Origin of the sequence: Serratia oryzae, assembly GCF_001976145.1 — a bacterium.
Classification (GTDB): Bacteria; Pseudomonadota; Gammaproteobacteria; order Enterobacterales; family Enterobacteriaceae; genus Chania; species Chania oryzae.
In genome coordinates, this window is the sequence record NZ_MOXD01000007.1 from 173014 (window position 1) to 230684 (window position 57671).

The 57671-nt window shown below is 53.9% G+C and carries 56 protein-coding genes and 1 pseudogene (1 of these 57 running past the window's edge); 27 read left to right on the forward strand and 30 right to left on the reverse strand.

Annotated elements, in window-relative coordinates; genetic code table 11:
* The 3 genes in view from BMI79_RS14345 to pstB are tightly spaced (at most 46 nt apart) and all read left to right on the forward strand, a layout consistent with a single transcriptional unit that may run on beyond the window.
* Window positions 1–1318, forward strand: the 3' portion of a protein-coding gene (locus tag BMI79_RS14345) for an ABC transporter permease subunit (protein WP_076942817.1). Its footprint begins 857 nt before the window's first position; only the last 1318 of its 2175 coding nucleotides appear in the window; its start codon lies off the left edge, out of view; the stop codon is at window positions 1316–1318.
* A complete protein-coding gene (gene pstA, locus BMI79_RS14350; protein ID WP_076942818.1) occupies window positions 1315–2967 on the forward strand; it encodes a phosphate ABC transporter permease PstA in 1653 nt (550 codons plus the stop codon). Before BMI79_RS14345 ends, pstA begins: the two co-directional genes overlap by 4 nt.
* Before the next feature lie 46 nt (window positions 2968–3013).
* Entirely contained in the window at window positions 3014–3826 is an 813-nt protein-coding gene (gene pstB / locus BMI79_RS14355) for a phosphate ABC transporter ATP-binding protein PstB (protein WP_076942819.1), read from the forward strand.
* 9 nt (window positions 3827–3835) lie between these two features.
* On the opposite strand, the gene BMI79_RS14360 is transcribed toward pstB, so the two are convergent.
* The gene (locus BMI79_RS14360) at window positions 3836–4393 is read right to left on the reverse strand and encodes a bactofilin family protein (protein ID WP_076942919.1); all 558 of its coding nucleotides are present in this window, start codon (window positions 4391–4393) and stop codon (window positions 3836–3838) included.
* 485 nt (window positions 4394–4878) lie between these two features.
* Here BMI79_RS14360 and BMI79_RS14365 point away from each other — a divergent pair, with 485 nt between their 5' ends.
* The gene (locus tag BMI79_RS14365) at window positions 4879–5385 is read left to right on the forward strand and encodes a DUF1993 domain-containing protein (RefSeq protein ID WP_076942820.1); all 507 of its coding nucleotides are present in this window, start codon (window positions 4879–4881) and stop codon (window positions 5383–5385) included.
* Between the two features lie 42 nt (window positions 5386–5427).
* Here the strand turns inward: BMI79_RS14365 and speG are convergent, their stop codons facing one another.
* The 3 genes from speG to purM all read right to left on the reverse strand — a co-directional run bounded on the left by speG (window position 5428) and on the right by purM (window position 7763).
* On the reverse strand, window positions 5428–5973 hold the full coding sequence (gene speG, locus BMI79_RS14370) for a spermidine N1-acetyltransferase (protein WP_076942821.1): 546 nt from the start codon (window positions 5971–5973) through the stop codon (window positions 5428–5430).
* A gap of 114 nt (window positions 5974–6087) precedes the next feature.
* Window positions 6088–6726: a phosphoribosylglycinamide formyltransferase gene (gene purN, locus BMI79_RS14375; RefSeq protein ID WP_076942822.1), complete on the reverse strand. Its 639-nt coding sequence runs from the start codon at window positions 6724–6726 to the stop codon at window positions 6088–6090.
* Window positions 6726–7763 carry a phosphoribosylformylglycinamidine cyclo-ligase gene (gene purM / locus BMI79_RS14380; protein WP_076942823.1) on the reverse strand — a complete coding sequence of 346 codons (1038 nt, stop codon included), beginning with the start codon at window positions 7761–7763 and terminating at the stop codon, window positions 6726–6728. The genes purN and purM overlap by 1 nt, the downstream gene beginning before the upstream one ends.
* Window positions 7764–8105: 342 nt before the next feature.
* Between purM and upp the strand changes: the two genes are divergently transcribed.
* Together upp and uraA are read left to right on the forward strand one after the other, a co-directional pair.
* Complete coding sequence (gene upp / locus BMI79_RS14385) at window positions 8106–8732, forward strand: uracil phosphoribosyltransferase (RefSeq protein ID WP_095996141.1); 627 nt, start codon at window positions 8106–8108, stop codon at window positions 8730–8732.
* A 280-nt stretch (window positions 8733–9012) separates the two neighbouring features.
* Window positions 9013–10302: a uracil permease gene (gene uraA / locus BMI79_RS14390; RefSeq protein ID WP_076942825.1), complete on the forward strand. Its 1290-nt coding sequence runs from the start codon at window positions 9013–9015 to the stop codon at window positions 10300–10302.
* A gap of 50 nt (window positions 10303–10352) precedes the next feature.
* Here uraA and BMI79_RS14395 read toward each other — a convergent pair whose 3' ends face one another.
* The gene (locus BMI79_RS14395) at window positions 10353–10568 is read right to left on the reverse strand and encodes a hypothetical protein (RefSeq protein WP_076942826.1); all 216 of its coding nucleotides are present in this window, start codon (window positions 10566–10568) and stop codon (window positions 10353–10355) included.
* Window positions 10569–10957: 389 nt separating this feature from the next.
* Between BMI79_RS14395 and hda the strand changes: the two genes are divergently transcribed.
* Complete coding sequence (gene hda, locus BMI79_RS14405; RefSeq protein WP_076942827.1) at window positions 10958–11659, forward strand: DnaA inactivator Hda; 702 nt, start codon at window positions 10958–10960, stop codon at window positions 11657–11659.
* 26 nt (window positions 11660–11685) lie between these two features.
* On the opposite strand, the gene arsC is transcribed toward hda, so the two are convergent.
* Both arsC and bepA read right to left on the reverse strand, forming a co-directional pair.
* Entirely contained in the window at window positions 11686–12039 is a 354-nt protein-coding gene (gene arsC, locus BMI79_RS14410) for an arsenate reductase (glutaredoxin) (protein WP_076942828.1), read from the reverse strand.
* Between the two features lie 21 nt (window positions 12040–12060).
* Window positions 12061–13530: a beta-barrel assembly-enhancing protease gene (gene bepA / locus BMI79_RS14415; protein ID WP_076942829.1), complete on the reverse strand. Its 1470-nt coding sequence runs from the start codon at window positions 13528–13530 to the stop codon at window positions 12061–12063.
* Window positions 13531–13924: 394 nt separating this feature from the next.
* Here bepA and BMI79_RS14420 point away from each other — a divergent pair, with 394 nt between their 5' ends.
* A complete protein-coding gene (locus tag BMI79_RS14420) occupies window positions 13925–15001 on the forward strand; it encodes an AI-2E family transporter (protein ID WP_076942830.1) in 1077 nt (358 codons plus the stop codon).
* Window positions 15002–15053: 52 nt separating this feature from the next.
* Here BMI79_RS14420 and bcp read toward each other — a convergent pair whose 3' ends face one another.
* On the reverse strand, window positions 15054–15518 hold the full coding sequence (bcp, locus tag BMI79_RS14425) for a thioredoxin-dependent thiol peroxidase (protein ID WP_076942831.1): 465 nt from the start codon (window positions 15516–15518) through the stop codon (window positions 15054–15056).
* A 2-nt stretch (window positions 15519–15520) separates the two neighbouring features.
* Window positions 15521–16108, reverse strand: a complete 588-nt coding sequence (locus BMI79_RS14430) for a glycine cleavage system transcriptional repressor (protein WP_208611210.1) — start codon at window positions 16106–16108, stop codon at window positions 15521–15523.
* Between the two features lie 127 nt (window positions 16109–16235).
* Here BMI79_RS14430 and dapA point away from each other — a divergent pair, with 127 nt between their 5' ends.
* From dapA to ypfH, 6 genes are all read left to right on the forward strand, one after another.
* Window positions 16236–17117 carry a 4-hydroxy-tetrahydrodipicolinate synthase gene (gene dapA, locus BMI79_RS14435; protein ID WP_076942832.1) on the forward strand — a complete coding sequence of 294 codons (882 nt, stop codon included), beginning with the start codon at window positions 16236–16238 and terminating at the stop codon, window positions 17115–17117.
* A 16-nt stretch (window positions 17118–17133) separates the two neighbouring features.
* Complete coding sequence (bamC, locus tag BMI79_RS14440; RefSeq protein ID WP_076942833.1) at window positions 17134–18186, forward strand: outer membrane protein assembly factor BamC; 1053 nt, start codon at window positions 17134–17136, stop codon at window positions 18184–18186.
* A 164-nt stretch (window positions 18187–18350) separates the two neighbouring features.
* Window positions 18351–19064: a phosphoribosylaminoimidazolesuccinocarboxamide synthase gene (purC, locus tag BMI79_RS14445; RefSeq protein ID WP_076942834.1), complete on the forward strand. Its 714-nt coding sequence runs from the start codon at window positions 18351–18353 to the stop codon at window positions 19062–19064.
* A gap of 154 nt (window positions 19065–19218) precedes the next feature.
* On the forward strand, window positions 19219–20082 hold the full coding sequence (ypfJ, locus tag BMI79_RS14450) for a KPN_02809 family neutral zinc metallopeptidase (protein WP_076942835.1): 864 nt from the start codon (window positions 19219–19221) through the stop codon (window positions 20080–20082).
* Window positions 20083–20138: 56 nt separating this feature from the next.
* Window positions 20139–22154, forward strand: coding sequence for a tRNA(Met) cytidine acetyltransferase TmcA (locus tag BMI79_RS14455; protein ID WP_076942836.1), 2016 nt, complete (start codon window positions 20139–20141; stop codon window positions 22152–22154).
* Between the two features lie 220 nt (window positions 22155–22374).
* A complete protein-coding gene (gene ypfH, locus BMI79_RS14460) occupies window positions 22375–23064 on the forward strand; it encodes an esterase (protein WP_076942837.1) in 690 nt (229 codons plus the stop codon).
* Between the two features lie 31 nt (window positions 23065–23095).
* Here ypfH and BMI79_RS14465 read toward each other — a convergent pair whose 3' ends face one another.
* From BMI79_RS14465 to BMI79_RS14495, 7 genes are all read right to left on the reverse strand, one after another.
* Window positions 23096–23281 carry a YpfN family protein gene (locus BMI79_RS14465; protein WP_076942838.1) on the reverse strand — a complete coding sequence of 62 codons (186 nt, stop codon included), beginning with the start codon at window positions 23279–23281 and terminating at the stop codon, window positions 23096–23098.
* 2 nt (window positions 23282–23283) lie between these two features.
* Window positions 23284–23958: a M15 family metallopeptidase gene (locus tag BMI79_RS14470; protein ID WP_076942839.1), complete on the reverse strand. Its 675-nt coding sequence runs from the start codon at window positions 23956–23958 to the stop codon at window positions 23284–23286.
* A complete protein-coding gene (dapE, locus tag BMI79_RS14475) occupies window positions 23955–25082 on the reverse strand; it encodes a succinyl-diaminopimelate desuccinylase (protein WP_076942840.1) in 1128 nt (375 codons plus the stop codon). The genes BMI79_RS14470 and dapE overlap by 4 nt, the downstream gene beginning before the upstream one ends.
* Window positions 25079–25444: an ArsC family reductase gene (locus tag BMI79_RS14480; protein ID WP_076942841.1), complete on the reverse strand. Its 366-nt coding sequence runs from the start codon at window positions 25442–25444 to the stop codon at window positions 25079–25081. Before BMI79_RS14480 ends, dapE begins: the two co-directional genes overlap by 4 nt.
* Window positions 25445–25615: 171 nt before the next feature.
* The gene (locus BMI79_RS14485) at window positions 25616–25936 is read right to left on the reverse strand and encodes an isochorismate lyase (protein ID WP_076942842.1); all 321 of its coding nucleotides are present in this window, start codon (window positions 25934–25936) and stop codon (window positions 25616–25618) included.
* 26 nt (window positions 25937–25962) lie between these two features.
* Window positions 25963–26394: a GNAT family N-acetyltransferase gene (locus tag BMI79_RS14490; RefSeq protein WP_076942843.1), complete on the reverse strand. Its 432-nt coding sequence runs from the start codon at window positions 26392–26394 to the stop codon at window positions 25963–25965.
* Window positions 26395–26403: 9 nt separating this feature from the next.
* Complete coding sequence (locus tag BMI79_RS14495; RefSeq protein WP_076942844.1) at window positions 26404–26883, reverse strand: tetratricopeptide repeat protein; 480 nt, start codon at window positions 26881–26883, stop codon at window positions 26404–26406.
* A 220-nt stretch (window positions 26884–27103) separates the two neighbouring features.
* On the opposite strand from BMI79_RS14495, the gene ypfM reads away from it, so the two are divergent.
* Complete coding sequence (ypfM, locus tag BMI79_RS23595) at window positions 27104–27163, forward strand: protein YpfM (RefSeq protein ID WP_100396732.1); 60 nt, start codon at window positions 27104–27106, stop codon at window positions 27161–27163.
* Between the two features lie 120 nt (window positions 27164–27283).
* Here the strand turns inward: ypfM and acrD are convergent, their stop codons facing one another.
* Window positions 27284–30421, reverse strand: a complete 3138-nt coding sequence (gene acrD, locus BMI79_RS14500; protein WP_076942845.1) for a multidrug efflux RND transporter permease AcrD — start codon at window positions 30419–30421, stop codon at window positions 27284–27286.
* A gap of 287 nt (window positions 30422–30708) precedes the next feature.
* Here acrD and BMI79_RS14505 point away from each other — a divergent pair, with 287 nt between their 5' ends.
* The gene (locus BMI79_RS14505; protein ID WP_076942846.1) at window positions 30709–30987 is read left to right on the forward strand and encodes a winged helix-turn-helix domain-containing protein; all 279 of its coding nucleotides are present in this window, start codon (window positions 30709–30711) and stop codon (window positions 30985–30987) included.
* Window positions 30988–31014: 27 nt separating this feature from the next.
* On the opposite strand, the gene narL is transcribed toward BMI79_RS14505, so the two are convergent.
* Complete coding sequence (gene narL / locus BMI79_RS14510; protein WP_076942847.1) at window positions 31015–31647, reverse strand: two-component system response regulator NarL; 633 nt, start codon at window positions 31645–31647, stop codon at window positions 31015–31017.
* Between the two features lie 237 nt (window positions 31648–31884).
* Window positions 31885–33567: a nitrate/nitrite two-component system sensor histidine kinase NarQ gene (gene narQ / locus BMI79_RS14515; protein ID WP_076942848.1), complete on the reverse strand. Its 1683-nt coding sequence runs from the start codon at window positions 33565–33567 to the stop codon at window positions 31885–31887.
* A 352-nt stretch (window positions 33568–33919) separates the two neighbouring features.
* On the opposite strand from narQ, the gene napF reads away from it, so the two are divergent.
* The 10 genes from napF (at window position 33920) to BMI79_RS14565 (ending at window position 41281) form a co-directional block, all read left to right on the forward strand.
* Window positions 33920–34414 carry a ferredoxin-type protein NapF gene (napF, locus tag BMI79_RS14520; protein ID WP_076942849.1) on the forward strand — a complete coding sequence of 165 codons (495 nt, stop codon included), beginning with the start codon at window positions 33920–33922 and terminating at the stop codon, window positions 34412–34414.
* Window positions 34407–34670, forward strand: a complete 264-nt coding sequence (gene napD, locus BMI79_RS14525) for a chaperone NapD (protein WP_076942850.1) — start codon at window positions 34407–34409, stop codon at window positions 34668–34670. The genes napF and napD overlap by 8 nt, the downstream gene beginning before the upstream one ends.
* Window positions 34667–37153 (forward strand): nitrate reductase catalytic subunit NapA, encoded by a 2487-nt coding sequence (gene napA / locus BMI79_RS14530; RefSeq protein ID WP_076942851.1) that lies wholly within the window; start codon window positions 34667–34669, stop codon window positions 37151–37153. Before napD ends, napA begins: the two co-directional genes overlap by 4 nt.
* 10 nt (window positions 37154–37163) lie before the next feature.
* Window positions 37164–37916, forward strand: coding sequence for a ferredoxin-type protein NapG (gene napG / locus BMI79_RS14535; protein ID WP_076942852.1), 753 nt, complete (start codon window positions 37164–37166; stop codon window positions 37914–37916).
* Window positions 37916–38824 (forward strand): quinol dehydrogenase ferredoxin subunit NapH, encoded by a 909-nt coding sequence (gene napH / locus BMI79_RS14540; protein ID WP_076942921.1) that lies wholly within the window; start codon window positions 37916–37918, stop codon window positions 38822–38824. The genes napG and napH overlap by 1 nt, the downstream gene beginning before the upstream one ends.
* Window positions 38821–39270 (forward strand): nitrate reductase cytochrome c-type subunit, encoded by a 450-nt coding sequence (gene napB, locus BMI79_RS14545; RefSeq protein ID WP_076942853.1) that lies wholly within the window; start codon window positions 38821–38823, stop codon window positions 39268–39270. Before napH ends, napB begins: the two co-directional genes overlap by 4 nt.
* Window positions 39271–39281: 11 nt before the next feature.
* Window positions 39282–39899 carry a cytochrome c-type protein NapC gene (napC, locus tag BMI79_RS14550; RefSeq protein WP_076942854.1) on the forward strand — a complete coding sequence of 206 codons (618 nt, stop codon included), beginning with the start codon at window positions 39282–39284 and terminating at the stop codon, window positions 39897–39899.
* 125 nt (window positions 39900–40024) lie between these two features.
* On the forward strand, window positions 40025–40600 hold the full coding sequence (gene nudK / locus BMI79_RS14555; RefSeq protein ID WP_076942855.1) for a GDP-mannose pyrophosphatase NudK: 576 nt from the start codon (window positions 40025–40027) through the stop codon (window positions 40598–40600).
* A gap of 127 nt (window positions 40601–40727) precedes the next feature.
* Entirely contained in the window at window positions 40728–40964 is a 237-nt protein-coding gene (locus BMI79_RS14560) for a type II toxin-antitoxin system CcdA family antitoxin (protein WP_076942856.1), read from the forward strand.
* A gap of 2 nt (window positions 40965–40966) precedes the next feature.
* Complete coding sequence (locus BMI79_RS14565; protein ID WP_076942857.1) at window positions 40967–41281, forward strand: CcdB family protein; 315 nt, start codon at window positions 40967–40969, stop codon at window positions 41279–41281.
* A gap of 426 nt (window positions 41282–41707) precedes the next feature.
* Here the strand turns inward: BMI79_RS14565 and BMI79_RS14570 are convergent, their stop codons facing one another.
* From BMI79_RS14570 to BMI79_RS14620, 11 genes are all read right to left on the reverse strand, one after another.
* Window positions 41708–42676 (reverse strand): isoaspartyl peptidase/L-asparaginase family protein, encoded by a 969-nt coding sequence (locus tag BMI79_RS14570; protein ID WP_076942858.1) that lies wholly within the window; start codon window positions 42674–42676, stop codon window positions 41708–41710.
* A 29-nt stretch (window positions 42677–42705) separates the two neighbouring features.
* A complete protein-coding gene (locus BMI79_RS14575; RefSeq protein WP_076942859.1) occupies window positions 42706–43674 on the reverse strand; it encodes a peptide ABC transporter ATP-binding protein in 969 nt (322 codons plus the stop codon).
* Window positions 43671–44645 carry an ABC transporter ATP-binding protein gene (locus BMI79_RS14580; RefSeq protein ID WP_076942860.1) on the reverse strand — a complete coding sequence of 325 codons (975 nt, stop codon included), beginning with the start codon at window positions 44643–44645 and terminating at the stop codon, window positions 43671–43673. The genes BMI79_RS14575 and BMI79_RS14580 overlap by 4 nt, the downstream gene beginning before the upstream one ends.
* A gap of 9 nt (window positions 44646–44654) precedes the next feature.
* Window positions 44655–45554, reverse strand: coding sequence for an ABC transporter permease subunit (locus BMI79_RS14585; RefSeq protein ID WP_208611211.1), 900 nt, complete (start codon window positions 45552–45554; stop codon window positions 44655–44657).
* 39 nt (window positions 45555–45593) lie between these two features.
* Window positions 45594–46619 (reverse strand): ABC transporter permease subunit, encoded by a 1026-nt coding sequence (locus tag BMI79_RS14590; RefSeq protein ID WP_076942862.1) that lies wholly within the window; start codon window positions 46617–46619, stop codon window positions 45594–45596.
* Window positions 46620–46686: 67 nt separating this feature from the next.
* A complete protein-coding gene (locus BMI79_RS14595; protein ID WP_076942863.1) occupies window positions 46687–47433 on the reverse strand; it encodes an SDR family NAD(P)-dependent oxidoreductase in 747 nt (248 codons plus the stop codon).
* Between the two features lie 3 nt (window positions 47434–47436).
* A complete protein-coding gene (locus BMI79_RS14600; protein WP_076942864.1) occupies window positions 47437–48513 on the reverse strand; it encodes a ketopantoate reductase family protein in 1077 nt (358 codons plus the stop codon).
* Window positions 48510–49211 carry a creatininase family protein gene (locus BMI79_RS14605; protein WP_076942865.1) on the reverse strand — a complete coding sequence of 234 codons (702 nt, stop codon included), beginning with the start codon at window positions 49209–49211 and terminating at the stop codon, window positions 48510–48512. The genes BMI79_RS14600 and BMI79_RS14605 overlap by 4 nt, the downstream gene beginning before the upstream one ends.
* 27 nt (window positions 49212–49238) lie before the next feature.
* Window positions 49239–50753, reverse strand: coding sequence for a carboxypeptidase M32 (locus tag BMI79_RS14610; protein ID WP_076942866.1), 1515 nt, complete (start codon window positions 50751–50753; stop codon window positions 49239–49241).
* 96 nt (window positions 50754–50849) lie between these two features.
* Entirely contained in the window at window positions 50850–52454 is a 1605-nt protein-coding gene (locus BMI79_RS14615; protein WP_076942867.1) for an ABC transporter substrate-binding protein, read from the reverse strand.
* A 21-nt stretch (window positions 52455–52475) separates the two neighbouring features.
* On the reverse strand, window positions 52476–53159 hold the full coding sequence (locus BMI79_RS14620; RefSeq protein ID WP_125828808.1) for a FadR/GntR family transcriptional regulator: 684 nt from the start codon (window positions 53157–53159) through the stop codon (window positions 52476–52478).
* A gap of 846 nt (window positions 53160–54005) precedes the next feature.
* On the opposite strand from BMI79_RS14620, the pseudogene BMI79_RS14625 reads away from it, so the two are divergent.
* Window positions 54006–57630 (forward strand): annotated as a pseudogene (locus BMI79_RS14625) (YobI family P-loop NTPase).
* Window positions 57631–57671 lie beyond the last annotated feature (41 nt).

Sequence of the window (57671 nt, forward strand, 5' to 3'; positions counted from 1 at the left end):
TGAGTGGTTTGAGGTGGAAAAAAATCAGCAACGGCAACTGACGCCGATACGGCAATTTGCGCATCAGACATTGCCGCAGGAACAACTGGTGACTGAGCCGTATCGCCGGGTGTTTGCCTCATGGCAGCCGGAGGGGGCATTCTCACTGTTCTCCAGCATTCAGCCACAGCCATTGCTGCAGACCACATTGCCCGACGAGGTGCGGCAGATGGCCTTTGCACCGCGTGGTGATGGCCTGCTGTTGGAAACGCCCCAGGGGTGGCAACATTACAGCGTGGATAACCTCTATCCTGATGTCACTTGGCGCTCGCTGTGGCAAAAGGTGTGGTATGAAAATTACCCCGAACCGGCTTACGTTTGGCAGTCCACCTCGGGTGAAGACAGCTATCAGGCCAAATTCAGCCTGATCCCGGTGATTTTTGGCACCTTCAAGGCGGCGGGCTATTCCATGCTGTTCGCCGTGCCGCTGGCCTTGGCCGGGGCAATCTATACCGCCTGCTTTATGTCGGCCGGGCTACGGCGCGTGGTGAAACCGGCGGTAGAAGTAATGGGTGCATTGCCTACGGTGGTGATTGGGTTGGTGGCCGGGCTCTGGTTAGCGCCGCTGATGGGGGATTATCTGCTGGCGGTGCTGAGTTTGCCGCTATTGCTGGCGCTGGTGGTGCTACTGTGCGGCTGGCTGGTAAACCGCTTTGCTCCGTGTCGTTTGGCCCCGGGGATGGATTTATTGGTGTTGCTGCCGCTGGTAGTGCTGACCGTCTGGCTGGCGTTTGCCGTTGGGCCATGGCTGGAATTACAGCTGTTCGGCGAGCCGCTGCATTATTGGCTGGGTGCAGGGTACGATCAGCGCAACACGCTGGTGGTCGGCGTGGCGATGGGGTTTGCGCTGGTGCCGATTATTTTCTCGCTGGCGGAGGACGCCCTGTTCAGCGTGCCCACTGCGCTTAGCCGCGGTTCGCTGGCGCTGGGAGCCACCCAGTGGCAAACCGTGGTGCGCGTGGTGTTGCCCTCTGCCAGTGCCGGGATATTTTCTGCGCTAATGATTGGCTTTGGCCGTGCGGTGGGGGAAACCATGATCGTACTGATGGCCACCGGCAATACGCCGATTATCGACGGCAGCCTGTTCCAGGGCCTGCGCGCGCTGGCTGCCAACATCGCCATTGAAATGCCGGAGGCGGTGGTTGGCAGCAGCCATTATCGCGTGCTGTTCCTCACCGCCCTGGTGCTGTTTATCTTTACCTTTATGTTTAACACCTTAGCTGAGGCGGTGCGTCTACGCCTGCGTGAGCGTTATACGCTGAATCAGGAGACGCCATGAGAAAGTGGATTGGCAGCGGCTCCCCGTGGATTTGGCTGACGGCTGCTTCGGTGGCGGTCAGCTTATTGGCGCTGATCGGCATCTTGCTGCTGTTAGCCGGGCAGGGCATGCGTTATTTCTGGCCGAGCCCGGTGTACCAGTTCGAATTAAATCAAAGCGCTGCCGGGCCGGTGACGGTGATCGGTGAGCTTTATCAGCAGCAGACCCTTTCACGCCGCCAATTGCAGGACTCCGGCATCGCATTGCCTGCGGGGGATGCGGCAAGCTTCACCCGTTATCTGATCAAGGTAGGCAACCGTGAAAGCGAAGGGCAGGATTTCCGTACCTTGCTGGCCAGCGACGTCAGCCTGCAAACCACGCCGCCCGATGTGCTGGTGTTGGAGCGCAACACCAATGGCACTGCCTACGGTTATCTGGCCGGGATGCTGGAGGATGGCCAGCCATTGACCGGGCGCGATCTCAGCCAGGCGTTGCAACAGCGTTTGCCACAGATCGCGGCACTTTCCCGTCAGGCGCACGATATTCAGTTCCGCGAGATGGCGCGCATCAATCAGCAATTTGAAAGCCTGCGCCTGCGGGAGAAAAGCCTGCAGCGTGATAATCAGTTGGATGAGCGTTTGCAGGCCTCGATCCGCGCCGAAAGGCTGGAGTTAGAGCGTCAGTACCGGCAACTGGCCGACAAGCTGCAGGGGCTGAACCGCGATCGCGAGCGTGATGCCCTGTTGTTACGCGACATGCATGGGCAGATTCATACCATTCCATTGAGCCAGGTACGCGATGCCTGGTATCCGAACGCCATGGGAAGCGGGCAGAAACTGGCACACTGGGCCGATCAGGTACAAAAATTTCTTACCGACAGCCCGCGCGAGGCCAACACCGAAGGCGGCGTGTTCCCGGCCATTTTCGGCACCGTGCTGATGGTGATCCTGATGTCGATCGTGGTGATGCCGTTTGGCGTTATTGCCGCGCTCTATCTGCATGAATATGCGGGTAATAATCTTCTGACGCGCCTTATCCGCATTGCCGTGGTCAACCTGGCCGGGGTACCCTCGATCGTTTACGGCGTATTTGGCCTGGGCTTTTTTGTTTATATGATTGGCGGCACCCTCGATCAGCTGTTTTATCCGGCATCGCTGCCGAACCCCACCTTTGGCACGCCCGGCGTGCTGTGGGCCGCGCTGACGCTGGCCTTACTGACGTTGCCGGTGGTGATTGTGGCGACCGAGGAAGGGCTGTCACGTATTCCAGCCTCGCTGCGCCAGGGCTCGTTGGCGCTGGGGGCGACCCGGGCGGAAACGCTGTGGCGCATTGTGCTGCCGATGGCGGCCCCGGCGATGATGACCGGGTTGATTCTGGCGGTGGCGCGCGCGGCGGGGGAAACGGCACCGTTGATGCTGGTGGGGGTGGTGAAATCGGTGCCGGTGCTGCCGGTAGATGATATTTTCCCGTATCTGCACCTCGAGCGGAAATTTATGCACCTCAGCTTCCAGATCTATGATATGGCGTTTCAAAGCCCTAGCGTAGAGGCCGCGAGGCCGCTGGTGTTTGCCACGGCGTTTCTGCTGGTGCTGATTGTGGTGGGGCTTAATCTGGCGGCGATGAGCATTCGCCATTCGCTGCGGGAGCGGTATAAAACATGGTCACAATAGTTCTGAACAAGGCTGGTGATAATATCGACGCTTTGGGGAGTGCCACATGGGTTTGATGATGCCAGACAGTTTACCTCGGCTGGATGTTCAGCAGCTTGCAGATGAGCATACCGTGCTGGAGGTTAACGGCCTGAATCTGTTTTATTGCACCAAGCAGGTGTTGCACGATATTTCCCTGCGTATTCCGAAGCACCGCGTTACGGCGCTGATCGGGCCTTCCGGCTGCGGAAAGTCTACTCTGTTGCGCTGTTTTAATCGCATGAACGATCTGGTGAACGATTGCCGGATTGATGGCGAGTTGCGGCTTAACGGCGAAGTGATTTCCGGCCCGCAGGTCGAGGTGGCTGCGCTGCGGCGGCGCGTTGGCATGGTGTTCCAACGGCCAAACCCGTTCCCGAAATCTATCTACGAAAATGTGGTTTACGGCCTGCGGCTGCAAGGGATCCGCGAGCGGCGGATTCTGGACGAAGCGGTTGAGCGATCCTTGCGAGCGGCGGCATTGTGGCATGAGGTGAAAGATCGTTTGCGCGAGAACGCGTTCCGCCTGTCCAGCGGCCAGCAGCAGCGCCTGGTGATTGCCCGAGCGATCGCAATTGAGCCTGAGGTGCTGTTACTGGATGAACCGACTTCGGCTCTGGATCCGATTTCCACGCTCACCATCGAGGAGCTGATTTCTACTTTGAAACAGCGCTACAGCGTGGTGCTGGTAACGCACAATATGCAGCAGGCGGCGCGGGTTTCGGATTATACGGCGTTTATCCATCAGGGGCGGCTGGTGGAGTATAACCATACCGATGGTATTTTTACCTCACCGCGCCAGCGCCGCACGGAGGATTACATCACTGGCCGGTATGGTTGATGGCGGTTTTTATTTGACGTTTTTGTTCAATGACTCTGGCTGATTTTCAGTTTCAGCGGAGCTGGCTGCGGTTTTCAACGGTGTGATTTTCGCCTGAACCGGCGGTTGTGCCTTCTGCATCAACTGTGATTGGCCGATAAATACGCCACCTTTCTCGATCGAGATTTCGTCGGCAAAAATGTCACCGCGCAGGCTGCCTTTAGGCTGAATTGACAGCGAATCGGCATAGCAGCGGCCTTCAACCGAGCCGTTGATCATGATCTGTTGCGCGCGGATTTCGCCTTTCACATGGCCGCTGTTCTCGATACGCACCATATGCATACAAACGATGTTACCCTCAACCTTGCCTTCAATAATGATGTTGCCGTCACCTTCGATAACGCCGGTGAACTGGGCTCCGTTAGAAACAAAGGTGTCTTTCTTGGCACGGATCGGTTTGATGGCATCGGCGGCATCAGCTTGTGCAGCAGGTTCGGCTTGCACCAGCGTTTGCGGTAGCGGTTGTTCAATCACTTCGGGTGATTTTGACTCACTACTGGACTTCTTTTGTTTGTTGAATGACAGCATGTTATTCATCCTTGGTATTTTGTAGATAAACGTTATAGTGACCAATAGCATAACGATCAGCGCTATCAGCAACGTTCGGTTTAAGTGGGTTCCGCTGGTGCCGAGCTCTGTCAGCCAAAGCATTATGAGCAGTGCCCATAATACCCATACGCACCATAATAAATTGTATTTACGCATGTTTTCAGGCCGGTTGAATTCCATTTGCAGCAGAGTGCGGAAAGCCGGGTAACTGGCCGCGGCCATTATTCCTGTTGAAGGCTATCCGTGATGGTTGGAATGATACCTAACAATGAACATTAAATCATTATTCGGTTTGTTTATCAGAATTTATAAGAATTCCGACTTTCGGCTGTTATTCAAATAATAATATGATTTTCATAATAATTTATCTGATTGGCATAAATCGCTAAACAATTCGCCGACGCAGCCGCGGCGAAAAGCGTAAGCTTCACCGAGGAAACTCGTTACTAAAATCAGGAGGCTTTATGTCATTGTCGATTTATGCCCATTCCCCTGCGCAGTTTGTCCGTGGTTTGCAGAATCTGTCGTCTTTATTGCAGAAAGGCGAGCAGTTTCTGCATGAAAAGCAGCTAGCTGAAAGCACGCTGCTGGAGGCCCGGCTGGCAGCGGATATGTTCCCTTTGCTGCGGCAGGTGCAGATCACCAGCGATACGGCGAAAGGTGCCGTTGCCAGATTGAGTGGCCAGGAAGTGCCGGTGATGCCGGACAATGAGGCAAGTTTTGCTGAGTTACATCAGCGTATTGAGAAAACCATCGCCTATTTGCAACGTTTCCAGGCGCATGATTTTGCCGATTCTGACGGGCGTACTATTAAACTGCAAAGCAAAACGCGGGAATTCAACTTTACGGCGGAGGATTATCTGTTGACCTTCGCACTGCCTAATTTTTATTTCCATCTGACCACGGCTTACGCCATTCTGCGCCATCAGGGGGTTGAGCTGGGTAAAATGGACTATCTGGGTAAGGTCTAACCTGGCGATCAGCCGGGGAGCACGCAGCTCCCCGGTGAGCGCTTACTTAAGTGCTACCGGCGGCGTTTTGAACTTTGCCAGATACTGCGGTTGGAAAATACACATGCGCAGTACGGTGCGGTATTCGCCGTTAACGAAAAATTCGTCGATCAGTTCGCCTTCCACTTCGAACCCCAATTTGCTGTAAATGTGAATCGCCTTCGGGTTCTCTTTGTCGACGATCAGATACAGCTTGTAGAGATTGAGCACGGAAAAACCATAATCCATCGCCAGTTTGGCGGCGGTGCTGGCGTAGCCTTTGCCCTGATGGGCCGGATCGATGATGATCTGGAATTCGGCACGGCGGTGGATGTGGTCGATCTCCACCAGTTCTACCAGGCCAACTTTGGCCCCTTCATGCTCAATGATAAAGCGCCGCTCGCTCTGATCGTGAATGTGCTTGTCGTACAGATCGACCAGTTCGACAAAGGCCTCATACGGCTCTTCAAACCAGTAGCGCATCACGCTGGCGTTGTTATCCATCTGGTGAACGAACGTCAAATCCTCCCGTTCCAGTGGGCGTAATTTGACGCTGGTGGTGCTTGGCATACCTTCTCCTCAACATAATGAATATGCGTAAAGTATAACGCCGGGTATTGGATGAGGGCGAAAAAAAACGGCACCACTCAGGGCACCGTTTAGGCTGTATTCAGATTGCCAGCGCTAGTCTGCGGCATAGCCTTGTGCAGGCAAGCGTTCACCGTCGAGCCAGGCCGCGTTATCACTCATGGTCAGCCGCCCGGTAACAAACCAGTTCACCACCAGTGGGTAAATATGGTGTTCCTGTGTTTGCACACGTTCTATCACCTCATCTTCTTCGTCACCGGGGAAAATGGGCACCTTGGCTTGCAGCACAACCGGGCCGCCGTCGAGCTGTTCGGTGACAAAATGCACCGAGGTGCCGTGCTCGCTGTCACCGTTGTCGATCGCCTGGCGGTGGGTGTGCAGGCCGGGATATTTTGGCAGCAGTGACGGGTGGATGTTCAGCATGCGCCCGGCATAGTGCTGGACGAAGGCATGGCTGAGGATGCGCATATAACCGGCCAGCACCACCAGATCGGGCTGATACTGGTCAATGGCCTCGGCCAGTGCGGCATCGAAGGCTTCACGGTCGGCAAAGCTTTTGGCATCAAGCGTATGCGCGGCAATGCCAGCCTCTTCGGCACGTTGCAGGCCATAGGCCTGGGCCTTGTTGCTGAATACTGCCACAATATTGGCGGCAATCCGGCCCTGCTGGCAGGCATCAATCAACGCCTGGAGATTGCTCCCCTGGCCGGAGACCAACACCACAATCTTTTTCATCACTGAATAACCACTTGTTGTTCGTCAGAAGAAGCGGTCAGTTTACCAATCTTCCAGGCTTTTTCACCGGCTGCGGTCAATAAAGCGATGGCTTCTTCAACCGCCTCTTCCGGCAACGCAATCACCATGCCCACGCCACAGTTGAAGGTGCGGTACATTTCATGGCGGCTGACGTTACCTGCCTGTTGTAGCCAACTGAAGATTGCTGGCCACTCCCAGCTCGACTCGTCAATCACCGCCTGCATGCCTTCTGGCAGCACGCGCGGGATGTTTTCCCAGAAACCGCCGCCGGTCAGGTGAGCAATCGCGTGTACGTCCACTTTGGCAATCAGTTCCAGCACCGATTTGACATAAATTTTGGTCGGTGCCAGCAGATGATCCGCCAGCGATTTGCCGGCTAGCGTGGTGGTCGTAGGATCGGTATTGCTGACTTCGAGGATCTTGCGTACCAGCGAATACCCGTTAGAGTGCGGGCCGGAAGCGCCCAAGGCGATCAGCGCATCACCCGGCTGCACTTTGCTGCCGTCGATGATTTCAGATTTTTCGACCACGCCGACGCAGAAACCGGCGACGTCGTAATCTTCACCGTGGTACATGCCCGGCATTTCGGCGGTTTCGCCGCCCACCAGTGCACAGCCGGACTGCTTACAGCCTTCGGCGATGCCGGTGATCACGCTGGTGGCAGTGTCGACGTCCAGTTTGCCGGTCGCGTAGTAATCCAGGAAGAACAGCGGTTCAGCCCCCTGAACCACCAGATCGTTCACACACATCGCAACCAGATCGATACCGATGGTGTCGTGGCGTTTCAGATCCATCGCCAGACGCAGCTTGGTGCCCACGCCGTCGGTACCCGAAACCAGTATCGGTTCGCGGTATTTCTGCGGCAACGCACACAGGGCGCCAAATCCGCCCAGACCACCCATCACTTCGGGACGGCGGGTCTGTTTAACTACACCTTTGATGCGGTCTACCAATGCGTTGCCAGCATCGATATCGACACCTGCGTCTTTATAGCTGAGAGAGGTTTTGTCGGTCACTGCGCGATCCCCACGACGGTTTGCGGTTTGAAAACGGTGCTTCCGGTGTTGGTTCCGGAATAAGGCGCGGCAATTCTAACAGCGCAAGCAAACGTTTGCGAGAGCCTTATCGGCCAGCTTCCATTTTTCGTTTCATCGGGCCCTGGCGTTTGCTAATCAGGTCAACCAGGTGATGAGGATGGGGACAATGACTATAAACCGTTGACTGGAATTTATTGGGTATATAATGATTATCAACCTTTTGTTGATCTCGATCCGGCTATTGGTAGTGGCGCTCGTGGGAAAAGGCGGTATAATCCCGCGATTTTTTTGGCCGTCAACCGCCTTAATAGGAGAATAATGATGAAGATCGTTGAGGTGAAACACCCGCTGGTTAAACACAAGCTTGGCCTGATGCGCGAACATGATATCAGCACCAAACGCTTTCGTGAGCTGGCTTCTGAAGTGGGTAGTTTGCTGACCTATGAAGCGACCGCCGATCTGGCGACGGAAAAAGTCACCATCGAAGGTTGGTGTGGGCCGGTTGAAGTCGATCAGATCAAAGGGAAAAAAATTACCGTCGTACCGATCCTGCGTGCCGGTCTGGGTATGATGGAAGGGGTGCTGGAGCACGTACCGAGCGCGCGTATCAGCGTGGTTGGGGTTTATCGTGATGAAGAAACCCTGGAGCCGGTGCCTTATTTCCAGAAACTGGTTTCCAACATCTCAGAGCGTTTGGCGCTGGTGGTTGACCCGATGCTGGCGACCGGTGGTTCGATGATTGCTACCATCGATCTGCTGAAGAAGGCTGGCTGTACCAGCATCAAGGTGCTGGTGCTGGTGGCCGCACCAGAAGGGATCAAAGCGCTGGAAAAAGCGCATCCAGACGTTGAGCTGTACACTGCTTCTATCGATCAGTGTCTCAATGAGAAGGGTTACATCGTGCCTGGCCTGGGTGATGCCGGCGATAAGATATTTGGTACAAAATAACGTCGAGCCGACCAGAGAGTCGGCTTTTTTATGCCCTTAGTCTTGCAAGCTACAGCGTTGTTGGCGGGATGTAATCCCCGGTCACTTATTACGTATAAGCTCCCAGGGATTATGAGCCTCAATACTGAGGCTTACCCTGCGGGCCAGAGCAAGCGCTGTGCAAATCAGTCTACGACCGATTTGTCACGCCCTTGCCGCCTAGCGGTAACTTGAAGTCCATTGGGTATAACTTACTGAACTTAAACAACTGATTAATACAATTCAGAGGAAAAAACACACCATGACCCGTCGCGCTATCGGCGTCAGCGAACGCCCGCCGTTACTCCAGACTATTCCGCTCAGTTTCCAGCATCTGTTCGCCATGTTTGGCGCGACCGTTTTGGTGCCGATTTTATTCAAAATCAACCCGGCGACGGTGCTGTTGTTCAACGGCATCGGTACGCTGCTGTATCTGTTTATCTGTAAAGGCAAGATCCCGGCGTATCTGGGCTCCAGCTTTGCGTTTATTTCACCGGTGCTGCTGCTGTTGCCGCTCGGTTATGAAGTGGCGCTCGGCGGTTTTATCATGTGTGGCGTGCTGTTTTGCCTGGTGGCCTTGATTGTGAAGAAGGCCGGAACCGGCTGGCTGGATGTGATCTTCCCGCCCGCGGCGATGGGGGCCATCGTGGCGGTGATCGGTTTGGAACTGGCGGGCGTGGCGGCCAATATGGCCGGGCTGCTGCCTGCCGAAGGGACTTCTGCCGATAGCACCACCATCACGATTTCCCTGGTAACGCTGGGCGTGACCGTGCTCGGTTCGGTGCTGTTCCGCGGCTTCCTGGCGATTATCCCGATCCTGATTGGGGTGCTGGTGGGCTATGCGCTGTCGTTCGTGATGGGCGTGGTGGACCTGACGCCGATCCGTGAAGCACACTGGTTTGCGCTGCCAACCTTCTATACACCGCGCTTTGAGTGGTTCGCCATTTTCACCATTTTGCCTGCGGCGTTGGTCGTGATTGCCGAGCACGTCGGCCACCTGGTGGTGACGGCAAATATCGTCAAAAAAGACCTGCTGCGCGATCCAGGTTTGCATCGTTCGATGTTTGCCAACGGTATTTCAACGGTGATCTCCGGCTTCTTCGGCTCAACGCCGAATACCACCTATGGCGAGAACATCGGCGTGATGGCGATTACCAAGGTTTACAGCACCTGGGTGATCGGCGGTGCGGCGATTCTGGCGATCCTGCTTTCCTGCGTGGGTAAACTGGCGGCGGCGATCCAGGCGGTGCCGGTGCCGGTGATGGGCGGCGTTTCCCTGTTGTTGTACGGTGTGATTGGCGCTTCGGGTATCCGGGTGCTGATTGAATCCAAGGTGGATTACAACAAAGCCCAGAACCTGATCCTGACCTCGGTGATCCTGATTATCGGCGTCAGCGGTGCCAAAGTGCATATTGGCGCAGCGGAGCTGAAAGGCATGGCGCTGGCGACCATCGTCGGCATCGGCCTGAGCCTGCTGTTTAAGGTGATCAGCCTGTATCGCCGTGAAGAGGAAGTGATCGACGTGCCGGAAGAGCGGCGCGATCACAAGTAACCTTGCATTGTAAGCCGAGCAGGGCGGAGAGTTTTCCGCCCTGTTGGCGTTTAGGGGCTAACCGGTTTGCCTGCCGGATCGTTGGCACCGTCCGTTTCCTGCGGCTGCTCGTCCATGCTGTTGTTGTTCTCTTCCGTGGCGGCGCCATTTTTCATCGGCTCTGCGCTGGTTTTGTCTGGCGTGGCACTGGCTTTGGTGGCCTCATCGCAACCGGCTGCCAGCAAGCCAATCATCGAAGCCAGCAGTACTTTGTTCCATGATTTCATCGTTTATTATCCTTGCCATAATCTGTGGGACACAGTCTATACCCAAAATAATTCGAGTTGCTTGTAGGCGGCAACGGAGTGACAAATCGGTCTTTGACCGATTTGAACAGCGCTTGCGCTGGCCCGTAGGGTGAGCCTCGAAGAGGCTCATAAGCCCCAGGAGCTTACTCAGGTAAGTGACTGGGGTGAACGAAGGCAGCCAACACCCAAGCAACTTGAAGTATGAAGGGTATAAAGTGGCGCAGCCAAGTGCTTTCGGTATAGCAGCGATGCAGCATGAATGCCATCTTTGCTCACTATTGCAACATAAAAACCTGCCGGTTCAACAGTTCGCGCTTTCTGTGATAGACTGACTCTGTTTTCCTGCCAGTTTTGGTTGAGGTGCTTTTCTGAATACGCCGGCACAGCTTTCACTGCCACTTTATCTTCCCGATGATGAAACTTTTGCCAGTTTTTATCCGGGCGAGAACCCATCCCTGTTAGCCGCAATCCAGTCTGCCATCCGTCAGGAACACGGTAGTTACATCTATTTCTGGTCACGCGAGGGCGGCGGGCGCAGCCATTTGCTGCATGCGGCCTGTGCCGAACTGTCGAAGCAGGGGGAGGCCGTCGGCTATGTGCCGCTGGACAAGCGCACTTATTTCGTGCCGGAAGTGCTGGATGGCATGGAACAGCTGGCCCTGGTGTGCATCGACAACATTGAATGCATTGCCGGTGACGAAGAGTGGGAAATGGCGATGTTCAATCTCTATAACCGCATTCAGGAAACCGGGCGTACGCGCTTGTTTATCACCGGCGATCGTCCGCCGCGTCAGTTGAATCTGCATTTGCCGGATCTGGCTTCCCGTCTGGATTGGGGGCAGATCTACAAGCTGCAGCCGCTTTCCGATGAAGAGAAATTGCTGGCACTGCAACTGCGCGCCAAGCTGCGTGGCTTTGAACTGCCGGAAGACGTGGGCCGTTTCCTGCTCAAGCGCCTGGATCGTGAAATGCGCACGCTGTTCATGACGTTAGATCAGCTCGATCGCGCGTCGATCACTGCGCAACGCAAGCTGACCATTCCGTTTGTGAAGGATATTCTGGGGTTGTAAGGGCCCTGGGTGCAGAGCCCGGGGGATCAGAGGATTTCCAGCACCTGCTCCGGTGGCCGGCCAATGCGCGCTCGGCTGCCTTTTACTACGATCGGCCGTTCGATCAGTTTCGGGTTGGCCACCATTGCTTGCAGCAGTTGCTCTTCGCACAGGTTTTCATTCGCCAGCTTCAATTCTTTGTAAATCTCTTCTTTCTGCCGCATCAGTTCACGTGCTGAATGGAAACCCAGTTCTTTCAGCAGTTTTTTCAGTTCATCTACCGACGGCGGCGTTTCCAGATATAGCACTACCTTTGGGGTAATGCCCTGCTGTTCCAGCAGTGCCAGGGTTTCACGGCTCTTCGAGCAACGTGGGTTGTGGTAAATAGTGACGTTTTTCATGGCAATCTTTCCTTGGTCAAATTAGCCGCGCTGGAATTTGCTGAAGCTCTTCTGTAGCTGGCGCAGTTGATCGATACGCGCGTCATAACGGGCCTGTTTCAGGCTGCCGAGTTTTTGCAAGGAACTGGCATTGCTCAGCAAACCAATCGCCTGATCGAGGCGGCCAGCGAGCGCCAGGCTCTCTGCACGCGCTGAAAGCTCTTCATCGCGTAACCCTTGAGCGGCGCTGGCTTGCGCCAGTAAATCCCAACCGTTTGGATCGTCCGGGTGGGTAAAGGTGTAACGGTTAAGAATTTTTGAGGCCTGCGCTGGCTGGTTACCCTCCACGAAGGCGTTGGCCAGGTTGAGCAGCAGCACCGGATTCTTGCTTTGTTCCGCATTCGCGGCCTGCAGGCGCGCAATCGCCTGTGGCGCTTTTTGCTGGGCCAGATCGATATCGGTCATCAGATCCAGCAGCCAGACGTTTTTTGCATCCTGCGCCAGCAACGGCTGGATGATATTACGGGCTTCATCGTACTTTTTTGCTTCGTAGAACAGGATCGCCCGGCCATATTTTGCCGCCATTTGTTCCCGTACGTTACCTTTGCTGTAGTTATTCAGAATCTCTTCGGTCAGGCCATAACCTTCTGAACTGTACATACCCAAGGTGCGCACTCTGGCTAACAGGTACTCCTGGCTGGATTGAACCAAATGACGTGGCATCTGGTTGGCACGGTTACGTGCGTCGGAGAGCCTGCTGTCTGGCAGCGGGTGGGTCAGCAGCATTTCCGGCGGTTTGGAGGCATAGCGCGACTGATCGGCTAATTTTTGCATAAAATCCGGCATGGCTTCCGGATCAAAGCCAGAACGTTGTAACACCTGAATGCCGATGCGATCGGCTTCCTGTTCATTCGCCTGAGTGAAGCTGATCATCCCTTGCTGTGCACCGGCCAGCGTGCCGCTCAGCGCTGCCATTCCCATGGTCGGGTTAGCCATTGCAAGCAGGACAGAACCTAAAGCCCCCACCCAGGTGAGCGGAGCATTGCGCTGTTGATCTTCCATGGCGCGGGCCAGATGGCGCTGGGTAACGTGAGAGATTTCGTGCGCCAGCACCGAAGCCAACTGGCTTTCGTTGTCGGTTTCACGGAACAGCGCCGAGTGCAGCACCACGTTACCACCGAAGAAGGCGAAGGCATTTATCTCATCGTTACGCACCAGAAAGAAGTGGAACGGCGTTTTTACCGAATAGGCGTTGGCGACCAGCCGGTTACCCAACTGGTTGATGTACTGGGTTAATAACGGATCGTTAATCAGCGGGGCGCTGGCGCGCAGCTGTCGCACGTAAAAGTCCCCCATCAACAGTTCCTGGCCGATACTCAAGGTGCCGCCTGCGCTGGTCCCCATGTCTGGCAGTTGGTCCTGCGTGTCCGCATTTACCGGCACCGGCGCAGAGGCGCAAAGTGTGCCGAACAACAGTACTGCTAACGCTGTTTTGGTCAACCGGGTGGTCATAGTCAGGCGTTTCCCTTAAATCAAAGTCATCAACTATACCCTAAATAATTCGAGTAGCAGGAAAGCGACAAGCGCGTAGTCAATACACCTGCTACTTGAAGTATGACGGGTATTAAGACGTCAGCATCACGTAAGAGTTCTTCTTGCATGCCAGACTCTCCAGTACAATCAGCATAAAGGTCTGTTGGCTCACAAAAAAATAACCGTTTGCGAACCGGGCGTCTGAAACGCTGCCCCCCTCTCATCATAGTCAGCCAGCGCCTGCAATGAAACGTTTGCCCGACGATAATCGGGCTGAAATTGTGTTAAAACAAGTCATAATACGATGCCTGCTGGGCCGCACAGGGAAAGGCGGAAGCACACTCTCATTGATGGAATTAAGGAGTAATCTCTGATGTTGGAGATGTTATTACAGTGGTACCGCCGTCGTTTTACCGATCCGCAAGCCATCGCGCTGCTGGTGATCCTGGTTGGTGGGTTCTGCATTCTCTATTTTCTGCACGGTATTTTAGCCCCGCTTTTGGTGGCAATTGTCCTGGCTTATTTACTGGAGTGGCCGACCGCACGCCTGCAACGCCTGGGCTGGTCACGCAACTGGGCGGCGAGCATGGTGCTGATTGTGTTTGCTGGCATTACGTTGCTGCTGGTCTTGGTCGTTGCCCCAACGGCCTGGAAGCAGGGCATCAACCTGATGACCGATTTACCGGGCATGCTCAACCAGTTTTATAACTATGCGGCCACCTTGCCGAAGCGTTATCCGGCGTTGGTGGATGTCGGGATCATCGACATGATGGCAGAAAACCTGCGCAGCCGGCTGTCTGGCATGGGGGAGTCGGTGGTCAAGTTTTCTCTGGCCTCGCTGGTCGGGCTGTTGACGCTGGCGATTTACCTGATTCTGGTGCCGCTGATGGTGTTTTTCCTGCTGAAAGATAAAGAGCAGATGATCAACGCGGTGCGCCGGGTGTTGCCGCGCGATCGCGGGTTGGCCGGGCAGGTGTGGAAAGAGATGAACCAGCAGATCACCAATTATATCCGTGGCAAAGTGCTGGAGATGGTGATCGTTGGCGTAACCACCTATCTGGTGTTCTTCATTCTGGATATGCGCTACTCGCTGCTGTTGGCGGTGCTGGTCGGCTTCTCGGTGTTGATCCCTTATATTGGCGCAGTGCTGGTGACGATCCCGGTCGTGGTGGTGGCGATGTTCCAGTGGGGCATCGGTGCCGATTTCTGGACTCTGGTTATCGCTTATCTGGTGGTTCAGGCGCTGGACGGCAACCTGCTGGTGCCGATTCTATTCTCTGAGGCGGTCAACCTGCACCCGCTGGTGATTATTCTCTCGGTGATCATCTTTGGCGGCCTGTGGGGCTTTTGGGGCGTGTTCTTTGCCATTCCGCTGGCGACGCTGGTGAAAGCGGTGATTCGTGCCTGGCCGGATGACATGCTGGTGGATGCGGGGAAAGAAGTGCAGTAAGGCCAGAAAAACAAAGCGCAGCGGGGAGCTGCGCTTAGGTGTTAATCTGTGATTACTGCTTCAGGTAATTCAAAACGATGTCGTGATGATTGGTGGTTTTGAAATCATCAAACACTTTTTCAACCTTGCCGTTGGCATCGATCAGGAAGCTGATGCGGTGGATGCCGTCATAGGTTTTCCCCATGAAGGTTTTTTCACCCCAGACGCCAAACTGCTGTGCTACCTCATGATTCTCGTCAGATAACAACGTGAAGTTGAGCAGCTCTTTCTCGGCAAAACGTGACAGTTTCTCCGGTTTATCGGTGCTGATGCCCAGCACTTCGACACCGGCTTTTTTCAATTCATCCATATTATCCCGCAGGCCACAGGCTTGCACAGTACAGCCTGGTGTCATGGCTTTAGGATAAAAGTAAACAAGAACTCGCTGTCCCTGGAAGTCGGCCAAATGAATTTCCTCGCCATCCTGGTCGAGTAAACTAAATTTTGGCGCTGTATCACCGGCTTTCAATGGGCTCATCACTACTCTCCATCTTTCTCATCATGCTGTGGATAGTTCACAACGCTAATACTGCCTTGCGCATTCAATTCTGTACATAGGCGATGAAAGGCTTGTTCGATATTTGAGGCATCCTGGCTGCCGGGGCTGTGGGCAGTGATCTGGATATATAGCTGGGGCGGCAGATCGCCCTCTGCGGGTTGAGTACGTGACACCAGCTCGGCGATGTTCATCTGGCTGGCGTCAAACAGAGCGGTAAAACGTTCAATGATGTGCGGGGAGTCCTTCACCTCCACCTGCACCCACACCGCGGCCGGCATCGGGGGCCTTTCGTGCGAGTTTGTGCGTTTCATCACAATCAGCAAATCCAGCTCCGCACCTTTTTGCGGCAAAGTAGATTCGATCAGGGTAATCGCGTTCCAACTGCCGGAAAGCAACATGATGAAGGTAAATTCTTCACCCAATATGGCCAGACGGCTATCTTCGATATTGCACCCGCAACTGCTGACGTGGCGGGTGATGGTGTTGACGATCCCGGGGCGATCGGCGCCCAGTGCGGTAATCACGAGATAGTGTTCATCTGGCTTAGGCAAAATGGAGCTTCCTGTCATGCTCAATGGGTTTACCATGGTAAACATAAAAAAAACCGCCTGCCAAGCGCTTACAACACGTTGTTTGCTTGCTTTTGGATAGGTGTCAAAAGTACCATGAGTCACTTGTTTGTGGAGGGGATGGCCAATGTTTACGGGAAGTATTGTTGCACTGGTAACGCCGATGGACGCCAAAGGCGCTGTTGATCGTGCGAGCCTAAAAAAACTGATTGATTATCATGTAGCCAGTGGGACTGCGGCGATTGTTTCCGTTGGGACCACCGGTGAGTCCGCCACGTTGGCTCACGATGAGCACGTTGACGTGGTGCTGCAGACGCTGGAGCTGGCCGCAGGCCGCATTCCGGTGATTGCCGGAACCGGCGCGAACTCAACCAGCGAAGCGATCTCGCTCACGCGGCATTTCAGCAATACCGGTGTCGTTGGCTGTCTGTCGGTCACGCCTTACTATAACCGGCCAACGCAGGAAGGGCTGTATCAGCACTTTAAAGCGATTGCCGAAAGCACCGACCTGCCACAGATCCTGTATAACGTGCCTTCACGCACCGGTTGTGACATGCTGCCGCCGACGATCGCGCGTTTAGCCAAAATTAAGAATATTGTTGCCGTTAAAGAGGCAACAGGGAACTTAAGTCGTGTAAGTCAGATCCAAGTGCTGGTTGATGATGAAAACTTCACTCTGCTGAGCGGCGATGACGCCAGCGGCCTGGATTTCATGCAACTGGGTGGCAAAGGGGTGATTTCCGTAACGGCCAACGTGGCTGCGCGTGAAATGGTAGAACTTTGCCGTCTTGCGGCCCAAGGCAACTTTGCCGAAGCTCGCCGCTTGAATCAGCGCTTGATGCCGTTGCATCAGGATTTATTTGTAGAACCCAACCCAATTCCGGTGAAATGGGCCTGTAGGGCATTGGGATTGATGGCAACCGATACGATGCGTCTGCCTATGACGCCGTTAACCGACGCTGCCCGCCCTGTGGTGGAGCGTGCGTTGAAAAGCGCCGGTTTGCTGTAACTCTTAGGGAGATTTGATGGCTTATTCATTGCAAAAGTCGACGGTAGCAACAGTCGTGGGGTTAGCGCTGGTCATGGCGCTGTCGGCATGTTCTTCCGATCAACGTTACAAACGCCAGGTGAGCGGCGATGAGTCCTATCTCGACGCTGCACCACTCAAGCCGCTGAGCGCGCCTGCGGGTATCACTCTGCCAGCGTCAGCCGGTAATTTTGATGTTGCGGCCAGTACGCAAAAAGGCCCTGTCGGCAAGCAACTGGATATCCGGCCTCCGTCACAGCCATTGGCCCTGCTGAGCGGCTCCCGTAGCCAGAACAGCGGGAACAGCGGCACATTGCTGCTGGAAAACAGCCCACAGAACCAGAACCTGTGGCCACGCATCGTCAGCCTGCTGCAGGCGAAAAACATGCCAATCGCTTCTCAGGAGGAAGCCAGCCAGACTCTGACCACCGACTGGGTGAAGTGGAACCGTCTGGATGAAGACAACCAGTACGAAGGCCGTTACCAGGTCAGCCTGCAGAAGCAGGGTTACCAGCAGGCGCTGGTGGTGAAAACGCTAGGGTTGCGCCAACAGGGTAAAACCGATGAGGTGACCGATCCTTCCGAGATTCAGCGCTATAACAGCATGATGATGAACACCATCGCCGAAGGCCTGGATAAGCAGGATAACCTGACGAGCAACCGTGCGGCCAGCCGTACCGGCGCGCTGGACGTGCAGAGTGGCGCGGACGATGTGGGGTTACCGGTGCTGATCGTACGTGCGCCGTACGCCACCGTGTGGGATCGCTTACCTGCGGCCTTGGCAAAACTGGGGATGAAAGTGGGCGACCGCAGCCGTCCGCAGGGCACCGTTGCCGTGACCTACAAATCCTTGAGCAGCAGCGATTGGAGTGCGTTAGGGGTGAAAGATCCTGAGCTGAATTCAGGGGATTACAAACTGCAGGTCGGTGATTTGAACAACCGTACCAGCCTGCAATTTATCGATTCCAAAGGGAAACCGTTGTCTCAGGCGCAGAATGATGCCCTGGTGGCCGCGTTCCAGGCCGCTTTCAGCCAAACCAGCGTTAAATAATCACGAAAGGGGCTACGGCCCCTTTTTGTTTTTGCAGAAACGGTATCGTTTGCGTCCGGGGTTTGGCACAATAGTTACCAGCAAATCAACGAATTTATTAGGTCAATTCTATACCCGGTAGGTTGTCGGCAGCCGGAAGGTATAACCTCATTGGAGTAAGTAAGATGCAAAAGCTAGCTGAGTTGTATCGCGGAAAGGCGAAAACCGTCTACACCACCGAAAATCCAGATCTGCTGGTGTTGGAATTCCGTAACGATACGTCAGCACTGGATGGTCAGCGCATTGAGCAGTTCGATCGCAAAGGGATGGTGAACAACAAATTCAACCATTTCATCATGAGCAAACTGGAAGAAGCCGGTATCCCAACGCAGATGGAACGCCTGCTGTCAGACACCGAAGTGCTGGTGAAGAAGCTGGATATGGTGCCGGTTGAATGTGTGATCCGCAACCGCGCCGCCGGATCTTTGGTGAAACGCTTAGGGATTGAAGAAGGTTTGCCGCTGAATCCACCGCTGTTTGATCTGTTCCTGAAGAACGATGCAATGCACGATCCGATGGTCAACGAATCCTACTGCGAAACCTTCGGTTGGGTGAGCAAAGCGCATCTGGCACGCATGCGCGAGCTGAGCTATAAGGCCAATGAGGTGCTGAGCAAACTGTTTGATGACGCCGGTTTGATCCTGGTGGACTTCAAGCTGGAGTTCGGGCTGTTTAAGGGGGAAGTGGTGCTGGGGGATGAATTCTCGCCAGACGGTAGCCGCCTGTGGGACAAGAATACCCTGGATAAAATGGACAAAGATCGTTTCCGTCAGAGCCTGGGTGGCCTGATCGAAGCCTATGAAGAAGTTGCCCACCGCATCGGTGTGAAGCTCGACTAAGCACATTCCCGCCATATTGTTCAACACGGGGCATTTCTGCGGAATGCCCCGTTCTATTTTGCTTTCCAGAAAATTACTGCATTCCCCATGCCGCTAACCCTTTATAATCATCTCTATACCCACGGGGATTCACTATTTATTCTGGAGTTTAACTATGCGTTGGCAAGGGCGTCGGGAAAGTGACAATGTTGAAGATCGTCGTGGGCAATCTTCCGGCCTGGGCGGCGGCGGTTTTCGCCCGCCGATTGGCGGCAAGGGCGGCCTGATCATTCTGGTGGTGGTGCTGGTTGCCGGTTACTACGGTGTGGATCTGACGCCGTTGCTCAATGGCGGCGAGATAGCGCCGCAAACGCAGCAGCAAAGCGCCAGAATCAGCCCGAAAGACGATGAGTTGGCCAAGTTCACCTCGGTGGTGCTGGCTTCCACCGAGGACACCTGGCAGGAAATCTTCCAGCAGACCGGCAAACGCTATCAGGATCCGAAACTGGTGATGTATCGCGGTGCCACGCGTACCGGCTGCGGAACTGGCCAAGCGGTGATGGGGCCGTTCTACTGCCCGGCGGATAGCACCGTATATATCGATTTATCCTTTTATCAGGATATGAAGACCAAGCTGGGCGCTGGCGGTGATTTTGCACAGGCTTATGTCGTGGCCCATGAGATTGGGCACCATGTGCAGAACCTGCTGGGGATCGAGCGGAAAGTTCGCCAGATGCAGCAGGGCGCTAGCCAGGTAGACGTCAACCGCCTTTCGGTGAAAATGGAATTGCAGGCAGACTGCTTTGCTGGCGTCTGGGGGCACTATGCGCAACGGCAGAACATGCTGGAAGCCGGTGATTTGCAGCAGGCGCTGAACGCGGCACAGGCGATTGGTGACGATCGCCTGCAGCAGCAGAGCCAGGGGCGGGTGGTGCCAGACAGCTTTACGCACGGCACTTCGCAGCAGCGTTATACCTGGTTCAAGCAAGGGTTCGACAGCGGCGATCCTAATAAGTGTAATACCTTCGCTTCCCGTTGATTCAATTCTGTGCCGGTGTTTCCACATCGGCGCTTTTCCTGCAAGCGTGGCTTCTGATGTTACAGGCAATGCAACAACTCATGCAGCGGCAAGGTATCCGCCGTTTGCTGGTTCTTAGCGGTGAACCGCAATGGTGCCGTACTCAGGCTCAGCAACTGGCTGCACAACTGCCGGGGGATTGGCCGTGGATCGGCAATGCGGCTCCTGCCGATGATGCCCGGTCTCTAAGCAGCAGTGCGGTGAGAACGCTGCTCGGGCAGGAGCGCCTGCACGCCGTTTTTGATGCCACACAGGGGTTGGACGTAGAAGCCTTGGCCCAGCTCTGCGGCACGCTGCGTGCCGGTAGCTGGTTGCTGCTGCTGGTTCCCGCCTGGCCGCTGTGGGAACAACAGCCGGATAGCGACAGCCTGCGCTGGAGCGACTGCCCGCAGCCGATCGCCACCCCCCATTTCATCGCTCATTTGCAGCAACAGCTTGCGGCAGACAGTGAGGTGACGCTGTGGCGGCAAGGCGAACCTTTGTGTTTGGCCCCATTGCCGGAGCGTGTGGATTGGCAACCGCCGCAGGGGTTACCTAGCGCCGAGCAGCAAGCCATTCTGGCGCGTTTGCTGGTGGCAGAAAGCGGCGTCTGGGTGCTGACCGCGGCGCGTGGCCGCGGCAAATCCACCTTGGCTGGGATGCTGGTGGCTGCCAGCCCGCTGACCTGCTGGATCACCGGGCCAAGCCGAGCGGCAACCGAGGTCGCCAGCGAGTGGGCGGGTGGCAAAGCGCAGTTCTGGGCACCGGACGCACTGCTGCAATATTGTACGGAGCACGGCATTGGTGACGCTGGCTGGCTACTGGTGGATGAGGCGGCGGCAATTCCCGGCCCGTTGTTACAACAGCTGATTAGCCACTTCCCGCGCGTATTACTGACCACCACGGTGCAGGGCTACGAAGGCACAGGGCGCGGATTTTTGCTTAAATTCTGTGCCGCATTACCACAGTGGCAGCCGTTGAGTTTGCAGCAACCCATCCGCTGGGCAGAGGGTGATGCCCTGGAGCGCATCATCGATAACGCCCTGTTGTTTAACGAGGAACCGGCGTGGGCAGTGGCCCGGCAAGATCTGAGTATCAACCCGCTTGAACAAGCTGCGCTGTGTGCCGATCCGCTTCAACTGAGGCGTTTCTACGCATTGCTTTGCAGCGCTCACTACCGCACTTCCCCACTGGATCTGCGCCGCCTGATGGATGCACCGGGTATGCACTTCAGCGCCGCGTCGCTGGCGGATGAGATTGTGGGGGCGCTGTGGCTGGTGGATGAAGGGGGCCTGAGCGCTGCACTGGCGCATGAGGTCTGGGCGGGCCGCAGAAGGCCGCGTGGCAACCTGGTGGCGCAATCTTTGGCGGCACACGGCGGCCAGTGGTGGGCGCCAACGCTGCGTTCGCGTCGCATTTCCCGCATTGCGGTGCTGGCGGAGCTGCGCCAGCAGGGGATCGCCAAGCGGCTCATCGAACAGCAAAAACAGCGCTCACAGGGGCTGGATTTTCTTTCCGTCAGTTTTGGTTATACCGAGCCGCTGTGGCGTTTCTGGCAATCCTGCGGTTTTACCCTGGTGCGTGTTGGCAGTAAACCGGAAGCCAGCAGCGGTTGTTATAGCGCCATGGCGCTGTTGCCTCTGAGTGAGCAGGGGGAGGCGTTGTGCCATGCGGCGCATAAGCGTTTGGCCCGCGACTGGCGTTGGTTACAACAGCGTATCGATCTGCCGCCAGCGTTGGTTGCCGATGATAGCGATCCGCTGTTGAACGAAGAAGATTGGCGTGAGTTGGCTGGCTTTGCCTTTGCCCACCGCCCGCTGGAAGCCAGCCTTGGGGCACTGCAACGCCTGTTGTTGACCACCGCCTGGCCCATGGCCGCCTTGCGCAGCCATTTGCAACAGCAGCAGAGCATGGTGCAATGTGCGGCTGAATACGGTTTGAGTGGCCAGAAAGCGCTGTTACGCCAATGGCGACAAGAGGTAGCGCAGGCGCTTGAGCACTGGGATAGCCAACGTTGCCACCATTGGCAGCGCTGGTCGCGGTCATTGCAATAAATGGAAAGAGTTGTTCAATAAAACCCGATTTTCACGACATCCCAGCGGTGTATACACTAAATAATTCGAGTTGCGTGTAGGCGGCAAGTTCGAGAGTCGCCAGGAGCATAGATAACTATGTGACTGGTGCGAACGGACGCAGCCAACACCCATGCAACTTGAAGTATGACGTGTATATAGTTATCGCAGTTCGGCTTGCTATTTAACCTGAGGAGTCCCCATGAAACATGAACATTTTGTTGTGCAAAGCCCGGCGACACCGGCCGAGCAGTTGATCCTGCTGTTTCATGGCGTGGGCGATAACCCGGTAGCGATGGGTGAGATTGGCAGCTACTTCGCCAAAGACTTCCCGCAGGCGCTGGTGGTAAGCATCGGCGGGCCGTTCGCTTTCGGCCGGGGTAATGGCCGCCAGTGGTTCTCGGTGCAAGGGGTGACGGAAGCTAACCGTGCTGAGCGCATTGCGGAAGTGATGCCAACGTTTGTCGAAACCGTGCGCTACTGGCAGCAGCAAAGCGGTGTGGGCTATGCGGGAACGGCGTTGGTCGGTTTCTCGCAAGGTTCCATCATGGCGCTAGAAGGGTTGAAAGCAGAACCTAAGCTGGCGGGGCGCGTGGTGGCCTTCAGCGGCCGTTTTGCTCACTTGCCGGAGACCGGCTTTGGCGAAAGCGTAGTGCACCTGATCCACGGTGAGGACGATGCCGTTATTGCGGTGGAACATGCGCGTGCGGCGGCGGCACGGTTGCAGGCCGTTGGCTGTGATTTTACGTTGGACGTGGAACAGGGCGTCGGGCATGCCATCAATCAAGGCATGATGAACCTGGCGCTGGAACGTTTGCATTACTATGTCCCACAGCGCTATTGGGAAGAGGCAATGTTTGGTAAACGCGGGGATTTGATCGCGTTTAAATAAACTTCAGGGCGCCAAATAGAACGCCCTGATATTATTTCTTCTTCGGCCAATCCTCTTCATCGTCCCATTTGGCGTTGTTATCGCGATGCGGTGGCAACTCGGGTTTGTTAGCCATAAATTTCTTATGATCCAGGCGGCGTAATTCTTTGATTCCGTTAAGCACTATGCCTACCAGTATCACCAATATTACCCACCAGTAGTCCGCTAACCAATGCATGCTTATGCCTTCCGTTGAATGTGTATAAAACGCGTGAATAGGGCAGGCAAATGACCGGCCAGCCACTGCGCACCGGCTACCTCTTTATCCTGCCAGGCCGCCAGCAGCAGTGCCGGGGTCAATAGCCGTTCGGCCTCCTGCGCCAACGGACGGTAGCTGAGATGCCAGGGTTCTATTGCGACACCGCCTTGATCTTCGGTAAACGGCCGGTAAAAGCCGAAATCGACCATATGCGCAGTCAGCCACTGATTCAGCGGATAGAAATAGCCGCCTTCCTGGTATTCCCAAGGCTCCAACCGCAGTTTTTCCCCGGCTGGCAACAGCGACGGATCGTAAATATCCAGATCGCTGCCCCAGTGATGACGGCTGGCACCGGGTAATGCAGACCAGCGCAGTATGGCTTCACAGCGCTCGGCGGTGGACAGCGGCATGATATCTATCGGCTGGCTGTCTTGATCCAAGACTGGGCGATCGCCGCAAAACTTACCGTTCCAGATCGCCAATTGCCGGTCGAAATCACGGAAGGTGCTGGCCGGTTGCAGATCAAACCCCGCCGCGTTGGCGGCCTGCTGCATGGCGCGGAAAGCCTCAACCGCCGCAGGCTGCAGGCGGTGGTTGCCGCTCAGCACGGCCAAGTGTTCGGTTGAGCGCCCGGTCAGCATTTCTGGCGTGATCATGCGACCAGTTGCTCCATGATACGTTGGTACATGCGGCTCAATAACTGCAAATCGGCGGCATGGACGCATTCGTTAACTTTGTGGATGGTGGCATTCACCGGGCCAAGTTCAACCACCTGAGCCCCCATCTGGGCGATAAAGCGGCCATCAGAGGTGCCACCGGTGGTCAGCAACTGTGGCGTTATTTCAGCGTAGTGCTGCACGGCATTGACCACCGCATCCACCAGCGCGCCGCGCGCGGTGAGGAATGGCTGCCCAGACAGCCACCAGTCGAGGGTGTAATTCAACTGATGGCGATCCAGCAGTTCCTGCACGCGCTGCTTAATCATCGCGTCGGTGAGTTCGGTGCTGAAGCGGAAGTTGAACTGCACGAACAGATCGCCGGGGATCACGTTGTTGCTGCCGGTGCCTGCCTGCACGTTGGCAATCTGCATGCTGGTCGGCGGGAAAAATTCGTTACCTTGATCCCATTCGATCGCCACCAGTTCGTTCAGCGCCGGCATCGCGCGGTGAACCGGGTTATCCGCCAAGTGTGGATAGGCGACATGCCCCTGAATACCGTGGATATGCAGGTTGGCGGTGATCGACCCGCGGCGGCCGTTTTTCACCACGTCACCCACGCGTTCGGTGCTGGAAGGCTCACCCACCAGGCAATAATCCAGGCGCTCGTTGCGGGCCTTCAGAGCTTCTACCACTTTCACGGTGCCATGCGTGGCGCTGGCTTCTTCGTCTGAGGTGATCAGGAACGCCAGGCGGCCCTGATGATTGGGGTGCGCAGCCACAAAGCGTTCTGCGGCCACTACCATTGCCGCCAATGAGCCTTTCATATCCGCCGCGCCGCGCCCATAGAGCATGCCATCGCGGATCGTCGGTTCAAAGGGCGGGATCGTCCAATTTTTCTCATCACCGGTGGGCACCACATCGGTATGGCCAGCAAATGCCAGCGTTGTGCCCTGGCCGCGCCAGGCCCAGAAATTCTGTGTATCACCAAAGTTCATTGGCTCAATGGTGAAACCGGCCGCCTTCAGGCGGGCAATCATGATCTCCTGGCAGCCTTCGTCGTGCGGGCTGAGGGAAGGGCGCTTGATTAACTGTTGCGCCAGTTCAATAACAGGGCAGATCATGATTTAACCTCGGTAAGAAATTGCTGATAACTGTCAATACTGAAACCCAGCAGAGCATGGCCGTTGCCGTCATCCAACAGCGGGCGCTTGATAATGGCGGGTTGTTCCAGCATCAGGGCGATGGCCGCGTCGGCATTGTCGCAGGCGTTACGCTGTGCTTCGTCCAGCTTGCGCCAGGTGGTGCCGCGGGTGTTCAGCAGCGGCTGCCAGCCAAGGCGTTCGACAAAATCCTGCAGTTGCTGTTCATTCAGCCCGTCTGCGCGATAGTCGTGGAATTGGTAAGCCACGCCCTGTTCTTCCAGCCAGCGGCGCGCTTTTTTGATGGTGTCACAATTTTTGATGCCGTACATGGTTAACGTCATGAGGAAAAGCCTTCTCTGCAACAAAACACCGGTAATCACCGATGATAAACCGCTCGTGGCGGAAAATAGAAACCCGCGCCCAGCATGCCGAAAAACGCTGGGGAGTTCCACCGCGAATGGGGGCAATAATGGGGGAGGATGAAAGTTTTCATCTTTTGCGAATGCAACAGCTTAGCGGTTCTCTTGCTCTTCTGACCAGTGTTTCAGTTCCTCGCTGATAAAGTAATTCACCAGTTGCGTATAGAGATTTTCAATCATGTCCGGGCTCAGGCCGCTTTCACGGGCCCATTGCCTTCTGGTTTGGATCATGGCGTCAAAGCGGGCTTTGGCTCGCACGGCGTCGGGGCTGGTTTTGAATTTTGCCGCGGCTTTGACATATGCAAAACGCTGGGCAAGCAGTTTAATGATTTGCTCATCCATCATATCAATTTCAGCACGTATCTCATCGATGCTGGTGCAGGCCTGTGGCGGTAATTTATTGATTGTATTCATCTGTGGTTCTCTCAGTCATGTCCCTTTCAGCGCACATACCCGCCGTTCTGTAAACGTTCAAGCACCGGTCCTTCAGCGTAAACCATACCGGTGGTCAGATCGTGAAAGCCATATTTTTTGTAAAATGTCAGCTTGTCCGGCACCGAGTAGATAAACACTTTACCGAGCGGAGCCAGATCCTGCATCACGCGCGCCATCAACCGCTGGCCATAGCCATGCCCCTGAAAATGCGGGTGGATCGCCACATCCGCCAGATAAGCCACTGAAGTCATATCACTGATAGCATGAGCGGTCGCCATCAGTTCACCATTAACCCACCCGAAGTAACAGAACTGACTATTTTGATAGACCCTCTGCATCACTAACGGATCGCGCTTGCCCAATCCGGCGGCCTCCAGCAATGCTGCCACCTGCTGCCAGTCAATGCCGCAATGGTGGCGGTCAACAACGATCTCCATGGTTTGCTCCTAACTGATGCGATCCAGATCCGCCGCATATTGACGAATTGCGCGTTGATAGTGGCTGATAGCGTTGTGGGAAGAGGTTTCAGCCAGCAGCAGTAACAGATCGGCGACGGCCTGCTTGGTTTCACCCAGGTTATAGAGCGTCATGGCGCGGAACAGGGTGATTTCTTTGGCCTGCGGAAATTCGCTTAACCCACTGTCGAAAGCGGCCAGCGACTTCTGATAATCCCCCAAAGCGCGGTAGGTGCTGCCCAGCCCAAGCCAGGCTTCCTGGCGCTGTTGTGCGGGCAAGGCGTATTGTAACGCGGTGAGATAGCAGGGAATCGCCTGTTGTTCAAAACCCTGCACATCGTAAAGGCAGGCTAACTGGTAATGCAGCATGGCATCCTGGGGGGCCTGTTGCAGCATCTGCAGCACCCGTTCGCAGGCTTCCTGGTAGCGGCCCTGCTTTTTCAGTTGTTCGATCGTGAACGTTGGGGGCATAAGCGTAGCCTTTGCTATGAGGTTTTTTAGCCTTCCGGCACGCTACTACGGAAGAATTGATCGCACAAGGGAATATAAAATTTAACCAGGTTGATGATTAATCTGAAAATGTGCACTCTACCCGGTTTTTCGCGATTGGCACCGTTCCCAAAAGGCTTCACTTGGTCAAAAAACGGGCGTAGAATTTGAAGCGATGTTTAATGGAGGCTGTAAAGTTATTATGGTTGATCGTGAGTTAGGAAACTGGAAAGACTTCATTGACGAGATGTTAGGCAACTAACACCGGCTTGAAGCTTACAACAAGGCAGTTGATTGGTTTTTTACTTAAAACACCTTGGGTACAAAATAGAGAGAGTAGTAAAGCAGCATCGGTTTTCTGATGCTGCTTTTTTTACGCCGATTATTTATCGGCTGTCTCTGTTGATGGTTGCACCGCACGTTTGCCAGGGAAGCGGCGACGCACCAGAACAAAGAACAGCGGCACGAAGAAGATAGCCAACACCGTAGCGGAGATCATACCGCCCATCACGCCGGTACCGACAGCGTGTTGGCTGCCTGAACCGGCACCTGTACTGATTGTCATCGGCAAAACGCCGAAGATAAAGGCCAGCGAGGTCATCAGAATCGGGCGTAAGCGTATGCGTGAGGCTTCCAGCGTGGAAGCCATCAGATCTTGCCCTTTTTGGTTGAGCTCATTGGCGAATTCGACGATCAGAATGGCGTTCTTGGCGGACAACCCGATAATCGTCAACAACCCTACCTGGAAGTAAACATCGTTCTCCAGCCCGCGCAGCCAGGTTGCCGCCACGGCACCGATCACCCCAAGCGGCACCACCAGCATGACCGAGAACGGAATCGACCAACTTTCATACAGGGCTGCCAGGCACAGGAACACCACCAGCAGCGAGATGGCATACAGCGCCGGGGCCTGCGAGCCCGACAGCCGCTCCTGATAAGACATGGCGGTCCATTCCAGGCCAAAACCGACGGGTAACTGGCTAACGAGTTTTTCCATTTCTTTCATCGCGGTGCCGGTGCTGACGCCCGAAGCGGCTTCACCGACAATCTCGACCGTTGAACTGCCGTTATAGCGCTCCAGGCGCGGTGAGCCATAATTCCAATGCGACGTGGCAAAGGCGGAGAACGGCACCATGCCACCGCTTTTGTTGCGCACATACCATTTGTTAATGTCTTCCGGCAGCATGCGGAACGGTGCCGCTGCCTGCACATACACTTTCTTCACTCGGCCACGATCGACAAAATCGTTCACGTAAGTTGAGCCCCAGGCAGTAGAGAGCGTGCTATTGATGTCGCTAATGGCAAGGCCGAGCGCCTGAGCCTTGCGTTGATCGATATCGATCTGCAACTGCGGGCTGTCGTCCAGGCCGTTATGGCGCACGCGCGATAACAGCGGGTTTTGCCCGGCCAGTTGCAGCAACTGGTTGCGTGCTGCCATCAGTTTTTCGTGGCCTTGGCCCGAATGGTCTTCCAACTGCATATCAAAGCCTGCGGCGTTACCCAAGCCGGTGATCGCCGGCGGGCTACTGGCGATCACCCTGGCTTCATTAATCTTAGCGAAGGCCTTGGTGGCGCGATCGATGATATCGAATGAGCTATTGGCGCCGGACGTACGCTGTTCCCAATCCTTCAGGCGGATAAACATGCGCGCCACGTTCTGCCCGTTTCCCCCTGGCCCAGAACCAATGGTGGAGAATACCGACAGCACGTTATCTTTTTCTTTGCTCTGAAAATAGTGCTCCACTTTTTCCACTACTTTGGTGGTTTGCTGCAGCGTGGAGCCTGTCGGTAGCTGCACCTGCACGGTAAACACGCCACGGTCTTCCTGCGGCAGGAACGAAGTGGGCAATTTCAGGAACAGCAGAGCCATACCGCCGAGTAACAGCAGATAAATCATCAGATAACGGATGCTGTGGTGCAGCACGCGCGCTACACCGCGCTCATAGCGTTCGCTGCTGCGGTTGAACATGCGGTTGAACCAGCCGAAGAAGCCGCGCTTGCCGTGATGATGGCCTTTGGCTAGCGGTTTCAGCAGGGTGGCGCACAGCGCTGGGGTCAGGATCATCGCCACCAGCACCGACAGCACCATGGCAGAAACGATGGTGATCGAAAACTGGCGATAGATGGCACCGGTTGTGCCGCCGAAGAACGCCATCGGAATAAATACCGCCGACAGCACCATGGCGATCCCCACCAACGCGCCCTGGATCTGCCCCATGGATTTGCGCGTTGCTTCGCGCGGGGGCAATCCTTCCTCACTCATCACGCGCTCAACGTTCTCCACGACCACGATGGCATCGTCCACCAGCAGGCCGATCGCCAATACCATGGCGAACATCGTTAACGTGTTAATGCTGTAACCAAAGGCGGAAAGGATGGTAAAGGTGCCCATCAGCACCACCGGAACGGCGATGGTCGGGATCAGCGTCGCGCGGAAGTTCTGCAGGAACAGATACATCACCAGGAATACCAGCACGATGGCTTCCAGCAGGGTTTTCACCACGTCTTTAATCGAGGCTTTAACGAACGGGGTGGTTTCGTAGGCAACCTTCGCCTCCAGCCCTGGCGGGAAATATTGCGCCAGTTCGGCAATTTTGTCTTTGACTAACCGATCGGTTTGCAGCTCGTTAGCGCCGGAGGCTAACTTGATATTCATCCCGGCGGCCTGCTGGCCGTTATAGCGGCTGAGGAAGTTGTAGTTCTCCCCGCCGAGCTCCACGGTGGCCACATCGCCTAGCGTGACCAGTGAACCATCCTGGTTGACGCGCAAAGTGATCTCGCGGAACTGTTCCGGCGTCTGCAACTGGGATTGGGCGTTGATGGTGGCGTTCAGCGCCTGTTTGTCCACAGAGGGTGTTCCCCCTAACTGGCCCACTGCGACTTGGGCGTTCTGCGCACTGATTGCGCTTACGACGTCCTGAGTGGTCATCTGATAGCTGGTGAGCTTGTTCGGATCCAGCCAGATGCGCATCGCGTACTGCGAGCCGTAAACGTCCATGCTGCCAACGCCGTCGATCCGGCTCAGTGGATCCTGCAGGTTGGAGACGATGTAATCGGCAATATCCTGTTTGTCCATGCTGCCATCGGTGGAGACAAAGGCCACCATCATCAGCGTGGTGTCCCCGGATTTGGATACCGATACCCCTTGCTGCTGTACCGCTTGCGGCAAGCGCTTTAGCGCTCCTTGCAGTTGGTTTTGCACCTGCTGCATGGCCTGGTTGGGATCGGTACCGGCCTTGAACGTTAGCGTTACGCTGGCCTGGCCGGTATTGGTGCTTTGCGACGACATATACATCATGTTGTCGAGGCCGGTCATGTTCTGTTCGATAATCTGGGTAACGGTGTTTTCCAGTGTTTGCGCTGAAGCCCCAGGATAGGTGGCACTAATACGCACATTCGGTGGTGCGAGATTCGGGTATTGTTCAACAGGCAAAGAAAAAATCGCCAATGTCCCAGTCAGGCAAAGGATGATTGCCAGCACCCAGGCAAAAATCGGGCGATCGATAAAAAAATTAGCCATGCAGCACGAACCTCATTATGACTTGTTATATTTTTGACAGCGTTAGTTATGCTTATACCCAGAATAATTCGAGTTGCTTGTCGACGACGGTGTGCAACCAGCACCCAAGCAACCTGAAGTATAAAGGGGATATAACGGTCTGGCAGGCTCCAGACGCTATTGCACTTTACTCGCGATACGCAGGGAAAGCGTGGAGAAAAAATGGAGATAGTGTAAATAACAGTGATAACAATGCGTCTCGTAACCGGTTAGAAATCATCAGAAATTGTTTGCAGCAGGAGTTTGGCATGGAAATTAACCCCGTATTTGCCCGTCGCCTTTATCTCTGCTGGCTGATCAGTCACAGTGAGCGGCCTAATGTTCCGCGCCTGATGGAGTTGACTGGCTGGCCGCGTCGTACATTGCAGGATGTGTTAAAAGCCTTACCCGGCTTAGGCGTGGAATTACAGTTTGTTCAGCAGGGCGTGCGTAATAACGACGGTTTCTACCGGCTAGAGAACTGGGGGCCGCTGAATAAAAGTTGGATTAACCAGCATCATCTGGCGCTGCTTGCCGCGATTGAATAAATGCTCCCCCGGCATGCCGGGGATGCATTACTGGCTTTTGTATTCCAGATACAAAACGGTGGCTGCCACGCGTGAACGCACGTTGAGCTTGCGCAGCATGTTGCGGATATGCACTTTCACCGTTTCTTCAGAAATGTGTAACTGCGCGGCCACCTGTTTGTTTGACATGCCACGTGCCACTTCTTGTAACACATCCAGTTCGCGCTCGGTCAGATCGGCAAACGGATCGTGCTGTTCGCTGCGCGATGCAAGGTAGTCGGCTATTGCATCGCTGATCACGTTTTTGCCTTCGGCAGCTTCACGGATATGCTCCAGCAACTGCTCAGGCTCGCTGTCTTTCAGCAGATAACCGTCGGCACCGGCGTCGATCAGGGCATAGACATCGCTGCGCGCATCGGAAACCGTCAGCACGATGATCCGGGCCTCCACATCCTCGTCACGCAAGGCTTTCAGCGTATCCAACCCGGAGAGGCCTTTCATGTTGAGATCGAGCAGGATGAGGTCTGGTGCCAATTGCCCGGCTAGGGTAATGGCTTCATTACCATTGCTGGCTTCCGCCACCACGGTAAACGTCGGGTCGAGCCCCAGCAACTGTTTGATGCCTCGGCGCATCAGTGGGTGATCGTCAACGATCATGACTTTGTAATTTTTTATCACCATGAAACATGCTCCCTGTAGTGAGTAAAACCACACAAGCGCCGGAGAGGGCACTTGGCCGTTAATAATAGAGCGGCGTTTGTACCCGCCACACGTCAAGCTGCTTGGGTGTGGCTGTGCACCATTGCCTACGCGCAACTCGAATTATTGTGGGTATATACCGCAGATATCTTGCTGTTTATAAGGCTAGCTAATATCCCTGCCAAAGGGAAAGTTGGTGAACAATTAATCACCACTTCATTAGGGTGGAAAGGTCAGGCAGACTTCGGTGCCACCCGTTTTGCCACGCCCGATATGTAGCGTTCCCCCCAGGCGCACCGCCCGTTCGTTCATAATCGTCAGGCCGTAGTGGCCTTCGGGTTCGTCCAGGCTGTCGATACCGGAGCCATCATCGCAAATGGTGATCTGGTTATTCCCCTCAGGGGAAAGTTCACAGCGGATCACAATTTCCTGCGCATCGGCGTGTTTGATGGCGTTGAGCACCGCTTCACGCACGATCTGCAACGCATGAACCTGTTGCTGCGCATTCAGCGCCTGCGAGGCAAGCCGACAGTGTAACTGAATCCGCGCGCTGGTCAGAAGTTTTAATGGCTCCAGCACCTGTTTCAGCGCGGCATTCAGATCGGCATCCTGAATACTCAGGCGGAAAGTGGCCAGCAACTCGCGCAGCTGGCGGTAAGCATCGGACAGCGCCTGGTCAAAATCGTCAATAATCTCGTGTGCCGCTGGCGAACTGTTTGCCAGCGTGCGTTTCAGCAAGGTGAGCTGAATGCGCAGGAAGGTCAGAGCCTGAGCCAGTGAATCATGTAACTCGCGGGCAATGGTCGCGCGTTCCTCCATCAGCAGGAACTGCATGTGCTGCTTTTGCGCGCGGTAAAAATAGACACTGCGGCTGAGCATATTCGCCACGCTTTGCATCAGGTGCGGATGGGGCGGTTGCTGCTGCTGTTGCCAACTCAGGCTGCCCAGCGGTTTGTTGTCCTGCATAATCGCCAGAGCATGCCACTCTTGCTCGGCCAGCGGTTCACCGTTGCCGATCTGCCATTGATTGACGTTGTCCTCCACATTCAGCCGAATGCATTGCAGTTGTTCACTGAGGCGTACGATGTGCAGCACTTTCTCAAATGCCCGCTGGTCGAGCTGCCCGGCGTTCAGCGCTTGTGAACAACTGTAGAGCACCTCCAGCGTGCGGTTGGCCTGCTGCAGGCGTTCGGTTTTTTCCCGCACTTTGTGTTCCAGCGATTTATACAGCTTGGCCAGATCGCCGGACATGGCGGTAAAGGTTTGCGACAGCACGCCCAGCTCATTCGGTAACGACACGTCGAGAGGCGGATGGTTGAAATCACGTTGCTGCATGCGCAGGCTGGCATCCACCAAGCGCTTCAGCGGCGTCACGACCTGGCGGCGCATAAAACGGATGCAGAACAGCACCAAGGCGATGATGGCGATATATCCCACAACGCTGACTGTGGCCACAATGCTCAGTTTCTGCTCGGAATAGCGCTGTAATGCCAACACAAAATGGTCAATTTGATCGACGTAACTGGCCACGTTAGCCTGATAGCTTTCCGGGTGCCCGGCGCGAATCTCCGTCTCCAGCGCATGCCAGGACTGGCGCAGCGTCAGGTATTTTTCCCGCACGTCCTTTGGGACGTAAAAACGATCGAGCTTGAGCAACGCAGGGGCTAAAAGTGAGTGCTGATACTGCACCAGCAGCCCATCTAACTGGTTGGAGCCGTTGGTCAGTTTGTAGGCCAAACGATAGCTCTGCATACGCAGGGAGCCAGCAATGTTCACGGCTTCGGCATCACGCAGGCTGTCGACGAGGGTCGTAAGCGCCAACCCGGTAGACAGCACCGAAAGTATCAAGATGCCAACCAGCGCCTTGGCCATGCTGCTTGTCACTGAACGTTTGACGAACACATCAGTCTCCTTGTCTCGAAGGTGGAATTCCCCCATCGTATTTTATTTACCCGCATAAGCATAACCATAACCAAAGCCACCACGGTTTTCTTCAGGCTGCCTGCTTAGCGCTATGTAACTTAATATATATCGCTGGTGCAAAAATTTGCCGATAAAAGCTCCCCAAGGTTTACCAGAGATTGATCTGGCGCAATCAACCTAGTGATTTACCCCTAAAGAGTGATTATGTGCCTTTGACGTTCAGCCTATTTTGTCCATGAGCCCTCTAGGGTTTTGAAACAAAAAAATAACAAAATCACATGATTAATTGTTTTGCACGCAGCGCGTGTTTTTAACGCTAAGGATAAACCGCATGGCCGAATTGTCGCGACGCAGACTGCTCAGCGGACAATGGCGTCAGCATTCTGATGCGATCCGCCCCCCATGGTCGCGCGAAGCTTCTCTCTTTCTTGCCGGTTGCACTCGTTGCCAGGCCTGTATCACTGCCTGTGAAACAGGCGTACTGATCGCTGGCAGCGGTGGTTTTCCTGAGGTTGATTTCCAACGCGCGGAATGCACTTTTTGCCGCCAGTGTGCAACGGCTTGTGAAGCACCGCTGTTTTACCCGCCGCACTATCCGCCTTGGCAGCAAGTCGCGCAATTTACCACAGGCTGCCTGGCGCTACGGGGCGTCGAGTGCCGCAGCTGTCAGGATAGTTGTGAAACGCAGGCAATCCGCTTTCAGCCACAGCTGGGAGGGATAGCCAAACCGACGCTTGAGGCAGCGGCCTGCAACGGCTGTGGGGCTTGTGTAGCCGGTTGTCCGGCTGCGGCGATCGCGATAACCCGGAGTGAAAAGAATGAATAACGAATGGCATGTGAGCGGGTTGATGGTTCAGGCCCGGCCGGAGAAGTTCCCAGGGGTGATCCCAGCGCTGCTGGCCATCCCAGATACGGAAATACCGGCACAGAATCAACAGCAGGGCAAGCTGGTGGTGGTCATGCAGGCCGAGCGCTCTCAGGCGCTGCTGGAAAAAATTGAGTCGGCACGCAATCTGGATGGCGTGCTGGCGGTATCGCTGGTTTATCACCAGCAGGATGAGCAAGGTGAGGTAACGCCATGAAACTCAGTCGTCGAGACTTCATGAAAGCTAATGCTGCCGCTGCAGCTGCTGCAGCAGCCGGGCTGACGATCCCAACGGTCGCACAGGCCGTGGTCGGTGGTGCCGATGAAATCAAATGGGACAAAGCGCCTTGCCGTTTCTGCGGCACCGGCTGCGGCGTGTTGGTGGGTACCCAGAATGGCCGCATTGTGGCTTCGCAGGGCGATCCGGATGCGCCGGTCAACCGTGGCCTGAACTGTATCAAAGGTTACTTCCTGCCAAAAATCATGTACGGCAAAGACCGCCTGACGCAGCCGCTGTTGCGGATGAAAAACGGCCAATACGATAAAGAAGGCGAGTTTACGCCCATCAGTTGGGAGCAGGCTTTTGATCTGATGGCCGAGAAGTTTAAAGCCACCCTGAAAGAGAAGGGGCCAGAAGCGGTAGGCATGTTCGGCTCCGGTCAGTGGACGGTGTGGGAAGGTTACGCGGCTGCCAAGCTGTTCAAGGCCGGTCTGCGCTCCAATAACCTCGATCCGAACGCGCGCCACTGTATGGCTTCGGCGGTGGTAGGCTTTATGCGCACCTTCGGCATGGATGAACCGATGGGCTGCTACGATGATATCGAGCAGGCCGATGCGTTCGTGCTCTGGGGTTCCAATATGGCGGAAATGCACCCGATCCTCTGGTCGCGCATCACCAACCGCCGCTTGGGCAACGACAAGGTCAACGTCTCAGTGCTATCGACCTTTGAACACCGCAGCTTTGAGCTGGCGGATAACGCCATGGTGTTCACCCCGCAGACCGATCTGGCGATCATGAATTACATCGCTAACTACATTATCCAGAACAATGCGGTCGATCAGGAGTTCCTCAAGCAGCACGTCAATATCCGCAAGGGCGCGACCGATATTGGTTACGGCCTGCGCCCGACGCACCCGCTGGAAAAAGCCGCCAAGAATCCGGGCAGCGATGCTTCGGAGCCAATGAGCTTCGACGATTACAAAGCCTTTGTGGCGGAATATACGCTGGATAAAACCGCCGAGATGAGCGGCGTGCCGAAAGATCAACTGGAAGCGCTGGCGAAGCTGTATGCCGATCCCAATGTGAAAGTGGTGTCTTACTGGACCATGGGCTTCAACCAGCATACGCGCGGCGTGTGGGCTAATAACCTGTGCTACAACCTGCACCTGCTGACCGGCAAGATCTCCAAGCCGGGCTGCGGGCCGTTCTCGCTCACCGGCCAACCTTCCGCCTGTGGCACCGCACGTGAAGTGGGCACCTTTGCCCACCGTCTGCCCGCAGACATGGTGGTCACCAACGAAAAACACCGCCAGATCGCCGAACAGAAATGGCAGTTACCGGCGGGCACCATCCCAGAAAAAGTCGGGCTGCACGCGGTGGCGCAGGATCGGGCGCTGAAAGACGGCAAGCTGAATGTTTACTGGACGATGTGCACCAACAACATGCAGGCCGGGCCGAATATTAACGAAGAGCGTATGCCGGGCTGGCGCGATCCGCGCAACTTTATCGTGGTTTCCGATCCGTACCCGACGGTGAGTGCGCTGGCAGCGGATCTGATCCTGCCAACCGCTATGTGGGTCGAGAAAGAAGGGGCTTACGGCAACGCCGAGCGCCGCACCCAGTTCTGGCGTCAGCAGGTGAAAGCGCCGGGTGAGGCGAAATCCGATCTGTGGCAACTGGTGGAATTCGCCAAGCGCTTCAAAGTGGAAGAAGTATGGCCCGCAGAACTGTTGAATCAGAAGCCGGAGTACCGTGGAAAAACCCTGTATGACGTGCTGTTCGCCAACGGCGAAGTCAACAAATACAAGCTGGAAGAGATCCCGGCGGAGCAGTTGAACGACGAAGCGCGAGACTTTGGTTATTACATCCAGAAAGGGTTGTTTGAAGAGTATGCCGGTTTCGGGCGTGGCCATGGTCACGATCTGGCGGCGTTTGATATGTATCACCAGGCGCGTGGTCTGCGCTGGCCGGTGGTCGATGGCAAAGAAACCCTGTGGCGTTACCGTGAAGGCACCGATCCTTATGTGAAGGCGGGCGAAAGCGTGCGTTTCTACGGGAAACCAGACGGCAAAGCGGTGATCTTCGCGCTGCCGTTTGAACCGGCGGCAGAAAGCCCGGATCGGGAATACGATCTGTGGCTGTCGACCGGCCGTGTGCTGGAGCACTGGCATACCGGCTCCATGACGCGCCGCGTGCCAGAACTGCACCGCGCCTTCCCAGAGGCGGTCACCTTTATCCACCCGCTGGATGCCAAAGAGCGCAACCTGCGCCGTGGCGACAAAGTGAAAGTGGTGTCCCGCCGTGGTGAAGTGATCAGCATCGTCGAAACCCGTGGCCGTAACCGCCCGCCGAAAGGCTTGGTCTACATGCCATTCTTCGATGCGGCGCAGTTGGTCAACAACCTGACGCTGGATGCGACCGATCCGCTGTCGAAAGAGACCGATTTCAAGAAGTGCGCGGTGAAACTGGAGAAGGTATAAGGCCAACGCCATGAGCCAGCAACGAGATAAAACCCCGGCGCGGCGGCGCTTCCTGCGCGATGCGGCTCGCAGCGCCGCCGGGTTGGTGGGGATCGCCGCGCTGCTCGGGTTACAGCAGAAGCAGTCGCAGGCGCGCGATGGTTTGGCCTTGCGGCCACCGGGCGCGTTGACGAATGGGGCGTTTGACAGCGCCTGTATCCGCTGTGGCCAGTGCGTGCAGGCGTGCCCCTATCAGACGCTGAAGCTGGCTACGCTGCTTTCGCCGCTGGCGGCGGGAACGCCTTATTTTGTGGCGCGGGACGTTCCTTGCGAGATGTGTGAAGACCTGCCGTGCGTGGTGGCTTGCCCCAGTGGGGCGCTGGATCCGTTATTGACCGATATCGATCAGGCACGGATGGGCCTGGCGGTGCTGCTGGATCATGAAAATTGCCTGAACTGGCAGGGTTTGCGTTGTGACGTCTGTTACCGCGTTTGCCCGCAGATCGATAAGGCCATTACGCTGGATCTGCAGCACAATCAGCGCACCGGCAAACACGCGATGTTCCTGCCCAGGGTTCACAGCGACGCCTGCACCGGCTGCGGCAAGTGCGAACAGGCCTGCGTGTTGGAACAGGCAGCGATCAAGGTGTTGCCGCTGGAACTGGCGCGCGGCCAGTTGGGTGAGCATTACCGCTGGGGTTGGCAGGAAAAACAGCGTGCAGGGCATTCGCTGGTGCCGGAAGGGCTAACCTTGCCGGTACGTGGTGCAAAGGGAGGTGAATGATGGCCAATTCTGTCGCACAGGCCGGGCGTGATGCGCGCTTGCGTCACGGCTGGTGGCGCAGCAACCGCTTCCTGATCCTGCGGCGTAGCAGCCAGCTACTGATCTTGCTGATGTTTCTCTCCGGGCCGCTGTGGGGCGTCTGGATCCTGCGCGGTAACTACAGTGCCAGCCTGTTGCTGGAGACGATCCCGCTCACCGATCCCTTGATGATGCTGGAAAGCCTGTTGGCCGGGCATTGGCCCGCCTGGCTGGTGTGGGTGGGCACCGCAGTGGTGCTGATCTACGGCCTGATCGGCAATCGGGTGTTCTGCGGTTGGGTTTGTCCGTTGAATCCAGTCACCGATCTGGCGGCCTGGCTGCGGCGCAAGCTGGGCCTGCGGCAGTCGGCCAGCCTGCCACGCAGCCTGCGCTACGGCATTCTGATCGCCGTGTTGGTGGGCAGTGCCGTCAGCGGTACGCTGCTGTGGGAATGGTTAAACCCGGTAGCCCTGATGGGCCGGGGGTTGATCCATGGCACCGGCGAGGGGGCGCTGAGCTGGCTGCAAGGCCTGGTGGCCGCCTTTGGTGCCGGGATCTGGCTGATTGTGGCGCTGTTCCTGTTCGATCTGCTGGTGGTTGAGCACGGCTGGTGCGGCCATCTTTGCCCGATGGGGGCGTTATACGGCGTGATTGGTAGCCAGGGTGTGGTGCAGATCAGCGCCGAGCAGCGCGAAAATTGCACCCGCTGTATGGATTGCTTTCATGTTTGCCCGGAACCACAAATTCTACGTGAACCGTTATTGCTGCAAAAAGGCACACCTAAGGTGGCCAGCGATGCCTGTATTGCCTGCGGGCGTTGTATAGACGTCTGTGCAGAAAATGTATTCGAGATTAAGACCAAATTTCATTATTCGGGAGCCAAAAAATGAAAAGCAATGTCCTGAACAAGCCGCTTTCCCTGTGTGGGGCGCTGCTATCGCTGGTTATTGCCAGCTTCGCGTTTGCCGCCAGCGATGTGGATCTTCAGCAGTCGCCAGAGGTTTCCGCCACTGTCGAAGGGCAGATCAAAATGCCGAAACAGCAGGAAAGGATGGCACTGAACTACGTTAACCAGCCGCCGATGATCCCGCACAGCATCGATGGCTACCAGGTGACCAAGAACACTAACCGCTGCTTGCAGTGCCACGGGGTCGAAAGTTATCGCACCACCGGTGCACCGCGCATCAGCCCGACACACTTTATGGACAGCGATGGCAAAGTGCTGGGTGAAGTGGCCCCGCGCCGCTATTTCTGTTTGCAATGTCACGTACCACAAACCGATGCAGCACCGATCATCGGTAACGATTTCAAGCCTATGCCGGGCTTTGGGCAATAAGCGGGGGAGCTATGGCCGAACGTAATAATGAAACACCTGAGAAAAAGGCCGGGCTGATCCGCCGTCTATGGCGCTGGTGGCGCAGGCCGAGCCGTTTGGCATTGGGGACGCTGCTGTTGCTGGGTTTTGTTGCCGGGATTATTTTCTGGGGCGGTTTCAACACTGGCATGGAGGCAGCTAACACTGAGCAATTCTGTATCAGTTGCCATGAAATGCGCGAAAATGTCTACGAAGAGTATATGGAGAGCGTGCATTACACCAATCGCAGCGGCGTGCGTGCCACCTGCCCGGATTGCCACGTCCCGCATGAGTGGGGGCCAAAGATGCTGCGCAAGATTAAGGCCAGCAAGGAACTGTATGCCAAAGCGTTTGGCCTGATCGACACACCGCAGAAGTTTGAGTCGCACCGTTTGGCGATGGCCAGCAACGAGTGGGCGCGCATGAAGGCCAATAACTCACAGGAATGCCGTAACTGCCATAACTTTGAGTATATGGATTTCAACGCGCAGAAAACCGTGGCGGCGAAAATGCATGACAAAGCGATTACCGAAGGCAAAACCTGTATTGATTGCCATAAAGGGATTGCGCATAAGCTGCCGGATATGCGCGAAGTACCGAAAGGTTTTTAAACGATCGGACGTTAAAAACCCCGCCGTGCTGCAAAGCCTGCGGGGTTTTTTGTTGCAAATCCGCCGTGGCTGCGTTTTGCTATTGCCACATGTTGGGATCAGATCGGTTAACGGAAGCCAGGTTTATGTCATCAAAGATTGAAAATATCAGAAAAGAGCTGCTGTCGGACAACTGGTACGTATTGAACAAGTACACCTTTGATTTAAAACGTAAGAATGGCGGTTCTATTGAGCAGGTGCGGGAAGTGTACGATCGTGGCAACGGCGCGACGATTCTGCTGTACAACCGTGCTAAAGGCACCGTGGTGCTGACCAATCAATTCCGTATGCCGACTTACGTTAACGGCAATGCCAGCGGGATGCTGCTGGAAGCCTGCGCCGGGTTGCTGGACGCCGACTCGCCCGAACAGTGCGCCCGCCGCGAAGCGGTGGAAGAAACCGGTTTTCAGGTGGATAAAGTACAGAAAATCTTCGAAGCCTACATGTCGCCGGGCGGGGTGACAGAGATTGTCCATTTCTTTATCGCCGAGTACCAGGATAACGAACGCCATACCGCCGGTGGCGGCATTGAAGATGAAGATATCGAAGTGGTGGAACTGCCGTTCAGCGAAGCGGTAGCGATGATCGCCGATGGCCGCATCAAGGATGGCAAAACCATCATGCTGTTACAGTATCTGCAAATTCATCGAGTGATGGGATAAGGATTGGTTGGCCTGCATTTTATGGTCAGCAGCCTTGGCAATAAGGGATTCTCATCGCTAAGCGTGCTATCATACGTGTATAATACCGTGTAGAGCACACTTAACAGCAGCACAGGGTAGCCGAATCATGACAGCAAAACAACGTAGTACTCAAAGCGTGACAATGACTGTAGAACGGGGGTTATTAAACCGGGCGCGTGATGCTGGCATCAACCTTAGCGCTACCCTAACTGCCGCCCTGGATGCCGAATTGCGCCGACATGCAACGCGAAAATGGCAGGAAGAAAATAGGGAAGCTCTTGAGGCGTTAAATCGTTTCCATGAAGAGCAGGCGTGTTTCAGTGATGAATACAGGACATTTTGACGATGCAATTCACCGTATATAGTAATACAGGGAAAAGCGTCGTTTATCCCCTGCTACTTGATGTAACGAGCGATATCATTGGGCAGTTAAACCGCCGGGTGGTGATCCCGCTGCTACCTGTTGAAAAGTATCCGGGCAGTCATCGTCCGGAGCGAATGATACCCGTTGTCAGGCTGACGGATGGCAAAGAATATGCAGTGATGACTCATGAGCTGGCGAGTATACCCGTTCATGCCTTAGGCGCTGAGTTCTGCGATGCGGCGCAATACCGTACACAGGTAAAAGCTGCAATAGATTTTCTCTTTGACGGAATTTAAAGCCTCTTTGGCAAGCACCATAAAATCAGCCATTTTCTGCTGGAATACCCTATTTGAAGTTTATTTATATCCAAAATAATTCGAGTTGCCTGTAGGGTGAGCCTCAGTGATGAGGCTCATAATCCCTGGGAGCAGCAGCCAACAACACCCAAGCAACTTGAAGTATGGAAGGTATATACCCAAAATAATTCAAGTTGCTTGTAGGCGGCAACTGAACGAAGCCCCAGGAGCTTACTCAAGTAAGTGACTGGGGTGAGTGACAAATCTGCTTGGCAGATTTGAACGCTGCTTGCAGCGGCCCCGAAGGGGCGAGGCCCAGTATGGGCCGAGTAACGCAGCCAACACCCAAGCGACTTGAAGTATGAAGGGTATAGATAACCGCAGCGCCCACCAGACCAACGTATTCAGTGTTGCCGTTTTTATCGCTTACCTGAAAATCGCCGTGACCACCTCTTCCCCGACATACGCATAGCCGCGATACATGCCTTCACTGTTAAAAGCCAGGCTGATATTGCCTTGCGCATCAACGGCAACCAATCCGCCCTCACCGCCGATGGTGGGGAGTTTTTCCATCACCACCTGCTCGGTGGCCTGCGCCAGAGAAAGGCCGGCATAGCGCATCAGGGCACAGACGTCGTAGGCCGTGACCATGCGCATAAACATCTCTCCGGTACCGGTACAGGAAATGGCCGCCGTCTGGTTATCCGCATAGGTTCCCGCACCCAAAATCGGGCTATCGCCAACGCGCCCCGCCTGTTTATTGGTCATGCCGCCCGTGGAGGTTGCCGCCGCCAGGTTGCCGTAGCGATCGAGCGCGACGGCTCCGACGGTACCAAATTTATGTTCTTCAGCGATCGGCGAGGCTTGCTGGGTGAGCGTTTCGGCGCTGTGATCCAAGACCATGCCGCCATGGCCGTTTTTTACCCGGTAAAGCTGCTCGCGCCGGGCATCGGTAGAAAAATAGCTATTATCCACCAGTTCCAACCCCTGCTGACGGGCAAAGTCTTCGGCGCCTGCGCCGACAAACAGTACGTGATCGCTATGCTCCATAATGGCGCGGGCGGCTTGGATCGGGTGCTTGATATGGTTAACGCAAGAGAGTGCCCCGGCTTGCAGATCTGCGCCGTTCATGATCGCCGCATCCAGCTCGTGGGTTTCCGCATGGGTAAAGACCGCGCCTTTCCCGGCGTTGAATAACGGGCAATCTTCCAACAGCGTGACCGCCTGGGTGACGGCGTCGGTGGCGCTGCCACCCTCGGCTAAAATAGCCTGGCCTGCCGCTAACACCGCTTGCAGAGCCGCGTGGTATTCCTGTTCTTTTTGTGCCGTACAACTATGGCGGCTGATAGTGCCTGCTCCACCATGGATCACGATAACGGGCTTGATTGTACTCATTGTATGACCTTGAATGCGTTAGGAATGGATCAGTTAATCCGCTCTACATGGTGGCAGGCCACCTGCGTATTACCGAGCGTCCGTAATTGGGGTTCTTCCTGCTGGCAACGCGCATCGGCAAACGGGCAACGTTTGTGGAAGGCACAGCCAGAAGGGGGATTCAACGGGCTGGGCAACTCCCCCATGATCTTGATTTTGATCTGCCGATCTTCGGGATGGATGGTCGGGGTGGCCGACAGCAGCGCTTTGGTATAAGGGTGCAGCGGTTGCGCATAGAGCGTGGTTTTACTGCTGATTTCGACGGCGCGCCCGAGATACATCACCATGACGTCATTGGCGACATGCTCCACCACGGAAAGGTTGTGGGAAATAAACACGTAGGTGGTATTAAATTCCGCCTGCAAATCCATAAACAGATTCAGCACCTGAGCTTGGATCGAAACATCCAGCGCCGAGGTGGGCTCATCCGCAATCACAATTTTCGGGTTAAGTATCATGGCGCGGGCGATGGCGATCCGTTGCCGCTGCCCGCCGGAAAACATATGCGGGTAGCGGTGGTAATGCTCCGGGCGTAACCCGACTTTGCTCATCATCAGCCGCACCCGTTCCTCGCGCTCTTTGGCATTCAGCGAGGTGTTGATCGCCAGCGGATCGCTGAGCTGCGTGCCGATCTTGCTGCGTGGATTCAATGAGGCATAAGGGTTCTGGAACACCATCTGCACTTTGGCGCGCATCGCTTTGCGCTGGGCGGCCGTGGCGCTGGCGATATCCTGGCCATCAAGCACCAGCGAGCCTGAGGTCGGCGATTCAATTAAGGTTAACTGGCGGGCCAGGGTGGATTTCCCGCAGCCGGACTCACCGACCACGGCCAGGGTTTTGCCGGAGGCCAGCGAAAAGCTGACCCCATTGAGCGCTTTTACGGTATGGCCCTTGCTCAAGAAACCCTGGCCAACCTCATAATGGCGAGTGAGATCGGTGGCTTGTAATATCGTTTTCATGGTTGACCTGACGCATTGAGAGGGAAGTAACACCTGACGGCATAGTTGTCGGTAACGGTGAGTTCTGGGCGCTGGGCGCTGCACTGCTGTTGAACATAAGGGCAGCGCGGGGCCAGTAAACAGCCGATCGGGCGATCAAATTGCCCAGGCACAATCCCCGGCAGGGTAAACAGCCGTTCGGTTCCCTTGCTGTGTTCAGGGATCGACTTCAGCAACGCCTGCGTATACGGGTGGTGTGGACGGCGGAAGATCGCCGGAACGGCGGAGACTTCTGCGATCTGCCCGGCATACATCACTACCGCTTTGTGGGCGATCTCTGCCACCACCGCCAGATCGTGGGTGATCAAGATCAGCGCCATTCCCTGCGTTTTCTGCAGGTTCACCAGCAGCTCCATGATTTGCGCCTGAATGGTGACATCCAGCGCCGTGGTCGGCTCATCGGCGATCAATAACTTCGGCTTACAGGCGATGGCCATGGCGATCGCCACGCGCTGGCTCATTCCCCCCGATAACTGATGGGGGTAGGCCTCTAAACGGCGAGCGGGATCGGGGATCTCCACCAGCGTCATCAGCTCAATGGCGCGATCGCGCAGCGCTGCCCCCTTCAGCCCTTGGTGCAGAGCCAGCACTTCCATAATCTGCCGCCCTACGGTGTAGCTGGGGTTGAGGCATGACATCGGATCCTGAAAAATCATGGCGATGTCTTTGCCGATGATTTTGCGGCGTTCGCGTGCCGACAGGGTTAACATGTCGTGGCCGTCAAACTGCAGGGTGTCTGCGGAAACCCGCCCCTGCTTTTCCAACAGCCCCATCATTGCCATCATGGTGACCGATTTACCCGATCCCGACTCGCCGACAATACCGACGATCTCACCGTGCTCGACGGTTAAATTCACATTTTCAACCGCGCGAAACGGCTTTTTCCGCGCGCCAAAGGCCACGGAGAGATTACGAATATCCAACAGACTCATGCGTTCACCTTATCCTGCTTGCTTCAGTCGAGGATCCAGTGCGTCACGCAGACCATCACCGATCAGATTGATAGACACTACCGACAACAGAATCGTCAGGCCCGGCATGGTGACAATCCACCAGGCGCGCTCCATATATTCACGCGCCGACGCCAGCATGGTGCCCCATTCCGGGTCCGGCGGCTGAATACCCAGCCCGAGGAAGCCCAGTGCGGCAATTTCCAGGATCGCCGAGGAGAAACTCATGGTCATGTGCACAATCAGCGGTGCCATGCAGTTCGGCAGCACGGTGAAGAACATCAGGCGCAGCGTACCGGCTCCGCCAACCCGGGCGGCCGTGACGTAGTCCCGGTTCAGCTCCATCATCACCGACGCCCGCGTCAGGCGGACATAGCCGGGTAACGACGCAATGGCGATGGCGATCATCGCATTGAGCAGGCCCGGGCCGAGAACCGCCATAATGGCGACCGCCAGCAGCAGGGTGGGCATCGACATCATGATGTCCATCAAGCGCATGACGGCGACGCCGATGAAGCGCGGATAAAATGCCGCCAGCAGCCCCAGCATGGCGCCGGGGATCAGGGCGAAAATCACCGCACAGAACCCGATAAACAGCGACAAACGCCCGCCGTACATCAAACGGGAAAGAATGTCGCGCCCGACCTCGTCAGTCCCTAGGGGGAAGGCGGCACTGCCGTGTTCTTGCCACATCGGCGGCTGCATCAGGTGATCGCGGTATTGCGTGATCGGATCATAAGGCGCCAGCCAAGGGGCAAAAACGGCGGCAATCAGCACGATCGCGATGAAACCCAGCGCGATCGAGGCACCGCGGTTCGTTGCAAAGCTCTGGCAGAACTCTTTTAATGGCGAGGGATAGCGGTATGAGAGATCGTCCTGATCCATCGCCATGCCGTTATTTAAAATTGCATTAGACATCATCGGCTCCTGTTAAGCGTGGCGAATACGCGGGTTGACTACGCCGTATAAAATATCCACCAGCACGTTGGTGAGAATGACCAACGTGGCAACCAGCAGAATACCGTTCTGCACCACCTGGTAATCGCGGCGGCCAATCGCCTCGATCAGCCACTTGCCAATGCCGGGCCAGGAGAAAATGGTTTCTGTCATCACCGCACCGCCCAGAAGAGAACTGACGCTCAGGCCGATAATGGTTAACACCGGGATCAAGGCATTGCGCAGGGCGTGGCCAAAAATGACCCGCAACGGCGATAACCCTTTGGCGTAGGCGGTGCGCACATAATCTTCGCGCAGCACCTCCAGCATTGATGAACGAGTCATGCGCGAGACAATTGCCAACGGCACGGTAGCCAGGACGATCGCCGGGAGGATCAGGTGTTTGAGCGCGTTAAGGAAAGCCCCTTGATTGGCATCGGGATCCTGATATTGCGCGATCAGCGTATCGATCAGCATAAAACCGCTGTGGGGTTCGATATCAAAATCCAGATCAATGCGGCCTGATACCGGCGTCCAGCCCAACTGCACCGAAAAGAACATGATCAGGATTAAGCTCCACCAGAAAATCGGCATGGAAAAGCCGGTTAATGACAGGCCCATCACGCCATGATCAAAAATAGAACCACGCTTAACGGCGGCTAATACCCCAATCGGGATGCCGACAATAATGGCCAGAATCATTGCCAGCGTGGCTAATTCCAACGTGGCGGGAAACAGCGTCAGAAACTCATGCAGCACCGACTCATTGGAGGTGAGTGACATGCCTAAATCGCCGTGCAGCAGGCTGCTCAGATAATTGAGATACTGCTGCGGCAGGGGCAAATCCAAGCCGAGTTTTTTCAGCATTTCAGCGTGATAAGCGGGATCCAGGCCGCGTTCGCCCATCATGATTTCCACCGGATCGCCTGGGATCAGATGAACCAGCATAAACGTAATCAAGGTGATCCCGATAAAGCTCGGGATCAGCATCAATAGGCGCTTTATAATAAATTTAACCATCGGAGTACCTATTAAGAGTGCGTAGGTGCGGGGAGCATCCCCCGCGCACCGGGTGAATCTGAACGCGTTACTTGCCACCATCAACGGAGAGTGTCTGGCCCGACACCCAGCCCGCATAAGGGGAGGCAAAGAACAGAACGGCGTGGGCGATATCTTCCGCTTTACCTAAACGGCGCATGGCGATTTGGCTCAAAATCGTCTGCTGTTTAGCTTCGCCAAATTTTTGCCACTGGCGCTCGCTGCTGGGGTTGGAGCGCACAAAGCCGGGGGCAACGCTGTTAACGGTAATACCGAAGGGGCCCAGTTCATGGCCGAGCTGACGGGTCAGGCCAATCTGCGCCGCCTTCGCGGAAGCATAGGCCTGTATCCCGGTCAGGCTGATACCTAGCCCGGCTCCGCTGGAGATATTGATAATGCGGCCATAGTTAGCTGCTTTCATCGCCGGGGCGACGGCCTGGGCGAACCAGAATGTGCTGTCCACGTTAACCTGGAACAGGGCGTGCCACTGCTGCGGGGTAATGGTTTCGAGCGGATGGCCCTCTTGCCCGCGCACCCCGCCGGCACAGTTCACCAGCACGTCCACCTTGCCAACCTCAGTGACAAAGGCCTGCACCTGCGCCTGATCGGTGACATCGACGATGCGCGCCTGTGCCAACGGCCCACACTCTTGCTGGGTGATAGCCAGCGTGTCTGCATCCACATCGCAGATCCACACCTTGCCACCCAGCGCTGCAAAGGCTTTGGCGATCGCGCGGCCAATACCCTGTGCGGCGCCGGTGACGATGATCTGCTGTTCAGAAAAATCAAATTTCATCTGTTACTCCTTGCTCCCGTAATGAGCGACTGGCGGCACCAGGGCGGCAACCCGATCGAGGTTGGCCCAGGATAAAGGCGTGCCCTGTTCGATCTGGTGAATACCGCTAATCACTGCTTGCAACAGTGGGGTGGCAATGCCTAAGCGTTCCGCCTCCTGCACAATCACGCCGAGTTGTTGATCCACCTCGGTTTTACGCTTATGAATGGCGAGATCACGCCAAATGCCGCTGTGGGTTTTGGCCGAGCGCTGGTTGAATGCCACCATCGCATCCATCGAGGCATGGCTTTGCTCTGTAGTGGCCTGGGCGCTGAAGGCGGGGGGATGAAAACCATTGAAGCCTTCCAGCGGAATGTTGGCCGCAGCGGCCACCGCACACACCTCTTTGCCGATAGCGATCAGGACGTTGCGGTAATCAGGATGTGCCAGCACATCGACAATTGACGCGTTGGTCAGCGCAGTGCCGAACAGCAGCGCACCATAACCCAACTTGCCCCATAAATAGCTGAAGATATGCTCCGTTTGCAGTGCATTCGGTTCAAATCGCTGCATCAAATGCAGAATATCGGCCAGGCGAGGGGTTAAAGCGCCTTGCAGTTCACCGATCACCACGGCACCACGCCCGGCGTAATGAATGTGGCCCGGTTCTAAAATGTCGGCACCAAAGTTGATAAAGCAGCCAATGGTGCGTGATTCGCCGACGATGTTGGCAATAATCAGCTCATTCAAACCATTTTGCACCGAGATCACCTCACCATGCTCGGCCAGGTGCGGAGCCAGGCTGCGGCAGGCGGCCTCCGTATGCTGTGCCTTGGTGCAGAGAAAGATGCGCTGATACTGTTGCGGGCTGGCGTTACCTGCGGCGCTTGGCGACCCAAGTTGCTCCGGTAACACCGCACGGGCAGGGACGACAAACTCCTCGATCGGCCCGCTGATGCGTAAACCCTGTTGGTTAATGGCCGCCACATGGGCAGGGTTGTTGTCCACCAGCAGCACATCGAGCCCGGCGCGGATCCAATAGGCAGCCAGGGTGCCGCCCATGGCACCTGCACCCCAGACTAAAATCGGTGATGGATTCATTCCCAAGGCCCCTGCAGAATGGCGCGAGTCTCTTCCACCGCCACTTGCCACATGGCATTTTCCACCTCTGCAGGGCGCTGATACCAGCCACCAAAGTTGCCGTCGCCCAGGTATTCTTTGGCCTGTGCTGCGTTCATCACATGGAAGCGCTGATAATCAATCGGCGCTTTGCGTGCGTCTGGGCAGGGGGCGTCAGCCAACCGCGTCCAGGGTAAATTTTCCATCCAACTGGCGTGGGAAGAGGTGGGATCCACCGAGCGCACGTTGGCCAGGGTATGCGGCGCATTCCACCAGTTGTAGAAGCGCACCTTAACGCCTGGATTACTCAGCATCCATTCTGTGGCGGCGCTGGCGGCCGGTTGATTGCCGCCATGGCCGTTCACCAGCACAATACGTTTGAAACCGGAACGGGCGAGGCTGTCTAAAAGATCGTGGATCACCCGCACATAGGTTTCTACACGCAAAGAGACCGTGCCGGGAAAAGCGGCGAAATAGGGCGTTACGCCAAAAGGGATCGCCGGATAGACCGGAATACCCAAAGGTTCGGCCGCATCTACCGCCACTTTCTCTGCCAGGATCATATCAACGGCCAGGCTCAAATAAGCATGCTGCTCAACGCTGCCTAATGGCACCACGACGCGATCGTCCTGCTGCAGGTAGGATTCGAGCTGCATCCAGTTCATATCTGCAATTTTCATGATTTATCCCTCGGTTAGCCGCGTCGTTTACAGTTGATAAAGCGCGGTGAATTTCTGTTCCAGATAATCAAGATAAGGGGTGGCATCCAGCCCTTTACCGGTGGTGCGCTGTAATAGCTCATGGGGTAAATAAGTGCGGCCATGCTGCAGAATGTTTTCTGTCAGCCAGCCTTTCAGTGGCAGGTAGTTCCCCTGTTCTAACGCCGTGGCTAATGACGGCTGCTGTTGCAGGGCGGCGGCCATAAATTGTGAGCCCATGACGTTGCCGAGGGTGTAAGTGGGGAATGAACCGATCATGCCTTTTGACCAGTGGATATCCTGCAGCACCCCAAGCGTATCCGTGGTGGGTTTAACGCCGAGATAGGCCTGGATTTTTTCAGCCCAAAACGCCGGTAAGTCACTGACTTTCAGGCTGCCTTCAATCAGGCCCATTTCTATTTCAACCCGCAGCATCACGTGGAAATCGTAGGTCAGTTCATCGGCTTCGACGCGGATCAGGCTAGGCTCTGAGCGGTTGATCGCCCGGTGGAACTGCTCGACAGACACATCGTCCAGCACACCGGGGAAGGTGGCCTGTAGCTCGGCATAGTGGTTATGCCAGAACGGCAGAGAGCGGCCCACGCGGTTTTCCCACAGGCGCGACTGCGACTCGTGCACCCCGTAGCTGGTGCCAGCGACCGCATACAGCCCGAACAGATCCAGCGTGAGCGCGGTGCCGCTGAGTTCTGGGGCGACATTCTGCTCATAAATGGCATGTCCTGCCTCATGCAGGGTGCCAAACAGCCCGGCATTGAGAAACTGCGGATTAAACCGGGTCGTGATGCGCACGTCTTCGCGGGTGATAGAGATTTCAAAAGGGTGCGTGGTGGTATCTAAACGGCCACGTTGGAAATCATAGCCAATCTTCCCGGCCAGCTTGGTGGACAGCGCCCGCTGCTGATCGACCGGAAAATGACGATGCAGGAAGGTGTTATCAGGCTTAGGTGCGGCGTGAACGCGTTTTACCAACGGCAATAACCGCGCCTGTAGCTGGGCAAACAGGGCCTTTAACGCTGGGACGGTTAAACCTGGCTCATATTCATGGGTCAGGGCCTCATAAGGGTGATTTTCGTAACCCACCACCTCGGCAAACCGGCGTTTTAAAGCAACAATCTTTTCTAAATAGGGTTGGAACAGGCTGAAGTTATTCTGTTCACGCGCTTGGCGCCACGCCACTTCGGCCACGGCCACTAATTGTGCCTGTTCCACCACTAGGCTGGCAGGGACCTTTTTATAGTGGGCAATCGCCTGTTGTAATGCCTGATGAGAACGTTGCTGATGCAGGGTTAAATTCGGTAATGCTGCTTCATCGGCCAACGCGCTGGCTAATTCGGGAGACAGGATTATGCTCTGTGCCAGGCTGCTCAAGGTGGCAATCTGTTGCCCACGCTGAAGGCTGGCACCGTTTGGCATGCCGGTGCTGGCATCCCAATTTAATAAATTAATCACATTGAGCAGATCGCTGAGACGGGCGATCTGCGCCTTTAATGGCGTCGCGGTCATGATATAAATATATCCTTATATGCACCCACTCTCATTCCCGCTATTGGCATAACGGGAAGAGTGTTGGGGTAATATTGCGGCTTAGGTTATTGCAGATTATTTATTAATATCGGCATCCGCATAGCTATTCAGCGTTAATGGGCTGGCAACAACGCCAGAAACATTTTTACTGGTCGCCAACGCATTCAGCGGGTGGAATAAAGGGATCCACGGCAGGTTTTCCTGGAATATCACCTGAGCCTGCTTATACATTGCAGTACGCTTAGCGACATCCGATTCTGCGCGGGCATCTTTCAGTAATTGATCGAAGGGTTTATCACACCAGCGCGAGAAGTTGCTGCCATCTTCCATGCCTGAACAGGAGAGGTTGTTGGACAGGAAGTTATCCGGATCGCCATTATCAGATGCCCAACCCAATACTACTGAGGTGTGCTCGCCATCACGTGCTCTGCGCAGCAATTCACCCCATTCGATGGTTTTGACATTCACGTTGACCCCGATCTTCTTGAAATCGGCCTGCAGCATCTCTGCGGTTAATTTAGGGTTCGGGTTAGAACCACTGGTGCCCGGGCGCACCCAGATCTCCATATCGAATCCGTTAGGGTGCCCGGCTTCTGCCAGCAGCTTTTTCGCTTTATCGATATTTAATTCCAGCGGCTTAATATCGCTGTTATAGCTCCACTGTGACGGCGGATAAGGGTTGGTCATAGGAGAAGCCGCATTGGCGGTGACCACCTTAATTAAATTAGGACGATCAACGGCCAGCGCTAATGCCTGGCGGACTAATTTATTATCTAACGGCGGCTTTTGGGTATTCACTTGCAAATAAGAACTGGTGAGCGCATTGCCTTTGATCAAATTCAATTTGTCATTGGCTTCGATGGCTGGCCAGTCTTGCGGGCTTGGGTAGAGCATCACATCACACTCACCGGCTTTTAACCGTTGCAAACGCACGGAGGCATCGGGGGCAATGCTGAAAATTAACTGGTCGATCTTCGGCTTGCCACGAAAATAGGTAGGGTTTGCCTCATAACGCACCATCTGATCTTTGCTGTAACGCTTAAACACAAACGGGCCGGTGCCCACTGGCTTAACGTCCATATCGCGCAATTTATTCTCTTTCTCTAATTGCGTGGCATATTCACGAGACAAAATTGAGGTAAAGCCCATCGCCAAATCCGCCAGGAAAGGGGATTCCGGGCGATTTAACTCAATGCGCACGGTATGGTCATCCACGCGCTCAACGGACTTGACCAGCTCCTTGAACCCCATGGCCTGAGCATAAAACCAGCCTTGCGTTGCGGTTTTATACCAAGGGTTACTTGGGTCAATCTGGCGTTGCAGGCTATACACCACGTCGTCGGCATTCATGTTACGCGTCGGCTTGAACCAGGGCATCGTATGAAACTGCACGTCTTTACGCAGATGGAAAGTATAGGTTTTGCCATCTGGGCTGATCTCCCAGCTTTCTGCCAGTGCCGGCCTGAGTTCCGTCGTTCCCGGTTTAAAGTCGACCAGGCGGTTATACAGGGCTTCTGATGAGGCATCTGCTGTGGAGTTAGCATGATACAAGGAGTAGTCGAAGCCGTCTGGGCTGGCTTCGGTACAGACTTTGAGTGTTTTCACCGGATCGGCGGCACTGGCGAGCCCTGCCATCAACAATAAGCTGGCACCGACGCTCAACGTAAATTTTTTTATCATGATAGCCTCCTGGCAAATGAATTAAATTGGCCCACTAAGATGGATATTGGCGCGCAGGGCGGCATTTTGCAGATGCTGCTCCATCGCGGTCCGTGCTAAATGAGGTTCACCCATTTTTATGGCTAAAAAGATCCGCTTGTGCTCCTCGAGGGTGGGTTCCATGTCTGCAAAACTGCCGTGCGGCGGCGTTTTACTCTGTTCATAGGGCTGGCGAATGAGTTTGATAATCTCTTGCAGCAGCCGGTTACCCGCGATCCGAATGATCTGTGCGTGAAAATCCAGATCGCACAGCTTGACCATGAGCAGGTCTCCCCGTTTTGCCGCCTGGTACGCCTCATTGATAGAGGTTTCCAGCAGCGCGATATCTTCAGCAACCGCGTTCACTGCCGCATGAGCGGCGGCAAAACTTTCCAGTTGCTGACGCATGGCCAGCACCTCGGCGAGTGAGTAGTTTTCAAACCGCCATTGCTTCGGCTCTTTGGGGGCGCGTGCGGTGACATACACACCTTTCCCAGGCTTGATACTCAACAACCCCCGCGATTCAAGATGGCTGAGTGTTTCACGCAATGAAGCACGGCTGAGCTGGAGCATTTTGGCCAGTTCATGCTGCGAGGGGAGGCGTTGGCCCACCTGCCATTCTCCTTTGCTAATCCGCGTTTCAATTTCTTGAGTTGCTTGTTGCACCACAGACATTTTGGTCGCCACGACGAGGTCCTTTTATTGGGCTAACAGGTCAGACAGGTTCGACTTGTTAGCGTTTAGAAAATGCGAGATCCGCTTGTTTTTGTCAATTACTGTCAATATAAAGGATTATTTCTGCTCGTGAGATTTTTTTTAGTTTTTATTCAATGGATTAGAGGTAAAGCCTACTTGCCCTCTTTAGTTAAAAATAGGTTAAATGAAGGCAAGGATGCTTTACCCACCAGGTAAAACACGATTAAAAACTATAGAAAATGAATATTTCAGAACAGGAAATATACTAATAATCGATTGTAAAGCGAGGAAATCGCTCATGGTAGACAGAGGAGTAGGCCGGCATGGGGGAGCGGCAAGGGCATAAGCGACCGGACCTGTTGATCATTTTTATAGGCGGCAAATCTTGGCTGAGCTTTGGCGGGCTGAGATTGAAAACCATCCGACCTGCAATCCACAGCGGTTTTAGCATTAGCTCAGGTTTGAGCGGTTACTGTTGCGGTACAGCGCTATGTTTAATCAGATAGGTGGCTTTGTGCCAGAAGCGGAAGTTAGAAATTATCTGCCAACCGATAAGATGGCTGCCTAAGTCGTAGCGATTCAGCACTGTTTTTAGCGGCGCTAGATTGCAAAGTCATGCTTTGCTGACTTGCGATTGTGCTCTTTACGAGCAAAGCTTTCAGGTATAGCCAGTGCTAACTGTAGTGTAAAATTATAGGGATAGATGAAGAAAACAACGAGGCTTTAGCTAATCTTTGCCGTTGTGTCTGCTATAATAAGGCGAAATTTTATCTGCATGATTTTGTTTGATTAACTCCGAAAGCCAGCTCTCTCGGTGAAGATTGGGAAGGGATATCAATGAGTGAAGATAGCTATAAATTTCAAAAGTTAACGCCGTTCAGCGATGTTGAGCTGGGTGTATATAAAAATGCGATAGATTTTGTTTTTGCCAATAACGATCTAAAAAATATTGCGATATCAGGGCAATATAGCGCAGGAAAAAGTAGTCTTGTCGAATCCTATAAGAAAAGTCATTCGAATATAAAGTTTGTTCATATCTCACTTGCTCATTTCAGAACGATTGAGGAAGCTGAAACTAATGAACCAGGTAAAGATATAAATGAAACCGCGTTAGAAGGTAAAGTTCTTAACCAGTTAATTCACCAAATTAATGCTGATGATATTCCCCAGACACATTTTAAAGTAAATAAAAACTAACAGCATTGTGATAAATACCATCTTTACCGTGTTATTTATCGCCATGATACTACATATCACTCTATTTAATAAGTGGGGGAAGTTTGTTTCACTTTTATCTGATGGTAATTTAAAGACACTACTTACATTATCAACTAAATACGATACGCTTTTAATTAGTGGGTTTATATGTACTATCCTATCTTGTGTTTTCATTTACAAATTAATAAAAACCCAAAAGAATCGTAATGTTCTTAAGAAAATAAATTTACAGGGTAATGAAATAGAGATTTTTGAAGAAAGTAATGAGTCTTATTTCGATAGATATTTAAATGAAGTATTGTACCTTTTCGAGAACGTTGATGCTGATGCCATTGTTTTTGAAGACATGGACCGTTTTAATAGTAATAACATCTTTGAACGTCTTCATGAGGTTAACAGACTGGTTAATATTCAACGGGACATAGCAGGGCACAAGAAATCGACGTTACGTTTTATTTACTTGCTTCGTGATGATATCTTCATTTCGAAGGATAGAACCAAATTCTTTGATTATATAATTCCAGTTATTCCTGTTGTTGATAGTTCTAACTCTTACGATCAGTTTATCTCACATTTTGATGATGGTGGTATTCTCAAGTTGTTCAATGAAAGATTTCTACAAGGGATGTCTTTATATATTGATGACATGAGAATATTGAAGAATATTTATAATGAATTTCAAGTTTATTATAATAAATTAAACACAACAGAGCTTGACTGTAATAAAATGCTGGCCATTATTGCCTATAAAAATATTTTTCCACGAGATTTTAGTGAGTTGCAACTTAATCAAGGTATGGTTTATTCCATATTTAGTGAAAAAGACAATCTTATTGTTGAAGAAATAAAGAAAATAGAAAAAGATATTAGCGATAGAAAAAAAGAGATTGAGGCAATCAATGATGAAATTCTCAATTCTAGTCAGGAGGTTGATGCTATATACGATAAGGAATTATCTAGATATAATAATCATCCTCACTATAATCAGGCTGAGAAAGCTGATATAGCAAAGAGAAGAGCGGCTAGAAAAGAAAGTGTTGAAAATAAATTCAATGGTAAAATAGAAGAAATTAATGAGCTTATATCAAGATCAAGAGAAAGTTTGGTTGACTCTAGAAATAAAAGGCTTAAAGAAGTAATAACTAGAGAGAACATTGATGAAATATTTAAACTCACCTATACCAATGAAATTGGAGAGGAAAGAGATTTTAATGAAATAAAAAGCAGTGAGTATTTTGACTTGCTTAAATACCTTATTCGTGATGGTTATATTGATGAAACCTATACCGACTATATGACCTATTTTTATGAAAATAGCCTGAGTCGAATTGATAAGATGTTTTTACGCAGCATTACCGATCAAAAAGGCAAAGAGTTCACTTATCAACTCAAGAACCCCAAACTGGTCGTTGCCCGCCTTCGAGAAGTGGATTTTGAACAGGAAGAGGCGCTTAATTTTGATTTATTAACTTATCTGCTTCAAACGCCAGCCCAAGTAAACTTAATAAAACGTTTATTCAAACAACTAAGAAAAGATAGAAGAGTTGAGTTTATTCGTGGCTACTTTGAAACTGAGAGGGCTCAGCCTGTCTTCATTAATCGGTTAAATACGCAGTGGCCTGAGTTTTTTTCTTATGCGCTGACAGAGAGTGAATTTTCTGCTGATTGGGTTAAACTCTACTCTATAGGCACGTTTTATTATTCTGCCAATGACGCCATCGGAGCCATTAATATTGATGATTGTCTGACTGATTACATCTCTGATTCGGTAGATTATTTAGCAATACCAGAACCGAAGGTTGACAAATTAATTAGTGGTTTTAAGTTGCTTAACGTCTCTTTTGTCAGTATTAAATTTGAAAACGCAAATAAAGTACTCTTTGATGCAGTTTACCAGCATTCACTTTATGATATTAATTTTGCCAACCTGACCTTAATGCTAAGTAAGGTTTACACGCTTAATAGTGAAGATGATATTCGCCATAAGAACTATACACTAGTGATGTCACAGCCTGATTCTCCCTTGGCTAGTTATGTTAATAACCATATTAGTGACTATCTAGATATGGTTTTATCTAGTTGTGATGGTTCAATCGTGGATGATGAAGCCATTGTTTTATCCGTTCTTAATAATGAGGGAATATCTGATGAACAAAAAGGCCAGTATATAAAGGCTTTGCAAACTTTCGTGACATCTCTGAGTGAGGTTGAGAGCGAATCTTTATGGTCATCTTTGTTGGATAAAGATAGAACAGTGTGCTCTGAGGAAAATATTGTCTCTTATTTTGAACATGTTGATGGGCTGGATAAAACACTTATCGAATTTATCAATAGAACTGATACCGAGCTTGACTTTAAAAAAATTGACATTGAAAACGAGAAGAAAATCAAATTATTTAGATCGATTATTGTCTGTAATGATTTATCAAATAATAAATATGATGAATTAATTTGCTCGCTAAATCGGATTTATATGACCTCCTTTGGCATTGCTAATATTGCTGGTGATAAATTTAAAATATTAGTGGATAAGAACATTATTCGCATGAGTATGAGTTCACTTGATTTCATACGAGATAATTATCCTGAACAAAATAACTACTACATTAAGAAAAACATCCAAACCTACGTTGAGTTAATGACAATTGAGAATTTTGTCTTAGATGAAGCCATATCGATACTTTCTTGGAAAGTTGATGATGATTTGAAAATTAAGTTACTTGAATTGATTAAAGTACCGCTGGCTATTTATAATAAAAATTACCCTCCGGTCGTTAATGATTGTATTTTAGAGAATAATTTTAAACCAGACGAACTATTAAGTTTGACGTCATCCTATAAAAATTGGGGAACCTCTACTCAGTCACTCATTCTGAACCGAGCAATACAGGATATATCGACATTGATAGCAAACCCTGATGATGTTGCTGAGCTGTTACTAAAAGACCTGTTTGTCGCTGGGGACCTAAATATGCAGAATAAGATAGCATTGCTAATCGCTTTGTTGCCAAGTAAGGATTTGAGTAAGACTCTCTGCAAAGAATATCTTGATCTGCTTGGTTTATCTGAGTTCAGTAAAATTTTGGGGCGAGGTAAGCCTAAAATTGAGGTTGATGAAACTAATCAAAGGTTATTAACAGCATTAAGAGATAACCACTTCTTCTCTGATTTTGAGGAGGATGATGAAAATCCCCCTTATTACAAAATAGTAAGGCGGAGTTCGATGTTTGGCTCAAATGCATAGCATTATCTATTTTTTGAAAGTTTGGGCACTTTTATAGTGTG

Coding starts and splice junctions, on each gene's coding strand:
- napG (WP_076942852.1), top strand. CDS start 37,164: ATGAGCCAGCAACGAGATAAAACCCCGGCGCGGCGGCGCTTCCTGCGC.
- acrD (WP_076942845.1), bottom strand. CDS start 30,421: ATGGCTAATTTTTTTATCGATCGCCCGATTTTTGCCTGGGTGCTGGCA.
- dapE (WP_076942840.1), bottom strand. CDS start 25,082: ATGATCTGCCCTGTTATTGAACTGGCGCAACAGTTAATCAAGCGCCCT.
- BMI79_RS14455 (WP_076942836.1), top strand. CDS start 20,139: ATGTTACAGGCAATGCAACAACTCATGCAGCGGCAAGGTATCCGCCGT.
- BMI79_RS14420 (WP_076942830.1), top strand. CDS start 13,925: ATGTTGGAGATGTTATTACAGTGGTACCGCCGTCGTTTTACCGATCCG.
- BMI79_RS14570 (WP_076942858.1), bottom strand. CDS start 42,676: ATGAGTACAATCAAGCCCGTTATCGTGATCCATGGTGGAGCAGGCACT.
- BMI79_RS14360 (WP_076942919.1), bottom strand. CDS start 4,393: ATGCTGTCATTCAACAAACAAAAGAAGTCCAGTAGTGAGTCAAAATCA.
- upp (WP_095996141.1), top strand. CDS start 8,106: ATGAAGATCGTTGAGGTGAAACACCCGCTGGTTAAACACAAGCTTGGC.
- BMI79_RS14575 (WP_076942859.1), bottom strand. CDS start 43,674: ATGAAAACGATATTACAAGCCACCGATCTCACTCGCCATTATGAGGTT.
- arsC (WP_076942828.1), bottom strand. CDS start 12,039: ATGAAAAACGTCACTATTTACCACAACCCACGTTGCTCGAAGAGCCGT.
- BMI79_RS14490 (WP_076942843.1), bottom strand. CDS start 26,394: ATGGAGATCGTTGTTGACCGCCACCATTGCGGCATTGACTGGCAGCAG.
- napB (WP_076942853.1), top strand. CDS start 38,821: ATGAAAAGCAATGTCCTGAACAAGCCGCTTTCCCTGTGTGGGGCGCTG.
- BMI79_RS14600 (WP_076942864.1), bottom strand. CDS start 48,513: ATGAATCCATCACCGATTTTAGTCTGGGGTGCAGGTGCCATGGGCGGC.
- BMI79_RS14585 (WP_208611211.1), bottom strand. CDS start 45,554: ATGGCGATGGATCAGGACGATCTCTCATACCGCTATCCCTCGCCATTA.
- pstB (WP_076942819.1), top strand. CDS start 3,014: ATGGGTTTGATGATGCCAGACAGTTTACCTCGGCTGGATGTTCAGCAG.
- BMI79_RS14465 (WP_076942838.1), bottom strand. CDS start 23,281: ATGCATTGGTTAGCGGACTACTGGTGGGTAATATTGGTGATACTGGTA.
- BMI79_RS14480 (WP_076942841.1), bottom strand. CDS start 25,444: ATGACGTTAACCATGTACGGCATCAAAAATTGTGACACCATCAAAAAA.
- napH (WP_076942921.1), top strand. CDS start 37,916: ATGGCCAATTCTGTCGCACAGGCCGGGCGTGATGCGCGCTTGCGTCAC.
- BMI79_RS14395 (WP_076942826.1), bottom strand. CDS start 10,568: ATGAAATCATGGAACAAAGTACTGCTGGCTTCGATGATTGGCTTGCTG.
- BMI79_RS14430 (WP_208611210.1), bottom strand. CDS start 16,108: ATGACAGGAAGCTCCATTTTGCCTAAGCCAGATGAACACTATCTCGTG.
- ypfH (WP_076942837.1), top strand. CDS start 22,375: ATGAAACATGAACATTTTGTTGTGCAAAGCCCGGCGACACCGGCCGAG.
- BMI79_RS14615 (WP_076942867.1), bottom strand. CDS start 52,454: ATGATAAAAAAATTTACGTTGAGCGTCGGTGCCAGCTTATTGTTGATG.
- BMI79_RS14495 (WP_076942844.1), bottom strand. CDS start 26,883: ATGCCCCCAACGTTCACGATCGAACAACTGAAAAAGCAGGGCCGCTAC.
- BMI79_RS14470 (WP_076942839.1), bottom strand. CDS start 23,958: ATGATCACGCCAGAAATGCTGACCGGGCGCTCAACCGAACACTTGGCC.
- BMI79_RS14590 (WP_076942862.1), bottom strand. CDS start 46,619: ATGGTTAAATTTATTATAAAGCGCCTATTGATGCTGATCCCGAGCTTT.
- BMI79_RS14595 (WP_076942863.1), bottom strand. CDS start 47,433: ATGAAATTTGATTTTTCTGAACAGCAGATCATCGTCACCGGCGCCGCA.
- BMI79_RS14505 (WP_076942846.1), top strand. CDS start 30,709: ATGGAAATTAACCCCGTATTTGCCCGTCGCCTTTATCTCTGCTGGCTG.
- BMI79_RS14365 (WP_076942820.1), top strand. CDS start 4,879: ATGTCATTGTCGATTTATGCCCATTCCCCTGCGCAGTTTGTCCGTGGT.
- uraA (WP_076942825.1), top strand. CDS start 9,013: ATGACCCGTCGCGCTATCGGCGTCAGCGAACGCCCGCCGTTACTCCAG.
- BMI79_RS14610 (WP_076942866.1), bottom strand. CDS start 50,753: ATGACCGCGACGCCATTAAAGGCGCAGATCGCCCGTCTCAGCGATCTG.
- bamC (WP_076942833.1), top strand. CDS start 17,134: ATGGCTTATTCATTGCAAAAGTCGACGGTAGCAACAGTCGTGGGGTTA.
- BMI79_RS14565 (WP_076942857.1), top strand. CDS start 40,967: ATGCAATTCACCGTATATAGTAATACAGGGAAAAGCGTCGTTTATCCC.
- BMI79_RS14580 (WP_076942860.1), bottom strand. CDS start 44,645: ATGAGTCTGTTGGATATTCGTAATCTCTCCGTGGCCTTTGGCGCGCGG.
- narL (WP_076942847.1), bottom strand. CDS start 31,647: ATGGTGATAAAAAATTACAAAGTCATGATCGTTGACGATCACCCACTG.
- purC (WP_076942834.1), top strand. CDS start 18,351: ATGCAAAAGCTAGCTGAGTTGTATCGCGGAAAGGCGAAAACCGTCTAC.
- speG (WP_076942821.1), bottom strand. CDS start 5,973: ATGCCAAGCACCACCAGCGTCAAATTACGCCCACTGGAACGGGAGGAT.
- BMI79_RS14485 (WP_076942842.1), bottom strand. CDS start 25,936: ATGAATACAATCAATAAATTACCGCCACAGGCCTGCACCAGCATCGAT.
- bcp (WP_076942831.1), bottom strand. CDS start 15,518: ATGAGCCCATTGAAAGCCGGTGATACAGCGCCAAAATTTAGTTTACTC.
- purN (WP_076942822.1), bottom strand. CDS start 6,726: ATGAAAAAGATTGTGGTGTTGGTCTCCGGCCAGGGGAGCAATCTCCAG.
- napC (WP_076942854.1), top strand. CDS start 39,282: ATGGCCGAACGTAATAATGAAACACCTGAGAAAAAGGCCGGGCTGATC.
- nudK (WP_076942855.1), top strand. CDS start 40,025: ATGTCATCAAAGATTGAAAATATCAGAAAAGAGCTGCTGTCGGACAAC.
- napD (WP_076942850.1), top strand. CDS start 34,407: ATGAATAACGAATGGCATGTGAGCGGGTTGATGGTTCAGGCCCGGCCG.
- pstA (WP_076942818.1), top strand. CDS start 1,315: ATGAGAAAGTGGATTGGCAGCGGCTCCCCGTGGATTTGGCTGACGGCT.
- ypfJ (WP_076942835.1), top strand. CDS start 19,219: ATGCGTTGGCAAGGGCGTCGGGAAAGTGACAATGTTGAAGATCGTCGT.
- BMI79_RS14605 (WP_076942865.1), bottom strand. CDS start 49,211: ATGAAAATTGCAGATATGAACTGGATGCAGCTCGAATCCTACCTGCAG.
- napF (WP_076942849.1), top strand. CDS start 33,920: ATGGCCGAATTGTCGCGACGCAGACTGCTCAGCGGACAATGGCGTCAG.
- bepA (WP_076942829.1), bottom strand. CDS start 13,530: ATGACCACCCGGTTGACCAAAACAGCGTTAGCAGTACTGTTGTTCGGC.
- BMI79_RS14560 (WP_076942856.1), top strand. CDS start 40,728: ATGACAGCAAAACAACGTAGTACTCAAAGCGTGACAATGACTGTAGAA.
- dapA (WP_076942832.1), top strand. CDS start 16,236: ATGTTTACGGGAAGTATTGTTGCACTGGTAACGCCGATGGACGCCAAA.
- napA (WP_076942851.1), top strand. CDS start 34,667: ATGAAACTCAGTCGTCGAGACTTCATGAAAGCTAATGCTGCCGCTGCA.